A 57,671-nucleotide genomic window follows, 5' to 3' on the forward strand; every position below is an offset into this window, starting at 1 on the left:
GTCAACGGACTGCTCATCGCGTACGGCGGGATGGTCCCGTTCATCGCCACCCTCGCCATGCTGGCCTCGGCGCGCGGACTCGCGCTCCAGATCACCGACGGCAAGACGCAGATCGTCACCATCAACAGCATCCTCGACCTCGGCGAACGCGACGCCTATGTACTCGGCATCCCGCCGCTGGTCATGGTCTTCGCCGTCGTCACGATCATCGGCTGGCTGATCCTCAACCGCACCACCTTCGGCCGCCGCACGGTCGCCGTCGGCGGCAACTCGGAGGCCGCCCGCCTGGCCGGCATCGACGTCCGCCGCCAACGCCTCTACCTGTACCTGCTGTCCGGACTGTGCTGCGGCATCGCCGCCTTCCTGCTGATCATCCTGTCCGGCTCCGGCCAGAACACCAACGGCAACCTCTACGAACTCGACGCCATCGCCGCCGCGATCATCGGCGGCACCCTGCTCAGCGGCGGCCGGGGCACCATCACCGGCTCCGTGCTCGGCGTCCTGATCTTCACCACGATCACCAACATCTTCGCCCTGAACAACCTGCAGAGCGACGTCCAGCAGATCGCCAAGGGCGCGATCATCGTCGCCGCCGTGCTGGTCCAGCGCCGTACCGCGAGCACGACCTGAGGAAAGGGTTCACCGCCATGCCAGAGCCGACGCCTTTCACGAGCCGCAGAGGACTCCTCTTCGGGGCCGCCGCCGTATCCACCGGTGCCCTCCTCGTGGGCTGCACGAGCAACGACCCCAAGGACGAGGCCGCCGCCTCCGACAACCAGCCGGCCGCCTCCGACACCCCCGGCAAGCACGTCACCATCGGCTTCGCCGGACCGCAGGCCGACCACGGCTGGCTCAACGCGATCAACGACAACGCCAAGAGCCGCGCGAAGAAGTACTCCGACGTCTCCCTGGAGATCACCGAGGGCTCCAACGACACCGCCCAGCAGATCGGGCAGATCGAGACCCTCATCAACAAGAAGGTCGACGTCCTGGTGGTGCTGCCCGCCGACGGCAAGGCGCTCACCCAGGTCGGGTTGAAGGCGATGCGCGCGGGCATCCCCGTCGTCAACCTCGACCGCATCTTCAACTCCCCGCAGGCGTACCGCTGCTGGATCGGCGGCGACAACTACGGCATGGGCCTCAACGCCGGCACCTACATCGGCGAACAGCTCAAGGACACCAAGAACGCCCGGGTCATCGAACTCGCCGGGCTCGACAACCTGGAGCTGACCAAGCAGCGCACCCAGGGCTTCGACGACGCCCTGAAGAACTACCCCAACGTCAAGAAGGTGGCCCGCCAGGCCGCCGAGTTCACGGTCGAGTCGGGCCAGGCCAAGATGGCCCAACTCCTCCAGGCACAGCCCAAGTTCGACGCCCTGTGGAACCACGACGACGACCAGGGCGTGGGCGCGCTGCGCGCCATCGAGCAGGCCGGACGCGACGACTTCCTGATGGTCGGCGGCGCGGGCGCGCTCTCCGCGTTCCAGGCGATCAAGCAGGACAACGGCGTGCTCAAGGCGACGGTCCTGTACCCGCCGACGATGGCCTCCTCCGCGATCGACCTGGCCCGCGCGCTGGGCCAGGGCAAGGGCATCGGCGGTCTCTCCGAGTTCGAGATCCCGGCCTCGCTGACGCTCTACTCCGCCGTCGTCGACAAGGACAACGTCGACCAGTACATGTCCACCGGCTTCCGCTGACCGTGCCGGCCCCGCACCCCCCACGGCGCATTCACCACGAGGACGAGGAGGACATCCCTATGGGACAGCCGCAGCAGTCGGACGGGTCACCGGGAGAACAGCCGCCGCTACGGGTCGGCATGGTCGGCTACGCCTTCATGGGTGCCGCTCACTCCCAGGGCTGGCGCACCGTGGGCCGGGTCTTCGACCTGCCGCGCCGCCCGGTCCTGGCCGCCATCTGCGGGCGCGACGCCGCCGCCGTACGGGCGGCGGCGGACCGGCACGGCTGGGCGGCGGCCGAGACCGACTGGCGGGCCCTGGTCGCGCGGGACGACGTCGACCTGGTCGACATCTGCACGCCGGGCGACAGCCATGCCGAGATCGCCCTCGCGGCCCTCGCCGCCGGTAAGCACGTGCTGTGCGAGAAGCCCCTCGCGAACACCGTCGAGGAGGCCGAGTCGATGACGGCGGCGGCCGAAGCGGCGTACCAGCGAGGGCAGTTGGCGATGGTCGGCTTCAACTACCGCCGGGTGCCCGCCACCGCGCTCGCCCGGAACATGGTGGCGGAGGGCCGGCTCGGCGCCCTGCGGCACGTGCGGGTGACGTACCTTCAGGACTGGCTGGTGGACCCCGAGTTCCCGCTCACCTGGCGGCTGCGGAGGGAGACGGCGGGCTCCGGCTCCCTCGGCGACCTGGGCGCGCACATCATCGACCTCGCCCAGTTCCTCGCGGGTGAGCCGCTGGCCGGGGTCTCCGCCCTGACCGAGACCTTCGTACGCCAACGACCGCTGCCCGGCGGTCCCACCAGCGGCCTGTCCGCCGTGTCGACCGCGGGCACCGGCACGGTCACCGTCGACGACGCCGCCCTGTTCACCGGCCGCTTCGCCTCCGGCGCCCTCGCCTCCTTCGAGGCCACCCGCTACGCGACCGGCCGCAAGAACGCCCTGCGCATCGAACTCAACGGCGCGGACGGCTCGTTGGCCTTCGACCTGGAGCGCCTCAACGAACTCTCGTACCACGACGGTACGGAACCCGGGGCGCACGCCGGCTTCCGCCGCATCCTCGTCACCGAACCTGACCACCCCTACCTGGACGCCTGGTGGCCGCCGGGCCACGGCCTCGGCTACGAGCACACCTTCGTCCACCAGGCCCGCGACCTCGTCCACGCGATCGCCGAGGGACGGCAACCCCGGCCCTCGTTCGCCGACGGGCTCCAGGTGCAGCGGGTGCTGGCGGCGGTCGAGGAGAGCGCCGAGAAGAACTCCGTCTTCACGCCCATCGCCGTCTGAGGAGGATTGAGAGAGATGCCGCGTCAGTTCACGCTCTTCACCGGTCAGTGGGCCGACCTTCCCCTGGAGGAGGTCTGCCGCCTCGCCCGCGACTTCGGCTACGACGGGCTCGAACTCGCCTGCTGGGGCGACCACTTCGAGGTCGACAAGGCGCTCGCCGACTCGACGTACATCGAGTCCAGGAAGCAACTCCTCGACAAGTACGGCCTCAAGTGCTGGGCCATCTCCAACCACCTGACCGGCCAGGCCGTCTGCGACGCCATCATCGACGAACGTCACCAGGGCATCCTGTCCGCCGAGGTGTGGGGCGACGGCGACCCGGAGGGCGTACGGCAACGCGCTGCGAACCGGATCAAGGACACCGCGCGCGCCGCGGCGGCCTTCGGCGTCGACACCGTCATCGGCTTCACCGGCTCCGCCATCTGGCACCTGGTCGCCATGTTCCCGCCCGCCCCCGAGGCGATGATCGAGCGCGGCTACGAGGACTTCGCCGAGCGCTGGAACCCGATCCTCGACGTCTTCGACGCGGAGGGCGTGCGCTTCGCCCACGAGGTCCACCCCAGCGAGATCGCCTACGACTACTGGACAACTCACCGCGCCCTGGAGGCGGTTGGCGGGCGCCCCGCCTTCGGCCTCAACTTCGACCCCTCGCACTTCGTGTGGCAGGACCTCGACCCCGTCGGCTTCCTGTGGGACTTCCGCGACCGGATCTACCACGTCGACTGCAAGGAGGCCCGCAAGCGCCTCGACGGCCGCAACGGCCGGCTCGGCTCCCACCTGCCGTGGGGCGACCCGCGCCGCGGCTGGGACTTCGTCTCCGCGGGCCACGGCGACGTGCCCTGGGAGGACGTCTTCCGGATGCTGCGCTCCATCGACTACCAGGGCCCCATCTCGGTCGAGTGGGAGGACGCCGGCATGGACCGGCTCCAAGGTGCTCCCGAGGCTCTGACCCGGCTCAAGGCCTTCGACTTCGAGCCGCCGACGGCGTCCTTCGACGCGGCGTTCGGCAACTGACCCCCACCCCCCACCGCTCAGCTCTCCGGGATGACGGCGCATCCCGGCGTACCCGCACCCGCCCGTACAACCAGCCCCACTCTGGAGGCATTCGTGCACGGGAACGACCGCACCACCAGCACCGACAGAATCGAGACCCACAGACGACGCCCGTCCTTCCGCGAGGCGGTGGCCCTCTTCAGCGGGGCACTCCTGGCGGGCGCCACCCTCACGCTCACCGCCCCGCAGGCCGGCGCAGCCGTCGCCGACCCGGGAGCCGCCCCGGCTGTCGCCGCCGAGGACTTCCAGCAGGTCACCCTCGCCAAGGGCGAGCCCGAGGTCGGCGAGCCCATGTCGCTCGCCGTCCTCCCGGACCGCTCGGTCCTGCACACCTCGCGCGATGGCGAGTTGAGGCTGACGGACGCCGCCGGCAACACGCGGCTGATCGGCAAGCTCGACGTCTACTCCCACGACGAGGAAGGCCTCCAAGGCGTCGGCGTGGACCCGGACTTCGCCACCAACCGGGCCATCTACCTCTACTACGCGCCCCCGTTGAACACCCCGGCGGGCGACGCCCCCGAGACGGGCACCGCAGCCGACTTCGCGCCCTTCGACGGCGTCAACCGACTCTCCCGCTTCGTCCTGAACGCGGACGGCACCCTCGACAACGCCAGCGAGAAGAAGGTCCTCGACGTTCCGGCCTCGCGCGGCCTGTGCTGCCATGTCGGCGGCGACATCGACTTCGACGCGGCGGGCAACCTGTACCTGTCGACGGGCGACGACACCAACCCCTTCCAGTCCGACGGCTACAGCCCCCTCGACGAGCGCGCCGACCGCAACCCCGCCTTCGACGCCCAGCGTTCGGCCGGCAACACCAACGACCTGCGCGGCAAGATCCTGCGCGTCAAGGTCGCCGCCGACGGCTCGTACACGGTCCCCGACGGCAACCTCTTCGCTCCCGGCACGGACAAGACGAAGCCCGAGATCTACGCGATGGGCTTCCGCAACCCGTTCCGCTTCAGCGTCGACAAGAAGACCGGCATCCTCTACGTCGGCGAGTACGGCCCCGACGCGGGCGCCGCCGACCCGGCACGCGGCCCGGCCGGACAGGTCGAGTTCGCCCGCGTCACCGGCCCCGGCAACTTCGGCTGGCCGTACTGCACCGGCGCCAACGACGCCTACGTGGACTACGACTTCGCGACCAAGACGTCCGGCGCGTCCTTCGACTGCGCCGCTCCGAAGAACAACTCCCCGCACAACACCGGGCTCACCGACCTTCCCCCGGCGCAGCCCGCCTGGATCCCCTACAACGGCCCGTCCGTACCGGAGTTGGGCGACGGATCCGAGTCCCCGATGGGCGGCCCGGTCTACCACTACGACGCCACGCTCGACTCGCCGGTCAAGTTCCCCGAGGCGTACGACGGGAACTTCTTCGCGGGTGAGTTCGGCCGACGCTGGATCAAGCGGATCGTGAGCGACGGCAGCGGCAGCGTGCAGTCGATCAACGCCTTCCCGTGGACCGGTACCCAGGTGATGGACATGGCCTTCGGTCCGGACGGCGCGCTGTACGTCCTCGACTACGGCACCGCGTGGTTCGGCGGCGACGAGAACTCCGGTCTCTACCGGATCGAGAACGCGACCGACGGCCACTCCCCGGTGGCGCAGGCCGCGGCCGACCGCACCTCGGGACAGGCCCCGTTGAAGGTCAAGTTCTCGTCCGAGGGCAGCAGTGACCAGGACGGCGACGCGCTCACGTACAGCTGGGACTTCGGCGACGGCGGCACGTCGACGGCGGCGAACCCGACGCACAAGTACAAGAAGAACGGGACCTACACCGCGACCCTGACCGCCAAGGACGCCTCGGGCCGTACCGGCGGCGCCAGTGTGCAGGTCGTCGTCGGCAACACCGCGCCGACGGTGGTCCTCGAACTGCCCAAGGACGGACAGCTGTTCAGCTTCGGTGACGCGATCCCGTTCAAGGTGAAGGTCACCGATCCCGAGGACCGCAGGACCATCGACTGCGCCAAGGTCAAGGTCACCTTCGTCCTCGGCCACGACACCCACGGCCACCCGCAGACCTCGGCCACCGGCTGCACCGGCACCATCCAGACCAGCGCCGACGGCGGTCACGACGAGGACGCCAACATCTTCGGTGTGCTGAACGCCGAGTACACCGACAACGGAGGCGGCGGCCAGGCCCCGCTCACCTCGCACGACCAGAGCGTCCTGGAGCCCAGGCACCGCCAGGCCGAGCACTTCAACAGCAACTCCGGCATCTCCGTCATCACCAAGGACACCGCGCACGGCGGAAAGACCGTCGGCGACATCGACAACGGCGACTGGATCTCCTTCACGCCGTACGTCCTGAACAACGCCAAGTCCGTGACGGCACGCGTCTCTTCGGGCGGCGCGGGCGGCACGCTGGAGATCAGGTCGGGCTCCGCGAAGGGCACGCTGCTCGGCAAGGCGACCGTCCCGGTGACCGGCGGTTGGGAGACCTTCCAGGACGTCACCGCGAACCTGTCCCGCGCACCCAAGGGCACGACCACGCTCTACCTGGTCTTCAAGGGCGGCACGGGCGCGCTGTTCGACGTGGACGACTTCACCTTCACGACGAGTTGAGGGGAGGCGACGTGATGCGCTCAACGAGCCGACTGGCGACCGCAGTTGTGGGCGCCGCCCTGCTCCTCGGCTGCGTCTCGGGCCCGGCCTCCTCGCACCCCGGGGACGCGGGACACGGCGGTGCCGACGGGAAGCGGGTGCTGGTCTTCTCCAAGACGGCCGGCTTCCGGCACGACTCCATCCCGGAGGGCATCGAGGCGGTACGGCAACTCGGCGCGAGCGGCGGCTTCAGCGTCGACGCGACCGAGGACGCGGGCAAGTTCACCGACCGCAACCTGCGGCGGTACGACGCGGTCGTCTTCCTCTCCACCACCGGTGACGTCCTCGACGCGGCCCAACAGCGGGCGTTCGAGGGCTACATCAGGCACGGCGGCGGCTACGTCGGCGTCCATGCCGCCGCCGACACCGAGTACGACTGGGCGTTCTACGGCGGCCTGGCCGGCGCCTACTTCCAGTCGCACCCGGCGGTCCAGCCCGCGACCGTGGACGTCGAGGATCGCGGTCACCCGGCGACCGCGGGCCTTGCCGACACCTGGACCCGCACCGACGAGTGGTACAACTACCGCTCGAACCCCCGGGACCGGGCCCATGTCCTGGCCTCGCTCGACGAGTCGTCGTACACCGGCGGCACGATGAACGGCGATCACCCGATCGCCTGGTGCCAGAACTACCAGGGCGGCCGCGCCTTCTACACCGGCGCCGGCCACACCAAGGAGTCCTACGCCGAACCCGCCTTCCGCGCCCATCTGTTGGGCGGGATCCGCTGGGCCGTCGGTGACGCCCAGGCCGACTGCCGCGCGGAGAACGGGTATCGCCCGCTCTTCGACGGCACGGCCGCTTCGCTGGCGGACTGGCGGCAGGCGGGACCGGGCTCCTTCACCCTCTCCGACGACGGCACGCTGACGTCGTCGGGCGGGATGGGCCTGCTCTGGTACGCGACGTCGGGCTTCACCTCGTACTCCCTGAAGCTCGACTGGAAGATGGCCGGCGCCTCGGGCGACGACAACTCCGGTGTGTTCGTGGGCTTCCCGCCCTCGGACGACCCGTGGTCGGCCGTGGACAACGGCTACGAGATCCAGATCGACGCCACGGATGCGCCCGAGAAGACCACGGGTTCCGTGTACGGCTTCCGCTCCGCCGACCTCAAGAAGCGCGACCGCGCGCTGAATCCGCCGGGGGAGTGGAACACGTACGAGATCCGCGTGGAGGGCGAGCGACTCCGCGTCTATCTCAACGGCGTTCAGATCAACGATTTCCGCAACACCGACCCGGCCCGGAGCCTGCGCGACGGACACCTCGGCATCCAGAACCACGGAGCCGACGACCAGGTGTCCTTCCGCGACATCCGGCTCAAGGAACTGCCCGCCAAGGGCAATTGAGCGGCGGTGGGCGGGAGACGCCGGACTCTCGCCCACCGTCTTCCGGCCGGCCCTTTTCAGGGGTCATCCGGCCGCCCCGTCCTGGGGTGCGCGCACGAGGCGTTCGATGCCGACGCGTTCGACAAGGAGGCTGCCCATGTCCGCGTCCGTTTCCGTTTCCGACTCCGTCTCCTCACCACGCATCGGCGTCTGGCTCATCGGGGCCCGCGGCTCCGTGGCCACCACGGTCGTCGCGGGCTGCGCCGCCATGACCGCGGGACTGCACCCACCGACGAGCCTGGTCACCGAGACCCCCGCCTTCGCGGAGAGCGGCCTGCCACCCCTCACTTCCCTCGTCTTCGGCGGCCACGACACGGTGGACTGCCCCCTCCCCAAGCGCGCCGAGGCCCTCGCGGCCGGCGGCGTCCTCCCACCCGGCCTCCCCACGGCGGTCGCGGCCGAACTGGCCGCCGCGGACCGGGAGATCAGGCCGGGCGGCCCGGCCCCGGGCGACACCCGCACCGAACAGGAACTGATCGAGGCCTTCGCGGCGGACATCACCGACTTCGTACGACGGTCCGGCCTGGCCCGCGCGGTGGTGGTGAACGTCGCCTCGACCGAACCCCCGGCACAGGGACGCGCGCTCCCGCCCAGCTCCCTGTACGCGGCGGCGGCCCTGCGCGCCGGCTGCCCGTACGTCAACTTCACCCCGTCGACGGGCCTGCACCACCCGGAGCTGGCGGATGCGGCCGCATCGAGCGGGCTGCCGTACGCGGGCCGCGACGGCAAGACCGGCCAGACACTGCTCCGTTCCGTGCTCGGCCCGATGTTCACCCAACGCGCCCTCGCGGTCCGCGCCTGGTCCGGCGCCAACCTCCTCGGCGGCGGCGACGGCGCCGCCCTCGCGGATCCGGCCGCGGCGGCAGCCAAGAACGCCGGCAAGGAACGCGTCCTCGCCGACACCCTCGGCACGACCCCCGAGGGCGAGGTCCACATCGACGACGTCCCGGCGCTCGGCGACTGGAAGACCGCCTGGGACCACATCGCCTTCGACGGCTTCCTCGGCACCCGCATGATCCTCCAGACCATCTGGCAGGGCTGCGACTCGGCGCTGGCCGCTCCGCTGGTCCTGGACCTGGCCCGCCTGACGGCACGGGCCCAGGAGACGGGCCTGTCCGGTCCGCTCGGCGAACTCGGCTTCTTCTTCAAGGACCCGGTGGGGGAGGGGCCCGCGGGGTTGGGGGAGCAGTACGAGGTGTTGGTGGGGTTCGCGGGGCGGTTGAGGGGGACCGAGGGGGCCGCAGGGGGTGGCGGTGGGCGAGCTCAGGGTGTCGATGGGCCAGCTCAAGGTGTCGACGGGCCAACTCAGGGCGTCCGCGGGCGAACCGAGGGCGAGGGTCGGCCCGGGCGGGAGAAGGGTTCGTCCGGGGCAGGCCGTTCGGGGGAGCTGTGGTGACCGGGGGTCCCGCGCTGACGGACGGCTCCACAACTAGGGGCGCGAAGAGGCCGACCGACACGTCGACTTCAGTACGTGGCAACGCGGACCGGCGCCCGAGCCGCCGCCTCGCCTGGGCCGAACTCCTGCGCCTCCCCGCCCTGTTCACCGTCCCCGGCGACGCCCTCGCCGGCGCCGCGGCGACCGCCACCGCCCCCAACTCCCGCACCCTGCTGGCCATCGGCTCCTCCCTCTGCCTCTACGAGGCCGGCATGGCCCTCAACGACTGGGCGGACCGCGAGGAGGACGCCGTCGAACGCCCCCACCGCCCTCTCCCATCAGGCCGCATCCACCCGGCCGCCGCCCTGTCGACGGCCTGCGTCCTCACCGGCGCCGGGCTGGCCCTCGCCGCCCGCGCCGGCCGCCCGGCGCTCGCGGTCGCCGTACCGCTGGCGGCCACGGTCTGGGCGTACGACCTCACCCTCAAGCACACCGCCGCAGGCCCCCCGGCCATGGCCGCCGCGCGCAGCCTCGACCTCCTCCTCGGCGCCGCCGCGACAGCGGGCCGCATCCACGACGCGCTGCCTTCCGCGGCCCTGCTCGGCACGCACACCTTCGCGGTGACGACGGTGTCCCGCCGGGAGACGACGGGCGGTTCCCCCGTGCCGCCGCTGGCGGCTCTGGCCACCACGGCCCTCGTGACCCGTCTGCTCACGCAGCGACCCCTGACAGGTCCTGGCGAAGCAGCCACCCACGACTTTCCGGACCCGGGAACGGACACGGCTCCGCTCGCCCGAACCACCGACCATCCCTCCCTCTCCATCACGAGCACCCTGCGGCTGGCCCTGGCCGCCGGCTACGCCGCCACCGCCGGTCGCCGCTACTTCCACGCCGCCCTCAATCCATCACCCCCGCTCGTCCAACGAGCTGTCGGCGGCGGCATCCGCGCCACCATCCCTCTCCAGGCGGCCCTCACCGCCCGCTCCGGCGCCGGCACCTCGGCCCTGCTCATCGCGGCTCTCGCCCCACTCGGCCGAAGGTTCGCGAGGAAGGTGAGCGTCACGTGACCCCCCACACGACCCCGGCGACGCGGCACCCGGACGGCTCGGAGACCACCGCCCCCACCGCTTCATCCTCCGTGCCTCCCACCGACACCCCCCTCCACTTCGGGTACGGCACCAACGGACTGGCCGACCTCCGCCTCGACGACGCCCTCTCCCTCCTCGCCGACCTCGGTTACGACGGCGTCGGACTGACCCTCGACCACATGCACCTGGACCCGTTGGCGCCCGACCTCGCCGCCCGCACCCAGCGCGTGGCCGGCCGCCTGGACGCGCTCGGTCTGGACGTCACCGTCGAGACCGGGGCCCGGTACGTGCTGGACCCGCGCCGCAAACACGGCCCGTCGCTCCTCGACCCGGACCCGGACGACCGCGCCCGACGCGTCGACCTGCTGATCCGCGCGGTCCAGGTCGCCGCCGACCTCGGTGCGCACGCCGTTCACTGCTTCAGCGGCGTCTCCCCGGACGGCGCCGACCCCGACACCTCGTGGAAGCGACTGGCCGAGGCGCTCACGCCCGTCCTGGAGGCCGCCGCCGACGCCGGCGTCCCCCTCGCCGTCGAGCCCGAACCAGGCCACCTCCTCGGCTCACTCGCCGACTTCCACCGGCTCCGCCACACCCTCGGCGACCCGGAGCACCTCGGTCTGACCCTCGACATCGGCCACTGCCAGTGCCTCGAACCCCTCTCTCCCGCTGACTGCGTACGCGCCGCCGCCCCTTGGCTGCGGCACGTCCAGATCGAGGACATGCGCCGCGGCGTCCACGAACACCTCCCCTTCGGAGACGGCGAGATCGACTTCCCGCCCGTCCTCGCGGCCCTCGCCGCGACCGGCTATCAGGGCCTGACGGTTGTCGAACTGCCCCGCCACTCCCACGCGGGCCCCCACTTCGCCGAACACTCCCTCCCGTTCCTCCGCCACGCGGCGACCCAGGCGGCGGCGCCGCGCGAGCAGCAGCCCGACCCCGCGCTCGCCTTCGACACGGGTGCCAACCCTGCGCTCACCCTCGACATGGGTCAGGACCCCGCCCCACCACCCGGCGATCCCTCCGCCACCCCCGAAGGGAGCAGCACCTCATGAGACACCCGACCAGCGGACCCATGAGCCCACCTGTGGACAACCCCACGAATGTGGAAAACCCCGCGACCGTGGCCAACCCCACGACGGGCCCCGCCCCGCACCACCGCTCCGCACCGGAGACCCCGGTCGCGGACGTCGCGCCCCTCGACCCCAGTGCCCCCGGCCCCAATGGCCTCACCCCATGTGACCTCACCCCCACCACCCCCGATCTCCCGGCCACCGACGTGACGTCCTCCGACATGACGCCCCCCGACCTCACCGGCGCTCCCCTCGCCCGCACCCCACCAGCCGACCTGCACCGCCTCCTCACCGCCCGCCTCGGCGGAGCCGCCCGTGCCTGGCTGGACCAGGCTCTCGAAGAGGCCGCCACCCATCCCGGCATCCACGGCCCCATCTCCGTCTGGGAGTTGCGCCTGGCCGAGGCCGGACGACGATGCGGCCCGGAGCACGCCGATGTCGCCCGCGTGCTGATCCTGCACGCCGCCCGCGCCGGCACGGACGCCGTCACCCGCGTCTACTTCCAGGGCACCGCCGCCGAACGCCGCGCCGTCCTGCACGCGTTGCCCCATCTCGTGGCCGGCCCCGACGCCCTGCCGCTCGTCGAGGACGCCCTGCGGACCAACGACACCCGGCTCGTCGCCGCAGCCGTCGGCCCGTACGCCGCCCGGCACCTCGCCCCCCACCACTGGCGGCACGCCGTCCTGAAGTGCCTGTTCACCGGCGTGTCCGTGGACGAGATCGCCGACCTGGACCGCCGCGCACGCGACGACGCCGAACTCGCCCGCATGCTCGCCGACTACGCCGCCGAACGCACCGCCGCGGGCCGTCCCGTGCCCGAAGACCTGTACCGCGTCCTGACCTTGACCGACCCCACGGCCACCCCACCCGCGCCCGCCGCCGCACCCGATCCCGGCCCGCGCGGAACCGACGGCGAGGAGTCCTGATGCGCATCTTCGACCCCCACATCCACATGACCTCCCGGACCACCGACGACTACGAGGCCATGCACGCCGCAGGCGTCCGTGCCGTCGTCGAACCCTCCTTCTGGCTCGGCCAGCCCCGCACCTCACCCGCCTCCTTCTTCGACTACTTCGACTCCCTCCTGGGCTGGGAGCCCTTCCGCGCCGCGCAGTACGGCATCGCCCACCACTGCACACTCGCCCTCAACCCCAAGGAGGCGAACGACCCGCGCTGCGCGCCCGTCCTCGACGAACTGCCCCGCTATCTCGTCAAGGACCAGGTCGTCGCCGTCGGCGAGATCGGCTACGACTCGATGACCCCCGCCGAGGACACCGCCCTCGCCGCCCAGCTCCAACTCGCCGCCGACCACGGTCTGCCCGCGCTCGTCCACACCCCGCACCGCGACAAGCTCGCCGGCCTGCGCCGCACCCTCGACGTGGTGCGCGAGTCCGCGCTGGCCCCGGGCCTCGTCCTCGTCGACCACCTCAACGAGACGACCGTCAAGGAAGCCAAGGACAGCGGCTGTTGGCTGGGTTTCTCCGTCTATCCCGACACCAAGATGGACGAGGAACGGATGATCGCGATCCTGCGCGAGTACGGGCCCGAGCAGGTCCTGGTGAACTCCGCCGCCGACTGGGGAAAGAGCGACCCGCTGAAGACCCGCGGGGTCGGCGACCTGATGCTGGCCGAGGGCTTCTCGGACGACGACGTCGACCGGGTGCTGTGGCGCAACCCCGTCGCCTTCTACGGACTCAGCGGCCGGCTGGACCTGGATCTGGACGTCACGGCCGCGGGCGCCACCCACGAGGGCAACTCCATCCTCCGCGGCGGGGCGTGAGCCATGCGCTTCCGCCATCCCGACGGCTCGACCGTCCACCTCGCCTACTGCACCAACGTCCACCCGGCCGAGACCCTGGACGGCGTCCTCGCCCAGCTCCGCGACCACTGCGAGCCCGTCCGCCGCCGCCTGGGCCGCGACCGCCTCGGCATCGGCCTCTGGCTCGCGAAGGACGCCGCCCACGCCCTCGTCACGGACCCCTCCGCCCTGCGCGGCCTGCGTACCGAACTCGACCGACGCGGCCTCGAAGTCGTCACCCTCAACGGCTTCCCCTACGAGGGCTTCGGCGCCGAAGAGGTCAAGTACCGCGTCTACAAGCCGGACTGGGCCGACCCCGAGCGCCTGGAGCACACCACCGCCCTGGCCCGCGTCCTCGCCGGACTCCTGCCCGACGACGTCACCGAGGGCACCATCTCGACGCTGCCGCTCGCCTGGCGCTCCGTCTATGACCTGAGCCGCGCCGAGAAGGCCCGTACCGCCCTCCGCACTCTCGCCGAACGCCTCGACGCCCTCGCCGAGTTGACCGGCCGCTCCATTCGCGTCGGCCTGGAACCCGAACCGGGCTGTGTCGTCGAGACCACCGGCGACGCGATCGCCCCGCTGACCGCGATCGCCCACGACCGCATCGGCATCTGCGTCGACACCTGCCACCTCGCCACCTCCTTCGAAGATCCGCACACCGCCCTGGACGCGCTCACCGAAGCCGGCGTCCCCGTCGTCAAGTCCCAGCTGTCGGCGGCCCTGCACGCCGAACACCCCCACCTCCCAGAGGTCCGTACCGCGCTCGCCGCCTTCGACGAGCCCCGCTTCCTGCACCAGACCCGCACCGCCTCGGCCGCCGGCCTGCGCGGCACCGACGACCTCGGCGCGGCGCTCCGGTCCGACGCCCTGCCGGACGCGACCCCTTGGCGCGCCCACTTCCACGTCCCGCTGCACGCGGCCCCCGCCGCGCCCCTCACCTCCACGCTCCCCGTGCTCAAAGCGGCCCTCACCCGGCTGGTCGGCGGCCCGCATCCGCTCACCCGCCACCTGGAGGTCGAGACCTACACCTGGCAGGCCCTCCCGCCCGAGCTGCGCCCGCGCGGCCGAGCCCAGCTCGCCGACGGCATCGCCGCCGAACTCACCCTCGCCCGCGACCTGTTGACCGACCTCGGCCTGAAGGAACTCCCATGAGCGACCGACTGGCCGAACCACCTGCCACCGGGGACTCCGTCCCCCCGGTCACCGCGGCCCGTGCCTCGCACACCACCCCGCTCCCCGTCCCGCACAGGGAGTCGCGCCCCACTCCCCTCCTCGTCCTCGACGTCGTAGGCCTCACCCCCCGTCTCCTCGACCACATGCCCCACCTCAAGACGCTCGCCCAGTCCGGCTCCCGCGCCGCCCTCGGCACCGTCCTGCCCGCCGTCACCTGCGCCGCCCAGTCCACCTTCCTGACCGGCACCCACCCGTCCGAGCACGGCATCGTCGGCAACGGCTGGTACTTCCGCGAACTCGGCGACGTACTCCTGTGGCGCCAGCACAACGGCCTCGTCGCCGGCGACAGACTCTGGGACGCCGCCCGCCGCGCGCACCCCGGCTACACCGTCGCCAACATCTGCTGGTGGTACGCCATGGGCGCCGACACCGACTTCACCGTCACCCCCCGTCCCGTCTACTACGCCGACGGCCGCAAGGAACCCGACTGCTACACCCGGCCCCCGGCCCTGCACGACGAACTCACCGAGAAACTCGGCACCTTCCCCCTCTTCCACTTCTGGGGACCGGGTGCGGACCTGGTCTCCAGCCGGTGGATCATCGACGCGACCCGCCACATCCTGCGCACCCGCCATCCCGACCTGGCGCTCTGCTACCTCCCGCACCTCGACTACGACCTGCAGCGCTTCGGCCCCGACGACCCGCGCTCCCTGAAAGCGGCCGCCGACCTGGACGCCGCCATGGCCCCGCTCCTGGACGACGCCCGCGCCGAGGGCCGTACCGTCGTCGCGCTGTCCGAGTACGGCATCACCCGCGTGGACCGCCCCGTCGACATCAACCGGGCCCTGCGCCGCGCCGGACTCCTCGAAGTGCACACGCAGGACGGCATGGAGTACCTGGACCCGATGGCCTCCCGTGCCTTCGCGGTCGCCGACCACCAGATCGCCCACGTCTACGTGCGCCGCCCCGAGGACCTCGACGCCACCCGGGCAGCCCTGGCCGACCTGCCCGGCATCGAGCAACTCCTGGACGACGAGGGCAAGAAGACCCACCACCTCGACCACCCGCGCTCCGGTGAGCTCGTCGCCGTCGCGGAGCCGGACGCCTGGTTCACGTACTACTACTGGCTCGACGACGACCGCGCGCCCGACTTCGCGCAGCTCGTCGAGATCCACCGCAAACCCGGCTACGACCCGGTCGAGTTGTTCATGGATCCGCTCGACCCCTACGTCAAGGTCAAAGCGGCGACGGCACTGGCCCGCAAGAAACTCGGCATGCGCTATCGCATGGCGGTCGTGCCGTTGGACCCGTCACCTATTCGCGGCAGCCACGGCCGCCTTCCGGCGAGCGACGACGACGGTCCGCTCCTCATCTGCTCCACCCCCCGTGCTGTCGGCGACCGCCTCGCGGCCACCGATGTGAAGTCACTGCTGCTCCAACTCGCCGGTCTCACCTGACCGACCGGCCCCATCGACCCGTCCGATCGCTGTGATCCGACTGGTACCGAGTGAAGCACTCACCACTGACAACGCCCTCCGAATCCGAGGAGTTCCAGGCATGAGCCGCATCTCCCAGCCCGATCCCGAACTCACCCACCGCCTCAGCAGACGAGGCATGCTCGGCGTGGCCGCGGGTGCCACCGCCGCCGCACTGCTGGGCGCCGCGGCGACCCCGGCGACGGCCGCCGAGAGCACGGCCGCCGCTGCCGCGTCCGGTGGCCGTGGCCGTCCCGTCCTGCCGCCCGGCCGGCTCGGCATCCAGCTCTACAGCCTGCGCGACAAGGTCTCCACGCTCGGCTTCGCCCCCGTCTTCGCCGAGTTGGAGAAGTACGGGTACGACGAGGTCGAGTTCGCCGGCTACACGCAGGGCTCCGCGGGGCCCATCACCCTCGCCCAGCTCAAGCGGCTGGCGCACAGCCACGGGCTGAACCCGATCGGCAGCCACGTCGGCTACTACTCCGACGACCCGAACGCCTACACCTTCGCCCAGAACCTGACCAAGGTCCTCGACGACGCCCAGGCCCTCGGCCTCAAGCACATCGGCACCGCGTCCGGCCCCTTCCGTTACGGCTCGACCGTCGACGCGTGGAAGCGCGCCGCGGCGGAGTTCAACACGTACGGGGCGGCCGCCAAGAAGCGCGGCATGAAGTTCTACCAGCACAACCACTCCGACGAGTTCGGCTTCGCCTCCGACAATCCCAAGGTCCGGCTCTACGACGTGCTGCTCGCCGAGACCGACCCCGACCTGGTGTTCCTGGAGATGGACATCTTCTGGGCGTACGCGGGCCAGTTCCGCTTCTCGACGCGGCCCGACGGCAAGCCGGCGCCGTTCGACCCCCTGCGCTACGTGCTCAAGCAGCCGCACCGCTACCCGCTCTTCCACGTCAAGGACGGGGTGAGCGACCCTTCGAACCAGTTCGGCTACCGGATGGTGGACGTCGGCGACGGCGACATCGACTACGAGAAGTTCATCTCCGCAGTGAGCCGGCTGCGCGGCGAGCGCCTCGCCCACCACTGGCAGGTCGAGCACGACCAGCCGACCGAGTCCTTCACCTTCGCGCGCCGCTCCAGCGCCTATCTGCACTCCCTGCGCGAGAAGAAGTGCTGAACCACCGCTAGACACACGTGAGGAGGCCCTCCCCGCACCCGGGGAGGGCCTCCTCACGCGCGCGTGGCCGTCAACCGGCCGGCTGCGGCTGGGGAGTCGACGTCACCTCCCGGCTGCGACCCGGCTGCCGCAACAGCAGCGCTATCGCCGCCGCGGCCATCGAGACGCCGCCGGCCAGCGCGTACGCGCCGTCGTAGCCCCAGGACGCGACCACCATGGAGCCGAGGCCGCCGCCGAACAGACCGCTGATCAGCTTTCCGCTGTACACCAGCCCGTAGTTGGTGGCGTTGTAGTTCTCACCGAAGTAGTCCGGGGTCAGCGCCGCGAACATCGGGTAGAACGCGCCGCCGCCGAAGCCGGACAGAAAGGCGAAGAACAGGAACAGCCACTCGCTCTTCAGCTCGCCCGCCAGGATCACGCCGAACTGCGCGAATCCGAGCACCAGGATGACGAACACCAGGGTCGGCTTGCGGCCCCACTTGTCGGACAGCCAGCCCACGACACCGCGCCCGATGCCGTTGATGACCGCCATGACGCCCATGGAGGACGCGGCCACCAGCGGTCCGAAGCCGACCTCCTTGGCGTAGTCGACCTGGAAGGAGATCCCGAAGATCGACACACCGGCGGTCATCACGATGGCCACCCACATCAGGGGTAGCATGCCCGTCCTGATGGCCTCCTTGGGCGTGTACTGCTTGGTCGCCGGAGGGTTCTTCGCGAGGCTCTGCGCGTTCTTCTCGTTGCCGGCGAACGTCAGCGGGTCGATGTCCGCGGGCCACCAGTTCTTCGGCGGGTCCTTGAAGAAGAACGCGCACCCGAAGACCACGATCATGATGTAGCAGCCGATCAGGTCCAGGACGCGGTGGTAGTTCCCGGTGTCGAAGGCGTAGTTGAAGATGAAGATGAACGGCAGCGACCCGTACGCGAAGCCGCCGTTGACGAAACCGGTCCGGGCGCCCCGGCGTTCGGGGAACCACTTGCCGACCATGTTGATGCAGGTCGCGTAGACCAGGCCGGCACCGATGCCACCGATGACACCGAAGCCGAGGATCGCCAGCAGGACGTTGCTCAGGTGCGACAGGGCGAAGAACCCGATCAGGCACATCACGGAGCCGATGTACATGGCCTTGCGGGCCGTCAGGATGCCCTTCTCGCGCATCCAGCCCGCCGGGAAGGCGATACCGGCCTGGAAGAACACCCAGACGCTCAGGATCCAGAAGGTGTTGCTCTGCGTCCAGCCGTGCGCGCTGGACAGCGTGTCCTCCGCGGAGCCGTACGCGTACTCGAAGACGCTGATCGCCATCATGGCGATCCACGGGAGGTAGATCATGAACTTGCGGGAGTGGCCGAGGATGGCCCGGTCGGTCTCGCCCACGCGGTAGACGCGGCCTCGGGAGTCGGTCACTTCACGGTAGGGACGGTGTGCGGCGTCGGGGTCTGCCGACGAGTTGCCGGCTGCGATGGGGTCCGCCGTCATTCAGGCCATCTCCTCGCCGAGCGGTTGCGGGTTGGGGACGATGCGTTGGGCCTTGGGGCGGCCCGGGGACTTCAGGAAGAGCGCGAGCACGGCGGAGGCCAGCCCGACGGAGCCGGCGAGCACGAAGGCACCGTGGTAGTCCCACGCGCCGACGACGACCGCGCCCATGCCCGAGCCGACCAGTCCGGAGATCAGCTTCGAGCTGTAGACCATGCCGTAGTTGGAGGCGTTGTTGTTCTCACCGAAGTAGTCCGCCGTCATGGCCGCGAACAGCGGGAAGATCGCGCCGCCGCCGAAGCCGGAGACCATGGAGCAGAACAGGAAGAACGGCATGCTGCCCATCTGGCCGGAGACCAGCACACCGAACTGCGCCGTACCGAGCACGAGGCACACGATCACCAGCGTGTTGCGGCGCCCGTAGCGGTCGGAGATCCAGCCGATGACACCACGCCCGGTGCCGTTGACGATCGCCTTGAGGGACATCGCCGTGGCCACGATCCCGCCCGCGAACCCCATGTCCTTGCCGAACGGGACCTGGAAGGCGATACCGAAGATGTTGATGCCGGCGGTGCACAGGAGACAGAACCACATCATCCACAGCACTGGCTGACGGGCGGCCTCCTTGGGGGTGTACTGCTTGACGGCCGGCGGGTTCTTCTGCAATGCCCGCCGGATCTTCGGGTCGTCGGTCATCCGCAGCGGGTCGACGTTCGCCGGCCACCAGTTCTTCGGCGGGTCCCTGAAGAACCAGCCCGCAGACGCCACCACGAGGCACAGCCCGACACCCACACAGGCCAGCACGACCTCGTAGTTGCTCAGGTCCATGTACGAGGTGAACAGGAACACGAAGGGCACGGATCCGTAGGCGAAACCGCCGTTGACGAAACCCGTCTTGCCGCCCTTGCGCTCCGGATACCACTTGCCGACCATGTTCACGCAGGTCGCGTAGACCAGGCCGGCGCCGATACCGCTGCACATGCCGAAGCCGAAGTAGGCGACGAGCACGTTCGGCGCGTACGCCAGTGACAGATAGCCCAGCAGGGTCCCGACGGCGCCGATCATCATCGCCGTACGGGCCGGCAGCCGGCCGCTCTCCCGCAGCTGCCCGGCGGGGAAGGCCACGGCCGCCTGGAAGAAGATCCAGACGCCCATCAGCCAGAAGATGTGTCCGCTGCTCCACAGATGCGCCTCGTGGAGCGTGTCCTCCGCCGACGTGAACGCGTATTCGGCGGAGCTGATGCCCATCATGCCCACCCAGGGCAGGATGACCATCCACTTACGTGGTCGGCCCATGATGTCGACGTCCGACTCGCCGATCCGGTACATGCGGCCGTTTCGGTCCGTCACCTCCCTGTACGGGACGGACGTCGAGTAGTCGGTGGTTGTCATCGTTCAGTACCCCTAGCGTCGAAAGCTCTGGCCAGCGCCCCCTGTCCAATGCCTTTCGTGCGCGCACGGGTCCCGGGGCCGGCCGACGCGCACCGTCGGCCGCCCCCTCGTCCACCTAGGTCATGAGCCGCCCCCCAACAGGCCTGCCGCACGGGCCCAGCGGTACTTCGCCCCGAGCACGGCCACCGGCTTCTCGGTCGTGTACGGGTACGCCACGACCCCCCGCTCGTAGAGGTATTGGCAGGCCTCCTCGACCTCGACATCGCCCGCGAGAGAGGCCACCACGGGCTTCTCGATGCCGCGCTCCCGGAACTCGGCCACCACGCGCGCGGTGAGCTCCGCGAAGACCATCGGGGGAGTGACGATCGTGTGCCAGTAACCGAGGACGAGCGCGTGGATGCGCGGGTCCTCCAGACCGAGCCGGATCGTCGCCTCGTACGTCGACGGCGGCTCGCCCCCGGTGATGTCCACCGGGTTGCCCGCGGCCCCGAAGGGCGGGATGAACTTCCGGAAGGCCTCGTCGAGGTCCGGGGGGATCTCCATCAGCGTCAGGCCGTTGTCCGTCACCGCGTCCGACAGCAGCACGCCGCTGCCGCCGGCCCCGGTGATGATCACGACATTGTCGCCCTTGGGGGCGGGCAGCACCGGCAGCCCGCGCGCGTACTCCAGCATGTCGTTGAGACCCGGCGCCCGGATCACCCCGGCCTGCTTGAGGATGTCGTCGTACACGGCGTCGTCGCCCGCCAGAGCGCCGGTGTGCGAGCCCGCGGCCTTCGCGCCGGCCGCCGTACGGCCCGCCTTGAGGACCACGACCGGCTTCTTCGGCACGGTCGCCCGCGCGGCCTCCACGAAGGCCCGGCCGTCCTTGAGGTCCTCCAGGTGCATCGCTATGCAGTCGGTGTGCGGGTCCTCGCCGAACCACGTCAGCAGGTCGTCCTCGTCCAGGTCCGACTTGTTGCCGAGCCCGACGATCGCCGACACACCCGTCTTCGTGGTGCGCGCGAAGCCCAGGATGGCCATCCCGATGCCACCGGACTGCGAGGTCAGCGCGACCCCGCCCTTGACGTCGTACGGCGTGCAGAACGTGGCGCACAGGTCCTGCCACGTCGAGTAGTAGCCGTAGATGTTCGGGCCCAGCAGCCGGATGCCGTACCGCTCGGCGATCGCCACGATCTCGTCCTGGAGCGCGACTTCACCGGTCTCCGCGAACCCCGAAGGGATCAGTACGGCGTTGGGGATGTTCTTGCGTCCCACCCCCTCCAGGGCCGAGGCCACGAACTTGGCGGGGATCGCGAAGACCGCCACATCCACCTCACCGGGAACGTCGGTGACACTCTTGTACGCCTTGCGGCCGAGAATGTCATCGGCCCGGGGGTTCACCGGATGGATCTCCCCGGCGAAGCCGCCGTCGACGAGGTTGCGCATCACCGAATTGCCGATCTTGCCCTGCTCGTTGGAGGCACCGATCACGGCGACCGAGGTGGGCTCCATCAGACGGCGCATCGAGGTGAGGATCTCCGCGCGCGTGTACTTACGGCGCGGGGGTGGCTGCTTCTCTGCGAGGATCACGCGGATGTCGGCGGCGACCGCGCCCTGGGGCGTTGCGATCACCGGGTTGAGGTCGACCTCCGCGATCTCCGGGAAGTCCGCGACCAGTTGGGACACCCGACGGATCTGCTCGGCGATCGCCCACCGGTCCACACCCGCCTGGCCGCGCACCCCGCGCAGGATCTCTGCCGACCGGATCGAGTCCAGCATCGACAGGGCCTCGTCCGCACTCACCGGCGCGAGCCGGAAGGTGACGTCCTTGAAGACCTCGACCAGCACCCCGCCGAGTCCGAACGCGACGATCTTCCCGAACGTCGGGTCCGTCACCGCGCCGACGATGACCTCCTGCCCCTGCGGCAGCAGCTCCTGCACCTGCACGCCCTCGATACGGGCGTTGGCGTCATAGGCGCGCGCGTTCTCGATGATCCGGCAGAACGCGGCCCGCACGTCCGCCGCGCCCTCGACCCCGACGACGACTCCGCCGGCGTCCGTCTTGTGCAGGATGTCCGGCGACACGATCTTCATCACCACCGGCCCGCCGAAGCGCGCCGCGTACGCCACCGCCTCGTCGACGTCGGTCGCCAACTCCTCACCCGGTACGGCGATCCCGTACGCGTCGGCGAGGATCTTGCCCTCGGGCGCGGTCAGCGCCGCCCGTCCCTCGGCGCGCACGGCGTCGAGGAGCGAGCGCACCGTCAGCTCCCGGTCTTCGGCCATCACGTCAGATCACTCCGTTCGACTTGAGCAGGCGCAGTTCCTCGTCGCCGAGGCCGAGCTCGCCGACGTAGACCTCTTCGTTGTGCTCGCCGAGCAGCGGCGAACTGGTCACGTCCACGGGGGAGTCGGAGAGCTTCAGCGGGCTGCCCACGGTCACGAACTCGCCGCGCTCGGGGTGCGGCACGGTGACGACCATCTCGTTGGCGACCAGCGAGTCGTCCTCGATGATCTCCCTGGTGGACAGGATCGGACCGCACGGGATGTTGTGGGCGTTGAGCCGCTCCAGCACCTCCCACTTGGGCAGGGTGGCGGACCACTCCTCGATCAGCTGGAACATCTTGCCGAGCTTGGGCAGCCGGGCCTCCGGCGTCGCCCACTCGGGGTCGGCCGCCAGCTCGGGCCGGCCGATCAGCTCGCTGAGCGGCTGCCAGCCGACGGGCTGCACGATGACGTACACGTAGTCGTTCGGGCCGCCCGGCGCGCACCTGACCGCCCAGCCCGGCTGACCGCCGCCGGACGCGTTGCCCGAGCGGGGAACTTCCGTGCCGAAGTCCTCGTTCGGATATTCAGCGAGCGGCCCATGTGCCAGGCGTTGCTGATCCCGCAGCTTCACCCGGCACAGGTTGAGTACGGCGTGCTGCATGGCCACGTTGACCCGCTGCCCACGCCCGGTGTTCTCCCGCTGGAACAGCGCCGCGAGAATCCCCGCCACGGCGTGCACACCCGTCCCGGAGTCCCCGATCTGGGCCCCCGTCGCCAGCGGCGGCCCGTCCTCGAAACCGGTGGTCGACATCGACCCGCCCATGGCCTGAGCGACGACCTCGTACGCCTTGAAGTTGGTGTACGGGCCGTCCCCGAACCCCTTGATGGAGGCATAGACGATCCGCGGATTGATCTCCTGGATGCGGTCCCAGGTGAAGCCCATACGGTCGACCGCGCCCGGTCCGAAGTTCTCGACCATGACGTCCGAGCGCCGGATCAGCTCGGTGAGGATCTCCTTGCCGCGCTCGGTCTTGGTGTTGAGGGTGATGCTCCGCTTGTTGCAGTTGAGCATCGTGAAGTAGAGGGAGTCGACGTCCGGGAGGTCGCGCAGCTGCTTGCGCGTGATGTCACCGGTCGGGGCCTCCAGCTTGACCACGTCCGCACCGAGCCAGGCGAGCAGCTGGGTGGCGGAGGGCCCGGACTGGACGTGCGTCATGTCGAGGACTCGGATGCCTTCGAGAGCCTTGGTCATGGCCGGCTCACCTCACTTGTACATCGTCTGGTTCATGGTTCCGGGGGCGTACGCGTCCGGGTCGACCCAGACGTTGATCAGTGACGGCTTGCCCGACTCACGGGCGCGCTGGAGAGCGGGGGCGATGTCGGCGGGGTCGCGGACCTCCTCGCCGTAACCGCCCAGCATCTGGGCGAACTTGTCGTAGTGGACGTCGCCGAGGGTGTTGCCGACCCGCTCGCGCTCCAGGCCGTACTTCTGGGCCTGGCCGTAACGGATCTGGTTCATCGAGGAGTTGTTGCCGACGATGCCGACGAAGGGGAGGTCGTAGCGGACGAGGGTCTCGAAGTCCCAGCCGGTCAGGGAGAACGCGCCGTCACCGAAGAGGGCGACGACCTCCTTGTCGGGCCGTGCCTGCTTGGCGGCGAGCACGAAGGGGACGCCGACGCCGAGGGTGCCGAGCGGGCCCGGGTCCATCCAGTGCCCGGGCGACTTGGGCTGCACCACCTGCCCGGAGAAGGTGACGATGTCGCCGCCGTCGCCGATGTAGATGGAGTCCTCGGTGAGGAAGTCGTTGATCTCGCTCACCAGGCGGTACGGGTGGATCGGTGAGGCGTCCGACTTCAGGCTCGGCAGCCGCTTCTCCAGGGCGGTCTGCTCGGCGGCGCGCAGCTCGTCGAGCCACTCCTTGCGCTTGGCGGCCCCGCCGTTGACGCGCCCGGAGGCGGCCTCGGTGACCGACTTCAGCACGAGCCCGGCATCGCCGACGATCCCCAGGTCGATGTCGCGGTTCTTGCCGACGGTCCGGTAGTCGAGGTCGATCTGCACGACGGTCGCGTCCGGCGACAGCCGCTTGCCGTAGCCCATGCGGAAGTCGAAGGGCGTACCGACGATGACGATGACGTCGGCGTTGGAGAAGGCGTACCGGCGCGACAGCTGGAAGTGGTGCGGGTCGCCCGGCGGCAGGGTGCCGCGGCCTGCGCCGTTCATGTAGGCGGGGATGTTGAGGGTGCGTACGAGGTCGATGGCTTCCTCGGTGCCGCGCGTCGTCCACACCTGGCTGCCGAGCAGGATGGCCGGCTTCTCGGCGTGGACCAGCAGGTCGGCGAGCTTCTCGATCGCCTCGGGGTCACCGGCCGAGCGGGTCGAGGCGCGGTAGGCGCCGGGCTTCGGCACGCGCGCCTTGCTCACCGGGACCTTGGCGTCCAGCACGTCACGCGGGATCTCCAGGAAGGAGGGGCCGGGCGCGCCGTGGTAGCACTCGCGGAACGCCATCGACACCATGTCGGCGGCGCGCGCGGTGTCCGGCACGGCCGCCGCGAACTTGGTGATCGGCGTCATCATGTCCACGTGCGGCAGGTCCTGGAGGGACCCCATCTTGTGCTGGGTGAGAGCCCCTTGGCCGCCGATCAGCAGCATGGGGGACTCCGCGCGGAAGGCGTTGGCGACACCGGTGACGGCGTCGGTCGTCCCCGGTCCAGCGGTGACGACCGCGCAGCCCGGCTTGCCGGTGATGCGGGCGTAGCCGTCGGCGGCGTGGGCGGCGACCTGCTCGTGGCGGACGTCGACGACCTCTATGCCCTCGTCGACGCAGCCGTCGTAGATGTCGATGATGTGGCCACCGCACAAGGTGTAGATGCGGTCGACGCCCTCGGCCTTGAGTGCCTTGGCAACGAGATGACCACCGGAAATCACATCCTGGGTGTCGTCGGGCATGGCGAAGTCCTGTCCCTTCGTAGGGGGTTGGAACGCTCTCGCGGTACATTGCATACAGTCGACGAATACTGTATGAAGCTTGTTATCCCGCATCCAGTGGGTGGTGTCCAGGGGGCGTGCGGCACTTTTAAGAGGGAGCCGAGATGGACCTGTACGAACACCAGGCAAGGGAACTCTTCGAGGAACACGGCATCTTGGTGCCGAGGGCGGAGGTCACCGGCTCGTCCAAGGAGGCACGCGAGATCGCCCGCAGGCTCGGCGGGCGGGTCGTGGTGAAAGCCCAGGTGAAGACCGGTGGCCGCGGCAAGGCGGGCGGGGTCAAAATCGCCGCCGACCCGGCCGCCGCCGAGCTCACGGCACGGCAGATCCTGGGCATGGACATCAAGGGCCACACGGTCGGCAAGGTGATGCTGGCCCAACCGGTCGACATCGAGAGCGAGTTCTACGTCTCCTACGTGCTCGACCGCGCGGCGGGCACGTTCCTCGCGATCGCCTCCGCCGAGGGCGGCATGGACATCGAGGAGGTCGCCGCGACCCGGCCCGAGGCCGTGGCCCGCATCCCCGTCGACCCGGCCGAGGGCGTCACCTCGGCGAAGGCGGGCGAGATCGCCGAGGCGGCCGGCCTGCCGCCGCAGACGGTCGACGTCCTCGTACGGCTGTGGGACGTGCTCGTGCGCGAGGACGCCCTGCTCGTCGAGGTCAACCCGCTCGTGCGCACCGCACAGGGGCAGATCCTCGCCCTCGACGGCAAGGTCACCCTCGACGACAACGCCCGCTTCCGCCAGGCCCGTTGGGGCGCGGACGACGTCGAGCACGACGACGCGCTGGAGGCGGCGGCCGCCGCCAAGGGCCTCAACTACGTCAAGCTCGACGGCGCGGTCGGCATCATCGGCAACGGCGCCGGCCTCGTCATGTCCACCCTCGACGTGGTCGCCGGCTGCGGCGCCCGACCCGCCAACTTTCTTGACATCGGCGGCGGAGCCTCGGCGCAGATCATGGCGGACGGACTGTCCGTCATCCTCTCCGACCCGGCCGTGAAGTCGGTCTTCGTCAACGTCTTCGGCGGCATCACCGCCTGCGACGCGGTCGCCGAGGGCATCGTCCAGGCCCTGGACACCGTGCAGTTGACCAAACCCCTGGTGGTCCGGCTCGACGGCAACAACGCGGCCCGCGGCCGGGCCGTCCTCGACGACCGCGGCCACCCGCTGGTCCAGCAGGCCCCCACCATGGACGGCGCCGCCCGCCGCGCCGCCGACCTCGCCAACGCACGCTGAGGAGCAGGGACATGGCGATCTACCTCACCAAGGAGAGCAAGGTCCTCGTCCAGGGCATGACCGGTGGCGAGGGCATGAAGCACACCCGCCGCATGCTCGCGGCCGGCACGGACGTCGTCGGCGGCGTCAACCCGCGCAAGGCGGGCTCCACCGTCGACTTCGACGACCGGATCGTCCCCGTCTTCGGCTCGGTCCGCGAAGGGATCGAGGCGACGGGCGCCGACGTCACCGTCGTCTTCGTGCCGCCCGCCTTCGCGAAGGCGGCCGTGATCGAGGCGGCGGACGCGGGCATCGGCCTCGCCGTCGTCATCACCGAGGGTATCCCGGTCCACGACTCCGTCGCCTTCACGGCGTACGCGAAGTCGAAGGGCACCCGGATCATCGGCCCCAACTGCCCCGGCCTGATCACCCCCGGCCAGTCCAACGCGGGCATCATCCCCGCCGACATCACCAAGCCGGGCCGCATCGGCCTGGTGTCCAAGTCCGGCACGCTCACCTACCAACTCATGTACGAACTCCGGGACATCGGCTTCTCGACCTGCGTCGGCATCGGCGGCGACCCCGTCGTCGGCACCACGCACATCGACTGCCTGGCCGCGTTCCAGGAGGACCCCGACACCGAACTGATCGTCCTCATCGGCGAGATCGGCGGCGACGCGGAGGAACGGGCGGCCGCCTACGTCCGCGAGCACGTCACCAAGCCCGTCGTCGGCTACATCGCCGGCTTCACCGCCCCCGAGGGCAAGACCATGGGGCACGCGGGCGCCATCGTCTCCGGCTCGTCCGGCACGGCGGAGGCCAAGAAGGAGGCGCTGGAGGCGGTGGGGGTGAAGGTCGGAAGCACCCCGACGGAGACCGCACGGCTGGTGCTGGACGTCCTCGAAGCGACACGTGACGTCACTCATAGTTGACGCGACGTGACTGTCGCGCTCCCTTGAGCGCAACTAGCGTCATCTGTACGGCGGTTCCTGCCGAAGCACGACAGCCACTGCCGGACCACTACGGCTGCTGCCGGATCACGGCAACCGCTGCCGCAGCCGCGACAGTTGCCGCCGTACACAAGACAGTTCCTGCCTCACCCCGCCCCGACTGTGCACCGAGAGCGGAGCAGAAGCATGGCATCAACCCTCATTCCCGCCCCTCCCCACCTGACCCTCAAGGCGGGCACGTCCTGGAGCGACGCCTGGCGGCGCTGTCAGGCTGTGGCCCCCGAGGCCTTCCAGGACGACCGCGTCCTCAACCTCTGGGGCTCCGCCTGGCGGCCCGACGGCCGGGCGCTGCCCGCCACCAGCCCCGTCGACGGCAGCCCCATCGCAGGCCCGCCCCGCCTGGACCGGGACACCGCCCACCAGGCCGTACGCGCCTCCCTGGACCAGCACCGCGCCTGGCGGCACATCCCGCTCGACGAACGCCGAGCCAGGGTCGCCGCCACCCTCGACGCCCTCACCGAACACCGCGAACTCCTCGCGCTGCTGCTGGTGTGGGAGATCGGCAAGCCCTGGCGGCTGGCGCAGGCGGACGTCGACCGGGCCATCGACGGCGTGCGCTGGTACGTCGACGGAATCGAGCCGATGCTCGCCGAACGGGCCCCGCTGGACGGCCCGGTGTCCAACATCGCGAGCTGGAACTATCCGATGAGCGTGCTCGTTCACGCAATGCTGGTACAGGCACTGGCAGGCAACGCGGTGATCGCCAAGACCCCGACCGACGGCGGCGTCGCCTGTCTCACCCTGGCCTCGGCGCTCGCTGCCCGCGAGGGGATTCCCGCCACCCTCGTCAGCGGCAGCGGGGGCGAGCTGTCCCAGGCGCTCGTGCGGGCGCCCGAGATCGGCTGCGTCTCCTTCGTCGGCGGCCGCGACACCGGCGCCGCCGTAGCCACGGCCGTCGCCGACCTCGGCAAGCGACATGTACTCGAACAGGAGGGACTCAACACCTGGGGCATCTGGAACTACTCGGACTGGGACGCGCTCACGGCCGTCGTCCCCAAGCTCTTCGACTACGGCAAACAGCGCTGCACGGCGTACCCGCGCTTCGTCGTCCAACGGCAGCTGTTCGACGAGTTCCTGGCGGCGTACCTCCCGGCGGTCCGCACGCTCAGGGTCGGCCACCCACTCGCCGTCGAGAAGCCCGAAGACCCGTACCCGGAGCTGGACTTCGGCCCGGTGATCAACGCGGCCAAGGCCAAGGAACTGCGCGACCAGGTCGCCGAGGCCATCGACCGCGGCGCCGTCCCGCTGCACCGCGGCCACGAGGCCGACGCCCGCCTCCTGCCTGGTCAGGACACCTCCGCGTACGTCCACCCCGTCACGCTCCTCAACCCGCCACCGTCCTCACCGCTGCACCACGCGGAACCCTTCGGCCCGGTCGACACCATCGTCCTGGTCGACACCGAGGCGGAGCTGCTGGCCGCGATGAACGCCTCCAACGGCGCGCTGGTGGCCACGCTGTCCACGGACGACCGGGCCACCTTCGACCGACTGGCCCCGCAGATCCGGGCGTTCAAGGTCGGCCACGGAAAGCCCCGCTCGCGCGGCGACCGGGACGAGTTGTTCGGCGGCTTCGGCGCGTCCTGGAGCGGGGCGTTCGTCGGCGGCGAACTCCTCGTGCGCGCCGTGACGCGGGGCCCCGAGGGCGAGCGGCTGCCCGGGAACTTCCCGGACTACCACCTCATGGCCTGACCGAGGGTCGGGTGGCGTGACCGCTCCGGTGGCGTCACCCGACGATCACTCCGGGCGCTACGAGGTGATCACTCCGGGCGTGACCCGGCGATCACCTCGTCGGCCAACCACCGTGCCACGCCCCGCGGATAGGGGCGCGGCAGACTGAGTACGACGTGGTTCACGCCGGCGTCGACGAGCGTACGCACCGTGGCGCGCGTCGACGCCGGGTCGTCGTAGGACACCAGGACCTGGACGGACCGGGTGATCTCGGCGGGGTCGCGGCCGAGGTCGGCACAGTGAGCGTCCAGGACGCGGGCGCGCTCGGCGACGAAGTCCACGCTGTTGTGCGGCGGCCCGGGCACGTTCCACACGTCGGCGTGCTCGGCGACCAACCGTAGCAGCCGGGTGCCCCAGCCGCCGATCAACAGTGGGGGACCGGGGCGCTGCACAGGCTTGGGCTCGTTCCGCGTGCCCTTGAGCCGGTAGTGGTGACCCGAGAAGTCGAACACGTCCTTCGTCCACATCAGCTTCAGGATCTCGACCGTCTCGGCGAGCCGCGCGACGCCCTCGCCCGGCGGCACCAGCGTCAACCCGTACGCCTCGTACTCCTCGATCGCCGGATTGGCGCCGGCGATCCCGCCCGCGCCCGGCGGCTGACGGGTGCCGCCGACCCCGAGCCCCATGATCAGCCGTCCGCGCGAGATCACGTCCACGGTGGACGCCAGCTTGCCCAGCACGGCCGGGGGACGGATGCGGTTGCTCGTCACCAGCAGCCCGAGCCGCAGCCGTCGGGTCTGCGCGGCCAGCGCGCTCAGCAGGGTCCACCCCTCGTGTATCTGTCCGTCCTTCGGCCCGGCGACCGGCAGCAGGTGGTCCCACAGCCAGGCGTCCTTGATCTCCGGCACGGCGTCGGCTTCCAGCCAGACGCGGCGGATGTCCGCGTAGGAGACGTGCATGGGGGTGGTCTTGATGCCGAAGCGCACTCTCGTCATGTTCGTCAGCGTACTAAATCATCAGCTAGGCTGACGATCAGCTGCCGATACGGCGCGGATACAGTCGGGGGATGGCTACTGAGGCGAGACCCGCACCCCTCGAATCCCGGCTCGGCTACCTCCTCAAGCACGCGCAGGCCAGGTTCGCCCGGGTGTCGGCGGAGGCGCTCGCCCCGCACGGGGTGGACGGGCACGAGCTGGCCGTGCTGGTGGTGCTCGCCGGTGACGAGCCGCTCTCGCAGGTCGAGGCGGCCGGACGGCTCGGCGTCGACCGCACCACGATGGTGTCGCTCATCGACGGCTTGGAGGACCACGGCCTGGTGGAGCGCCGGCGCAGTCAGCGGGACCGGCGCAAGAACATCGTCGAGCTGACCTCCGACGGAACGGAGTGCCTGCGGCAGGCGGAGAAGGCCCGCCGGGCCGCCGAGGCCCGGTTCCTCGCACCGCTGGGGGAGGAGACGGCGGCGGTGCTGGTCCGGGCCCTGCAGACACTGCTGGCGGACGAGCACCCCGCTCCCGAGACGGCCGGAACGGACCGCCGGGCGTAGCGGTCGGGTCACTTCCGGTAACGGCCGGCGCCGTCCCTCCGCGGGTGCGTCGGGCCTCCGCCCGGGGGTGGATATGCAGGTGAAAGGCACCCCGAAACCTTGGTATTGTTGTGCATGTCGCCGCGGGGAACACCCCCGGCCAGGCGGCAGACACCTAGTCCGGGTGGCGGAATGGCAGACGCGCTAGCTTGAGGTGCTAGTGCCCTTTAACGGGCGTGGGGGTTCAAGTCCCCCCTCGGACACAGACCATAACCCCAACGTGTGCGGGTCGAGCTGAGCCTCGGCCCGCACCAGCTGTTTTGCGGGGTCGTAGGTGAGCTTGAGGCCGAGATTGCGGTAGACGTCGGCCTTGTCCTGGACTTCTGCGTCGGCAAGTACATCGGGGATGCTGCCGAGAGATGTGATCATCGAGTCGATGTCCTCCTCGGTGAGCCGGTCCTCACGGGTGGCTTGGCGCCCCGTCGCGATCGCCTGGGTGCGGCGGGCCTGGACCTCGGTGATCCACTTGCCCACCAGTGCCGGATCGGTGCCCGCCTCCAGTGCCTCTCGGGAGCGGGCGATCATCGTGTCGTCCAGCCGGTGCGGGGCGAAGGCGCGCCCCAGCCAGTTGTCGAGCCGGGTGACCAGTACAGGATGTCGCCCGTGCACTGTGCCTGCATCCGCCGGTCGCACAGCCCACAGTGCACCAACCCGCGCAGTACGTATGGATGCGGAGCCCGGCGCCGCTCGAGCGGTGTGTAGATGGTGCCCCTGTCTGTCCGTACTGCTTCGGCCTGTTCGAAGGCCAAGGAATGGCTCCCGCGAGGCGGATCCTCGCGGGAGCCATTCTGTCCGTGTGGCCCTGGTGCCTCGTCGTCAACGGACCGTAGGATGCGGGGACTTCGTGCAACCGCACGACCGGGGGAAGCCGGTGGGAATCCGGCGCTGACCTGCAACCGTGAGCGGCCCGCACAGGCCGCGAGTCGGGATACCCGGCGTGCGCAGTGAACTGCTTCTCGCTGTCATGGTCTACAGGAGGGCTCAGCCTTGCGCCGCACATCCGCACATCGCACCCTGATCACCGCGACCGCTCTCGGGCTCGCGCTCGTCTCCGCTCCGGCGGTGGCCCACGCCCAGAGCACACCGGACACCAACGCTCGCGTGCGAGTGGCCCTCACCGTGCAGGGGCCGGACGGGCTCCTCTTCAAGGGGAAGATCAGGACCCGAGGGCACGACGTCACGACCGCGACCGGCGGCACCCACCACTGCGACGGCACCAACGGCGGCGCCAACCCGTCGGCCGTCCCCACCCCGACCGCGGCCCTCGACGACGCGGCCCGCAAGCGGCACTTCACCTGGGACGGGACCTGGTACGCCTCGTTCGACGACTACTTCGTCGAGACCATCAAGGACGTCAGCGGTGGCAGCTCCGCCTACTGGAACATCTCCGTCAACGGCACGTCCACACCCGTCGGCGGCTGCCAGTTCAAACTGAACGCCGGGGACAAGGTGGCGTTCACCTGGACCGCCTTCTGAGCCCGGGAATTCAGGGATCTACAAGGTGCGGGCCTCGGACGCCATGATCGGCTCCCTGGCCTGTACCCCGTGCAGGACATGGGCCAGCACCTCCGCCCCGCGGACCACTCGCGGTCCCGGCCGGTTGAAGTAGGAGGGTCCGTCCAGCACCCAGACCCGTCCCGAACGCACGGCGGGCAGCTCCGCCCAGCCGGGCAGTCCGGTCAGCAACTCGGCCTCCCGCAGGGTCCGTTCGGGTGGGAAGCCGCACGGCAGGACCAACACCACGTCCGGCCGTGCGGCCCGCACCGCCCCCCAGGTCATGGGCTTGGTGTGTTCGCCGGGCGCGGCGAGAAGCGGTTCACCCCCGGCCGCCGTGATCTGCTCGGGCACCCAGTGTCCGGCGGGCCACAACGGGTCGAGCCACTCGATCGCCACCACCCGGGGCCGTTCGCGTCCGGCGACCGAGGCGCGGACGCGGTCCAGCCGCGCCCGCAGGTCGGCCCGCCGTTGTTCCGCGCGCTCCCGCACGCCGAGCAACCCGCCGACCGTGACCAGGCAGTCCAACACGTCGTCCAGCGTGCGTGGTTCCAGACTCAGCACGCGGGTGTCCGCGTCGAGCAGTCGCACCGTCTCGCTGACCTTCTCGTACGACACCGCGCACACATCGCACAGGTCCTGCGTGAGCACCACGTCGGGGCGCAGCGCCGCCAGCGCCTCGGTGTCCAGTGTGTAGAGCGAGGAGCCGGAGTGCGCCGAGCCGCCCACCGCGTCGGAGATCTCCCGGCTGGTGAGCCGGTCCTGGTCGAGGTCCGCGCCGGTCACCACCGGGACAGCGGCCACCTCGCGCGGCGGCCAGTCGCACTCGTGAGTACGGCCGACCAGCCGTGCGGCCAGCCCCAGTTCGGCGACGATGTCGGTCGCGGCGGGCAGCAGGGAGACGATGCGCATGCCGCGACCCTACGGCCCGACCTCGGCGTCAGGCGCCCCAGCGCACGGCGATCGTGTCGCCGACCCCTACCGTCGTCCCTCGCGTGGCGGAGGTGAAGGACGAGCCGTCGATGCTGACCTTCCACGTGTTCGAGCCGCTGTTGGCCTTGCCGTTGAGGGACGTGACGGTGCCCGTGCCGGACGACGGCACGACGGCGGTGACGCAGCCCGACGGGGTGGCCGCACCCACTGCCGCGTCGAGGACGGCCCCGAGGCTGGTCGTCGACCCGGTCGGGGTGAGGGCGACGGAGCAGACCTTGAGGGCGCCGGTCCCGTCGTCGACCGTCAGGGCCAGCTTCGTCGCCGTACCGGAGGTGAGGGAGGACTGGCCCACCCACTGCGGAGCACCCGCGGTCACCGGGACGGGCGGTGTGGCGGTGAAGCCGCCGCCGGCCACCGCGCGCAGGCCGTCGATCGAGGCGTAGGCGGACGGACTGGTGTCGCTGGGCAGGTACTTGAAGCCGCCGCCCGGGTTGAACTGTTGCGCGATGAGGAAGTCGACCGGGGTCTTGCCCATGGAGGTCAGGAAGTCGCCGGTCTGCGGGTTGATGCCGCAGGCGTTGAGGCCGGAGACGGCCCAGCCGTTGGAGTCGGTGTTGACGCCGAACATGGCGTTGAATGCACCGCTGCTCGCGATCAGCTTGCTCTTGAGGAACGCCTTGGCCTGCACGATGTCGGTGTCCGTGTTGGGTACGCCGGACGTGCACAGGGCGGCCATCGCCGCGCCGGTCATGTCGATGTCGCTCGTCGCCGCGAGCTGGGTCGGATTGCCTTCGGCCTTGCTGTAGTTCCAGCCGCCGTCGTTGTGCTGGTTGGCGCGGACCCGGGTGACGATCGCGTCGCGCAGGGCCTGCGGGACGCGGACCTGTCCCGCCGTCGTTTTCGCGCCGTTGAGGGCGAGCGCGGCGAAGACCGTGCCGTTGAAGTTGGCCGACGGGCCGAAGTAGCCGGGCTCGGCGGTCTGCCAGTAGCCGTAGATGTCGGCGATCAGGTTGCGGGAGGCGGAGACGCGGGCCGGGTCGATGCCGGCGGCGTAGGAGTTGAGCGTGGCGCGCTCGTAGTCGGTGACGACCGGGGAGGAGGACGGCCAGCCGCTGGTGGACAGCAGGTTGCGGTAGACCGTTCTCGCGTTCTTGCTCGTGTCGCCGCCCGGTGTGACGTCCACGGCGGCGGTGCCGGCGGCCGCGAACGCGCTGAACGCCCATTCGTTCGACAGCCCTGATCCGGCGTACGAACCGTCGGCCGCTTGAAGGGACTTGAGGTACGTGACGCCGTTGGTCTTCGAGGTGGCGATCTGTGCCGGGGTGGTGGTCGCCGCGGCAGGCAAGGTGGTCAGGGCGAACGCGCCGAGCGCGGCAGCCGCGGTGAGCGCGGGGCGGCGGAAGGACGAGGACACGGTGCGGGGCATGGCCTGCTCCTGGGATGAGGGACGCCGACCCGACCCGTGCCGGACCCTCACGGTGCGAGGGGGAGCGGCGGGCGTGGCCGCCGTCCGAAACGCGTGGACCGGCTTCCAACAGTGCTTCGCCGCTTGGGCATTCGGGCTCGGGTCGGCATCCAGCCGTCCCACACCGCTGCGCGTCAGCCCCGGACTCTCACCGGGTTCCCCCACTCGGCAGTGCGGGACGGTACCCGACAGGCCCGTCCGTCGCCAGAGGTGCTCCGGACAACCCGTGAGCCGACTCGTGCCGCACCTTGACGCTCTCTGTGAACCATGTTCAAATCCGGCTGATACGCAAGAAGTTCCAGGGGAAGCCGGTCGAAACCCGGCGCTGACCCGCAACCGTGGGCCCGGCAGTGCCGGGCGAGCCGGAATGCCTGGAGCGTGCAACAGCAACAGACGCCGTCGCGGACTACGGCGTGGTGCGACCAGCTTCCATGCGCGGATGGTTTCCGCGTGTCGGGGGCCCTCAGCCACGTTTCCGCCCGTGCCGGTCAGGTGACGAGGGGGCCGCGGTGGGGACCGGAAGGCGAAGAGACGAGCGGACGGGGACAAGACCCGGACGCCTTGCGGCACTCGCGTCGGCACTGTTCGTCCTGTTCGCGGCCTGCATGACATTCCTCACCACGACATCCGCCGCAGCGGATCCCATCGGCGGGTGTACCACGACCAAGGGGTCTGTCGTCGCCGTCGATTTCGGGCCGTTCGGCGGGACGGTCGAGCGCGGTTGCGACGCCACGCCGACCACCGGCTACGAACTGCTCCACGAGGGCGGTTTCACGACCACAGGCACGGAGCACGACGGTCCGGCCTTCATCTGCCGCATCGGCTTCGGCTCCTTCAACTCCGGTACCCAGTACCCCACTCCGGACAAGGACGCCTGCGTCCTCACTCCGCCGGCCACCGCCTACTGGTCCTACTGGATCGCCTCGCCCGGCCAGGACGAGTGGACGTACAGCCAGTACGGCGCCATGGACCGCAAGCTCAAGGACGGCGATGTCGACGCCTGGGTGTACGGCGGTACCGATGTCGGCGGCAGCACGGGGAAGCCCACCTTCAGCCCGGATGACGTACGCGCCGACGGCACCGGTACCCCCGGCCCGAGCGGTTCCCCCACCGGCGCGCCCGGAGACGTCGACGTGTCCGGCGCGGCGAAGTGGCTCACGTCCCGACTGACCGACGGTGAACGCGTCGTCGACGACGGCGCCGACACACCCAACTACCTCCTGACGACCGAGACCGCCTACGCACTGGCCGCCGCGAACGGCAGGAGCGCGACCCTCGACAAGATCAGCGCCTTCCTGGCCGCGCACACCGACGAATACGCCTATCCGGCCGGCAAGGACCAGGCTCCCGATGCAACTGCCGCCGCCCGCCTGGCACTTCTCGCCGAGATCACCGAGAGCGACCCGGCCCGCTTCGGTGGCCACGACCTGATCGGCGACCTGAGGGGCAACGTCTGCGTAGCCGGTCCGGAGTCCGGCGAACCCACCCCTGGCTGCACCGCCAAGGGCGACTTCCGCAATGCGACCTTCACCGATGGTCAGGCCCTGTCGGTGCTGGCACTGCTGCGGGCGGGAGCCACGCCTCCGGCGGACTCGATCGACCGCCTGACGCAGGTCCAGTGTGCGGACGGCGGCATCACCGGCATCCTGATCCGCCCCGGCGAGTTCTGCGACGGCGACCCGGCCACCACCGGACTCGTGGCCCTCGTACTGCGGAAGGCCGGCGGCCACGACGGAGCGGTCGCGAAGGCGCGTACGTACCTCGGCAAGGCGCAGCGCGAGGACGGTGCTTTTCCCGGCTACACCGGCTCCACGACCGGCAGCGTCGCCGCGACCGCGTACGCCGCCGAGGCCCTGCGCGCGCTGGGCGACACCGACCGCGCCGACGCGGCTGTCGGCTGGTTGTCGAGGCAGCAACTCGACGGCGGCGGCTTCGGGTTCGAGGAGGGTGCCACCGACCCGGCCCTGTACCCGACCCCGCCGGCCGTGCTCGCCGGGGCCCTCACCGACCTGACCGTCCTGACGACGAAACGGACCGAGCCGACCGAGCCGCCGACCAGCGAACCGCCGACCAGCGAACCACCCACGGCGGACCCGGGTGACGGACCCGACCTGAAGAAGGGCGTCGCCTACCTCACCGATGCCGCCAACCTCAAGCAGGGCCAGTACTACACCGCCGGGCCCGGCACCTCCCGCGCCGACTTCGGCCTGACCATCGACGGCGCCTACGCGCTCGCCGCCACCGGCCTGAACAACGCCAAGCTGCGGGGCATCGTCGACTTCCTCGACCACGGAGGCAAGGACGGCGAGGGCCGCACGGTGAACGACTGGACGGGCACCGGGACCGCCTATGCGGCGGGCGGCTCCATCGGAAAGACCGCGCTGCTCGCCGAAGCGGTGGGCCGCGATCCGCGTGACTTCGGCGGCAAGGACCTCATCGCCGCTCTGGACAAGGCGGTCTGCGCGCAGCCGAGCACCGCACCCGACCGCTCCTGCGCGGCCAAGGGCGCCTATACCTACGCGCCGTCCGTCTTCGCCCACTCCCTCGCGGTCATGGCCCAGTTGCGGGCCGACGAGAAGACGGCCGCCGAACAGCCGATCGCCTACCTGGAGAGCCTCCAGCACAACAACGGCGCCTGGCCCAGCCTGATCCCGTCCACGAACGACTCCGACGTCGACTCCACCGCCATCGCCGCCATGGCACTGGACCTGGCGGGCGGAGACAAGGCGCAGCAGGCCGTCGACAAGGCCCTTGCCTGGATCGCCTCCAAGCAGTTGACCGACGGCGGCTTCCCTGGTGCGGCGGGCGACTCCGTCAACTCGGCCGCACTCGCCGTCCAGGGCCTGTCCCTCGACGCCGGGAAGTACGCCGAACAGATCGCGGACGCACGGGAGTTCCTCGCCGGACAGCAGAACTCCGACGGCGGCTTCAACGTGGCGAAGGAGGGCCAGCGCGGGTCCGACCTGCGAGCGTCCACCCAGGCCGTCGGCGGCGCCACCGGCATCTCCTTCGGTGAGCTGACGCGCAGCCTCAGCGGGACTTCGCCGCAGCCCACCCCGACTCCCAGCCCGAGTGCGAGCGCGCCCGACATCGTGACGCCCGGGGACACCGGTGGCACGGGCGGCACGGGAGGGACCGGCGGGGGAGGCCTCGCTGCCACCGGTGTGCAGGCGGGAGCCCTCGCCGGGATCGCCGCGCTGCTGGCGCTCGCCGGCTGGCGCACGGTCGTGGTCGCTCGCCGCCGCACCGACGCCGGAGGTCGGCGATGAGCCCAACACGCCTCGTGCGAGCGGTCGTTCGCGGTCTCGCGGCGCTCGCGCTGACGGCCGCCGCCTTCGGCGCGACCACCGCTCCGGTCGCGGCCGACCCGCAGTCCATGGGCCGCTGCACCACCACGTCCGGTGCGGTCCTCGCCGTCGACTTCAGTCACTGGGGCGGCCCGATCCTCCGCTCCTGCGGCACGACACCCACGACCGGATACGAGCTGCTCAACCAGGGCGGCTGGAGCACCACCGGGACCGGACACGACGGTCCCGCCTTCATCTGCCGTATCGGATACAGCGGTTACCAGGGCGGCAAGCAGTACCCGACGCCGAGCCAGGACGACTGCGTCCTGACCCCGCCCGCGTCCGCGTACTGGTCGTACTGGCACGCCGACCCCGGCGCGAGGACATGGCAGTACAGCCAACTCGGCGCCATGCTCTACAAACCCAAGCCCGGCAGCGTCGACCTGTGGATCTTCGGCGCCACCAACGTCGAAGGAACCGAAGGACGCCCCACGGTCACCCCCGACCAGCTCCGCGCCCACAACACCAAGCCGCAGGGCGACGCGGGCAAGCCGGCGTCCACGGCCAAGGCACCCACCCTCACCCCCGGCGTCGACACCGGCCCCGCGCCCGAGAAGCCGAAGAACCGGCCGACGAAATCCGCCTCGGTCAAGCCGGAACCGAAACCCGAGCCGAGCAAGAGCGTCACGGCAACCCCGAGTTCCTCGGCGAGCCCCACCGACACACCGCACGGCACCGGGACGCCGAGCCCCAGCAACGACATCGTCAACGCGGAGCCCACCGCCGAGGCCGAGCACACCTCCGGCTCGCTCGTCCCGGTGGCCACCGGGCTCGGGCTCGTCGCGCTCATCGCCGGCGCCGCGGTGTTCGCCGCGCGCCGCCGACGCCGCAGCGAGTGACCGGCCGTGGCCCGTACGACCGCTGACGCGGCAGCGGCCACGCCCGTGTCCGGCCCCGCACCGGACACGGGCGGCCGTCGCCTGCCGCGCACCCTGCATCCCGTGGCCTGGTGGGTGTGGGCGCTCGCCCTGGCCACCGCTGTCAGCCGTACCAACAACCCGCTGCTGCTGTTCCTCGTCCTGGCCGTCCTCGGCTACGTCGTCACGGCCCGCCGCACGGAGGCACCCTGGGCGCGCGGTTTCAAGTACTACCTGTACCTGGCCCTCACCGTCGTCGCGATCCGCGTCGTCTTCCGCGCCGTGTTCGCCACCGGCATCACACCCCGCGACCACTTCCTGTTCTCCCTGCCGCACATCCCCACCCCGGACTGGTACGCGGGCATCCAGATCGGCGGCCCGGTCTCCCTGGAGGCCGTGCTCTCCGCCGCCACCGACGGGCTCCGGCTCGCCTGCATGCTGTGCTGCATCGGCGCCGCCAACACCCTCGCGAACCCGAAGCGGGCGCTGCGCGTGCTGCCCGGCGCCCTGTACGAACTGGGGGTCGCGGTCACCGTCGCCATCAGCGTGGCGCCGCAGCTCGTGCAGAGCGTCCAACGCGTCGCCCGCGCGCGGAAGTTGCGGGCCGGACGCGCCAAGGGGTTCAAGGCGTTGCGAGGCATCGCGGTCCCCGTCCTGGAGGACGCGCTCGAACGGTCCCTGCGCCTGGCCGCCGCGATGGACTCCCGCGGCTACGGCCGGGCGGGCTCCGCCACCCCCCGCTCGCGCCGCGTCACCGGAGCGCTGATGCTGCTCGGCATGTGCGGGCTGTGCGCGGGGGCGTACGGACTGCTCGACGCGACCGCCCCGACCGTCCTCGGCCTGCCCGCAATGCTCGCCGGAGCCCTGCTCTGCGTGGCCGGGCTGCGGCTGGGCGGACGCCGGGTCACCCGCACCACCTACCGACCAGACCCCTGGCGACTGCCGGAATGGGCCGTATCCGGTGCTGGTGTCGTGGCCGCCGTGCTGCTCTACAGCAACCTCGGCTACGACCCCGCCGAGTTGAACCCCTCCCTCTACCCCCTGACCTGGCCGGCCCTGCCGCTTGTCCCGACCGCCGCGATCCTGCTCGCCGGGACCGCCGGATTCCTCTCCCCGCCCCCAACCGCCCCTCGGCGTACCGAGAAAGCCGGCGCCACGTGATCACCTTCGACCAGGTCACCGTCCACTACGACGACGCGGCCGAACCCGCCCTGCGCGAGGTCGACCTGACGGTGGAGGAGGGCGAACTGTGCCTCGTCGTCGGGCACACGGGCGTCGGTAAGTCGACGCTCCTGGGCGCCGTCAACGGGCTCGTGCCGCACTTCACCGGCGGCACCCTGTACGGCCGGGTCGTCGTGGACGGCCGCGACACCGCTCACCACCCGCCGCGCGAACTCGCCGACGTCGTCGGAGTGGTGGGCCAGGACCCCCTGGACGGCTTCGTCACCGACACCGTCGAGGAGGAACTCGCCTACGCCATGGAGCAGTTGGCGATCCCGCCCGCCACCATGCGCAAGCGCGTCGAGGAGACCCTCGACCTGCTCGGCCTCGCCGACCTGCGCCACCGCGCCCTGCATGAACTCTCCGGCGGCCAGCAACAACGCGTCGCCATCGGCTCCGTCCTCACCGCTCACCCCCGCGTCCTGGTCCTCGACGAGCCCACCTCAGCTCTCGACCCCACGGCGGCCGAAGAAGTCCTCGCCGCCGTCACCCGCCTCGTCCACGACCTCGGCGTCACCGTGCTGATGGCCGAGCACCGCCTCGAACGGGTCGTGCAGTACGCCGACCGCATCGTCCATCTGCCGGGCGACGGCCGCGCGGCGATCGGCGCACCCGCCGACATCCTGCGTACGTCCACGATCGCGCCGCCGATCGTGGAACTCGGCCGAGCCGCCGGCTGGTCCCCGCTGCCCCTGTCCATCCGCGACGCCCGCCGCGCCGCCGCCCCCCTGCGGACCCGTCTGAAAGGCCGAACGCCCGGACCCGTACGCCCTCCCCAAACCAGCGTCGGCCCACGGCTGTTGACCGCGCGCGGCGTAACGGTGACCTACCACGGGGTACCGGCGGTCCGGGAGGTCGACCTGGACCTCCGAGGGGGCGAGGTCGTCGCGCTCATGGGCCGCAACGGCTCCGGCAAGTCCTCCCTGCTGTGGGCACTCCAGGGCTCCGGTCCGCGTCGCGCCGGAACGGTCAAGGTCGCCGACGCCCCGGGGGATCCGCACGCGCTGTCCTCCGCCGAGGCCCGCCGGGCTGTCGGCCTGGTCCCGCAGACCCCCGCCGACCTGCTCTATCTCGAAAGCGTCAAACAGGAACTCGGCCAGGCCGACACCGAGTCGGCCGGCGGGGAGCCGGCCCGCGCCATCCTGGACCGGCTCGCGCCCGGCATCCCCGACGACACCCACCCGCGCGACCTGTCCGAGGGACAGAAGCTGGCACTCGTCCTGGCCATCCAACTCTCCGCCGCACCCCGAGTGCTGCTTCTCGACGAGCCGACACGCGGCCTCGACTACCGCGCAAAGACGGAACTCGTCCGGATCGTCGACGCGCTGGCCGCCGAGGGCCGGGCCGTCGTCATCGCCACCCACGACGTCGAGTTCGTCGCCCGCGCCGCCGACCGGGTCGTCGTCATGGCGGAGGGGGACATCGTCGCCGACGGGCCCACCGCCGAAGTCATCACGGCCTCACCGGTGTTCGCGCCGCAGACGGCGAAGATCCTCGCTCCGCTGCCGTTCCTGACCGTCGATCAGGTGCTCCCGCTGCTGGACGGGGACTCCGACCGATGACCGCACTCCGTACCTCCGCCCCGGCCATCCGGCTCACCGGCCGCGCCGGGATCGTGATGGCGCTCGCCGCGATCCTCGGCGTGGTCGCGTTCTTCTGGCCGTTCGTCGTCGCACCGGGCACCTTCGGCTCGAACTACGCACCCCCGCTCATCTTCGGCGTGCTGCTGGTACTCGTCCTGTGCGTCGTCCTCTCCGAGATCGCCGAGGGCGGTATCGACTCCAAGGCGCTCGCGATGCTCGGCGTCCTGTCCGCCGTCAACGCGGCGCTGCGTCCACTGGGCGCCGGCACCGCGGGCATCGAGACCGTCTTCTTCGTCCTCGTCCTCGCCGGACGCGTCTACGGGCCCGGCTTCGGCTTCGTCCTGGGGTGCACCTCGCTGTTCGCCTCCGCCCTCATCACCGGCGGGGTCGGGCCGTGGATGCCGTACCAGATGTTCGGTTGCGCGTTCGTCGGCATGCTCGCCGGCTTCCTCCCCAGAGCGAGCGGCCGACGCGAGGTACTGCTCCTCGCCGTCTACGGCTCGCTCTCCGGCTATCTCTTCGGCTTCCTGCTCAACCTCTCCTTCTGGCCGTTCTCCCTCGACCCGAACAACTCCATCGCCTATCTGCCCGGCCTGCCGTTCACCGAGCAGTGGCATCGCTACGTCGCCTTCGACATCGCCACGTCCCTCGGCTGGGACACAGGGCGGGCGGTCACCAACTTCCTCTGCATCCTGCTGGCGGGACCGGCCGTCCTCACGACGTTCCGCCGGGCCGCCCGCAAGGCCCGATTCCGGGCGCCGGTGCGTTTCGCCGCTCCCGCGCGAGCGGCCGATCCAGGCGACTCCTGAACGGAACCCGAATAGCCGCGCGGCCGTCGGCACTGGATTTACTAGGACGTCCAACTATATGCTCGTGCCCCAAGGTCCGCGGTGCAGGGAAGCCGGTGTGAAACCGGCACGGTCCCGCCACTGTGACCGGGGAGTTCGCCGTCGAGCAGGACGCCACTGACGAGCTGGATGTCGGGAAGGCGGACGGCGCGCGCTGATCCGGGAGTCAGGATACCGGCCGCGGTTTGTTCCGTGTTGTCCACGAGGATGGAGCAGACACGCATGGCACCGGTATGCGTTCACGATCCCGGCAGGGGCCCACTGCCTGTTGCCGAGTCTTTCCGGCATTCCACCGTCAGGACCTGACGGCCCTTCGCCATACGCGATCCTGCGCGGCCCCCCCCGCACGTGTGCGCTTTCGGCGTCCGTGCCGGTGGCGAGCGCGCCATTCCTGGACCCCACCTGACGAGAGCAGGCATCCATGGTCCACGCACAAGACCGCGCTCCCGTGCGCGAGTTGAGTCATTTCGTCGGCGGCAAGCACACCCCGGGAACCTCGGGGTCCTACGGCGATGTGTACGACCCGAACACCGGCGAGGTGCAGGCCCGCGTCCCGCTCGCGAGCCGCGCCGAGACCGAGGCCGTCATCGCCGACGCCACCGAGGCGCAGCGCGAGTGGGGTCAGTGGAACCCGCAGCGCCGCGCCCGCGTCTTCCTCCGCTTCCTCCAACTCGTCGAGGGGGAGCGGGACTCACTGGCCCGGCTCCTCTCCTCCGAGCACGGCAAGACCGTCGCCGACGCGCACGGCGACCTCCAGCGCGGCCTCGAAGTCGTCGAGTTCGCCGCCGGCATCCCGCACCTGCTCAAGGGCGAGTTCACCGACAACGCCGGCACGGGCATCGACGTCCACTCCCTGCGAGCCCCGCTCGGAGTCGTCGCCGGCATCACCCCCTTCAACTTCCCCGCGATGATCCCCCTGTGGAAGGCGGCGCCCGCGCTGGCCTGCGGCAACGCCTTCATCCTCAAGCCCTCCGAACGCGACCCTTCCGTTCCGCTCCGGCTCGCCGAACTCTTCCTGGAAGCGGGCCTGCCGCCCGGCGTCCTGAACGTCGTCCACGGCGGCAAGGAGACCGTCGACACCCTTCTCGAAGACCCCCGCGTCGAAGCCCTCGGTTTCGTCGGCTCCACCCCGATCGCCGCGTACGTCTATGCCACCGCCGCCGCGCACGGCAAGCGCGCCCAGTGCTTCGGGGGCGCCAAGAACCACATGATCGTCATGCCGGACGCCGACCTCGATCAGGCCGTGGACGCCCTGATCGGCGCGGGCAACGGCTCGGCGGGGGAGCGCTGCATGGCGATCTCCGTCGCCGTCCCGGTCGGCGAGGCCACCGCCGACGCGCTCGTGGCCCGACTGAAGGAGCGCATCGGGTCGCTGCGCATCGGCCGCAGCGACGACCCCGAGGCCGACTTCGGACCGCTGGTCGGCCGGGACGCCGTCGACCGGGTGCGCTCGTACGTCGACCTCGGCGTCGAGGAGGGCGCCGAACTCGTCGTTGACGGACGGGACTTCGTCCTGCCCGGCCACGAGGACGGCTTCTTCGCCGGAGCCTCCCTCTTCGACCGGGTCACCCCGGCCATGCGGATCTACCAGGAGGAGATCTTCGGCCCGGTCCTGTCCGTGGTCCGCGCCGCCGACTACGAGGAGGCCCTGCGCCTGCCCAGCGAGCACCTCTACGGCAACGGCGTCGCGATCTTCACCCGGGACGGCGACACCGCCCGCGACTTCACCCGGCGCGTGAACACCGGCATGGTCGGCGTCAACGTGCCCATCCCGGTGCCCGTCGCCTACCACACCTTCGGCGGCTGGAAACGGTCCGGCTTCGGCGACCTCAACCAGCACGGCCCGGATGCGATCCGCTTCTACACGCGTACGAAGACCGTCACTTCGCGCTGGCCCGCGGGGCTTCGCGAGGGCGCGAGCTTCACCATCCCGACGATGGGCTGAGCGCGATGACCACCACCTTGCTCACCGAGGACCAACAGGCCCTCGTCGAGGCGACGTTGGACTTCACCCAAGACCATCTCGCCCCGCACGCCGTGGACTGGGACCGGGACAAGCACTTCCCGCTCGACGTCCTGCGCAAGGCAGCCGGACTCGGCCTCGGCGGTGTCTACGTCCGTGAGGAGTCGGGCGGCTCAGGCCTGACCCGCGCCGACGGCGTCCTCGTCTTCGAGACCCTGGCCTCCGGCTGCCCGTCCATCGCGGGCTATCTCTCCATCCACAACATGGTCGCCTGGATGATCGACCACTACGGCGACGCGGCTCAGCGGGAACGCTGGCTGCCACGCCTCTGCGCGATGGAGGACCTGGCGAGCTACTGCCTGACCGAGCCGGGCGCCGGATCGGACGCGGCCGCGCTGCGCACCCGCGCGGTCCGCGACGGCGACCACTACGTCCTGACCGGAGTCAAGCAGTTCATCTCGGGCGCGGGCGCTTCCCAGGTGTACGTCGTCCTGGCCCGCACCGGCGGGAACGGCCCGCACGGTGTCTCCGCCTTCCTTGTCGACAAGGAGGATTCCGGCCTCTCCTTCGGCCCGAACGAGCGGAAGATGGGCTGGAACGCCCAGCCCACCCGACAGGTGGTCCTGGACGGGGTCCGGCTGCCCGCAGACCGGCTCCTCGGCCGCCAGGGCGAGGGCTTCCGCATCGCCATGAACGGACTCAACGGCGGCCGCCTCGGCATCGCCGCCTGCTCCCTCGGCGGCGCCCGCAGCGCCCTCGACCGCAGCCTCGTACACCTCGCGGACCGACAGGCGTTCGGCGGACGGCTCCTCGACGCCCAGGCACTCCAGTTCCGCCTCGCCGACATGGCGACCGAACTCGCCGCCGCCCGCGCACTGGTCCACCAGGCCGCCCAGGCCCTCGACCGCGGCGATCCGCAGGCCCCGTACCAGTGCGCGATGGCGAAGCGGTTCGCCACCGACACCGGCTACTCGGTGGCCGACCGCGCGCTCCAACTCCACGGCGGCTACGGCTACTTGAGCGAGTACGGCATCGAGAAGATCGTCCGTGACCTGCGGGTCCACCAGATCCTGGAAGGAACCAACGAGATCATGCGCGTCATCGTGGCCCGCGGCCTGACGGAGGCGTTCGGATGACCGGCGCCGAGCAATCCGTCCTGCTGCACACCGACGGCCGGGCGGCCCACATCACCCTCAACCGGCCCAAGTCCCTCAACGCCCTCGACCACACGATGGTGCGAAGCATCGACGCGGCTCTCACGGTGTGGGAGCAGGATCCCGCCATCGAGACGGTGGTCATCACCGGCGCGGGCGAGCGCGGCCTGTGCGCGGGGGGTGACATCCGGAGCATCCATGAGGACGCCCGCGACAGGGACGGCACCGCGTCGGCGGCGTTCTGGCGCGACGAGTACCACCTCAACGCTCGTATCGCCCGCTACCCCAAGCCCTACGTCGCGGTCATGGACGGGATCGTCATGGGCGGCGGCGTCGGCATCTCGGCCCACGGCAGCGTCCGGGTGGTCACCGAGCGGTCGCGGATCGCCATGCCGGAGACAGGTATCGGCTTCGTCCCCGATGTCGGCGGCACCTACCTGCTCGCACTCGCCCCGGGCGAACTGGGCACCCACCTCGCGCTGACGGGCGCGCAGATCGACGCCGGTGACGCCTTGCGGTGCGGACTCGCCGACCACTACGTCCCGTCCGCCTCGCTGCGACGCCTCGTCGACGACCTTGCCGACATCCCGGTGTGGGATGCCCTGGACCGTCACGCAGGGCCTTCGCCAGAGGGGCAGTTGGCCGACCGCCGGGAGTGGATCGACGCCTGCTACACCGCCGACACGGTCGAGGAGATCGTCCAGCGGCTGCTCGCCCACGGAGACCCGGCGGCCAAGGAGGCCGCGGAGACCCTGCTGGCCAAGTCACCCACCGCTCTCAAGGTCACTCTGGCCGCCTTGCGCCGCGCCCGTCGGCTCGGGCCGCTGGAGCGAGTTCTGGAGCAGGAGTACCGCGTTTCCTGCGCAGCTCTGGCCGCGCCCGACCTGGTCGAGGGCATCCGTGCCCAGGTCATCGACAAGGACCGCGCTCCGCGCTGGTCACCGGCCACCCTCGCCGAGGTCACCGACGCCGACGTGGCGCGCTTCTTCACCCCGCTCGGCGAGCGCGAACTCGCGCTCGCCGGTCCCGACACCACCGAGGAGGTGGTCTGGTGAGCAGCACCGTCGCGCTCATCGGACTCGGACACATGGGCGGCCCCATGGCCGCCAACCTGGTCAAGGCCGGACACCGGGTCCTTGGCCACGACCTTGTGCCCGCCGCCCTCGACACGGCTGTCGGAGCAGGGGTCGAACGGGCAGGGTCGGCGGCCGGGGCCGTCGCGGACGCCGACGTGGTCATCACCATGCTGCCGGCCGGCCGGCACGTCCTGGGTCTCTACGACGACATCCTCGCCGTCGCCCGCCCGGACACCCTCTTCGTCGACTGCTCCACCATCGACGTCGCGGACGCCCGTACCGCTCACGAACGCGCGGTCGCCGCCGGGATGCGGGCCTTGGACGCGCCGGTCTCCGGTGGAGTCGTCGGCGCGGAGGCGGCGACGCTCACCTTCATGGCGGGCGGCGAGGAGTCCGAGTTCGCCGAGGCGGAACCGCTGCTCGCCGCCATGGGAAAGAAGGTGGTCCACTGTGGAGGTCCGGGCGCCGGGCAGGCCGCGAAGATCTGCAACAACATGATCCTCGGCGTGTCGATGATCGCGGTCAGCGAGGCGTTCGTCCTCGGCGAGAGCCTCGGTCTTTCCCACCAGGCCCTCTACGACGTGGCCTCCACGGCGTCCGGGCAGTGCTGGGCGCTCAGCGTCAACTGTCCTGTCCCCGGCCCCGTTCCGGCCAGCCCCGCCAACCGGGACTACCGCCCGGGCTTCGCCGCCTCCCTGATGGCCAAGGACCTGGGCCTGGCCGCCAACGCGGTCCGGGCCGGGGGAGTGCACGCGGAACTCGGGCTGCGTGCCGCTGAGTTGTACGCCGCGTACGCGGAACGGGCCGGTGTCACGGAGGACTTCTCCGGCATCGTACGGACCATCAGGGATCAGAGCGAGGAGCGGCAGGCATGAGCACCGGATACGAGACGATCCTCGTCGAACGCAAGGGCCGTACCGCCCTGCTCACCCTCAACCGCCCCAAGGCCCTCAACGCGCTGAACCTGAAGGTCATGGAAGAGGTCGTGGCCGCCACAGAGGCGCTTGACCGGGATCCGGAGTTCGGCTGCATCGTCATCACCGGCTCGGCGAAGGCGTTCGCTGCAGGCGCCGACATCAAGGAGATGCGGCCACAGGGCTACATGGACATGTACCTCGCCGACTGGTTCGCGGCGTGGGACCGGCTCGCCCAACTGCGCACCCCGACGATCGCCGCCGTCTCCGGCTACGCGCTGGGCGGTGGCTGCGAACTCGCCATGCTCTGCGACATCCTGCTCGCCGCCGACACGGCCGTCTTCGGCCAGCCCGAGATCAAGCTCGGCGTGATCCCCGGCATCGGGGGATCACAGCGGCTGACCCGGGCAGTGGGAAAGGCCAAGTCCATGGAGATGTGTCTGACCGGGCGCACCATGGACGCGACCGAGGCGGAGCGCGCCGGACTCGTCTCGCGCGTGGTGCCCGCCGACGAGCTCATCGGTGAGGCGCTCGCGGTCGCCGAGACCGTCGCGGGCATGTCCCTGCCGGTGGCGATGATGGCGAAGGAGGCCGTCGGCCGGGCTTTCGAGACCACGCTCACCGAGGGCGTCCGTTTCGAACGACGTCTGTTCCACGCGGTGTTCGCGACCGCCGACCAGAAGGAGGGCATGGGCGCCTTCGTCGACAAAAGGCCGCCGGAGTTCCGCCACCGTTGAACCGAGGGACGCTCCGCCCGTGCCGCCCTCTCGACGGCTGTCAGGGTGTGCGGGTCTCCACCGGATAAGGCACGTAGGTCCGCCGGTCGGGGTCGATGGCGAGTCGACCGCCGGCCGGGGGCCGGGCCCGTTGGGCGCAGTCGCGGCGTTCGCAGATCCGGCAGCCCAGGCCGATCGGGGTCGCGGCCCGGGGGTCGTCGAGGGCGATGCCCTCGGCGTAGACGAGCCGGTGCGCGTGGCGCAGTTCGCAGCCGAGGGCGACGGCGTACTCGGCGCGCGGGGCGTGGTGGCCGAACCCGCCGCGGGTGATGGTCCGCGCGATCCAGAAGTACCGCTTCCCGTCCGGCATTTCGGCGACCTGGGTGAGTATCCGGCCTGGTGCGGAGAACGCCTCGTACACCGTCCACAGCGGGCAGGTGCCGCCCAGCCGGGAGAAGTGGAAGTCGGTCGCCGACTGCCGTTTGGAGATGTTCCCGGCTCGGTCGACACGCAGGAACGAGAAGGGCACGCCCCGGTGCCCGGTGCGTTGCAGGGTGCTCAGACGGTGGCAGACCGTCTCGAAGCCGACCCCGAAGCGCGCCGACAGCAACTCGATGTCGTAGCGCACCTCTTCGGCCGTGGTGTGGAAGGCGGCGTACGGCATGAGGAGGGCGCCGGCGAAGTAGTTCGCCAGGCCGATGCGGGCCAGCGTCGCCGACTCGGGGGAGGTGAGTTCCTTTGCGCTGTCGGCGAGCTGGTCGAGGAGCGGGGCGTGCTCCAGCAGGGCGAGCTGGGTGGCGAGCTGGAAGGCGCGCTGGCCGTCGCTGAGCCAGGGGGAGAGGAACAGCAGTCCGGCGGCCGGGTCGAAGCGCCGGGCGTCTCCCGAGCGGCCCGGGGCCGCGTGCAGGACCCTGACGCCGTGCCGGTCGGCGAGCCGCGCGGTGAGCGGATCGGCGGCCCGGCCCGGCCTCAACTCCGATTCCCTCGCGGTGCGTTCGGCCTCGGTGTCCAGCGGCTCGAAGTGGTTGTGATGGGCGTAGAAGAAGTCGCGTACCTCGTCGTGTGGTTCGCCGGGCGGCAGCAGCGGGCTGCCGCCCGAGCCCGGTGAGGCGAGGGCGGCGGCCTGTTCTGCGGTGTCGCGGTAGCGGCGGTGGAGAGCGACCAGGGCGCGGGCCACCTCGGGGTGGTCGCGGGCGGCCTCGGTGATCTCCTCGACGGCGGGCAGCTCCACCCCGCACGCCTCGTCTGCGAGCGCGGCCCGCAAGTCGGCGGCGAGCCGGTCCTCGTCGGCCTCGGAGAAGAACTCCGCGTCGACGCCGAAGACCTCCGCGATCCGCAGCAGCACGGAGGCGGTCAGTGGGCGCTGGCTCTGCTCGATCTGGTTGGCGTAGCTGGTGGAAATGCCGAGCGCGCGGGCCATGTCGACCTGGTTCATACCTTGCTCGCGGCGCAGTCGCCGCAGCTTGGTGTGAGCGTAGACCTTGCGCTCGGCCGGTCGTCGGCTCATGGCGTACCTCCTCGTCGCGAGCAGCCGGGCAGCATGGCCGAAGCAGCGATATCTGCGAATCTAGCATCCGCACAATTCGCAGGATTCGCAGATTCGCAGCTCTGCGCTGTACGGATTCCGCAGCTTGGAGCGGTGGTCCGGCCGACGACCACGGGGCAGGCTCGATCACGTCAACCACGTCAGGACCGCCCTCGCGAGGAGTGCCGTGATCGAGCACCACGTCCGTGTCCACCCCAGCGCCGACAGGCTGCCCCACGAGGACCAGCTCGCCTGGAAGCTTGCGGCCGTCGCCACAGGCACCGAGGAGCCGGACGCAGGCAGCGCGGCCATGGCCGTCAACCGGGTGATCGACAACGCGTCGGTCGCCGTAGCCTCCCTGCTGCGCCGTCCGGTCGCCGTAGCCCGTGCCCAGGCCACCGCCCACCCGGCCGCCGCACCCGGCGCCTCGGTCTTCGGCAGCCCGGTCCGTGTCTCCCCGGAGTGGGCGGCCTGGGCCAACGGCACCGCCGTGCGTGAACTGGACTTCCACGACACGTATCTCGCGGCCGACTACTCACACCCCGGCGACAACATCCCGCCCCTGCTCGCCGTCGCCCAGCACACCGGCCGCACCGGCGCCGACCTCCTGCGCGGCATCGTCGCCGCCTACGAGATCCATGTCGCCCTGGTCAAGGGCATCTGCCTGCACGAACACCGCATCGACCACGTGGCCCACCTCAGCGCCGCCACCGCCTGCGGTCTGGGCGCCCTGCTGCGGCTGCCCACGGAGACCGTCTACCAGGCGGTGCAGCAGGCCGTGCACACCACCACCGCGACCCGGCAGTCCCGCAAGGGCGAGATCTCCAGCTGGAAGGCGTACGCACCCGCCTTCGCAGGCAAGGCCGCGATCGAGGCCGTCGACCGTGCGATGCGCGGCGAGACCTCACCGTCCCCGATCTACGAGGGCGAAGACGGCTTCCTGGCCTGGTTGCTCGACGGTCCGGGGTCCGACTACACGGTCGCGCTTCCCGAGCCGGATGAGCCGCGCCGCGCCATCCTCGACACGTACACCAAGGAGCACTCCGCCGAGTACCAGGCACAGGCGGTCATCGACCTGGCACGCCGACTGCGCGAGAAGACCGGCCCGTTGGCCCGCGTGCGCTCGGTGGTCCTGCACACCAGCCACCACACCCACCACGTCATCGGCTCCGGCGCCAACGACCCGCAGAAGTACGACCCCGACGCCAGCCGCGAAACCCTCGATCACTCCGTGCCGTACATCCTCGCCGTCGCCCTGGAGGACGGCACCTGGCACCACGAACGCTCCTACGCCCCCGAACGCGCCCGCCGCGCCGAGACCGTCGCACTGTGGCGGAGGATCACCACGGTCGAGGAACCCGAGTGGACCCGCCGCTACCACGACCCCGATCCTGACCGCCGGGCCTTCGGCGGACGCGCGGTCGTCACCCTGGACGACGGCTCGGTGATCGAGGACGAACTCGCGGTCGCCGACGCCCACCCGGCCGGCGCCCGCCCCTTCGACCGGCCCGCCTACGCGGGCAAGTTCCGCACCCTCGCCGAGGGCGTTGTCACCTCAGCCGCCCAGGACCGATTCCTGGATGCTGCCGAGCGCCTTGCCGAGCTGACCACGTCCGACCTCGACAGGCTCTTCCCGGCCGTGGACACGGAGGCCGTCGCCGCGTACGACACGCGTCTGCCGAAGGGGCTGTTCTGATGCTGCTGCACACCCGTACCACGCCGTCCGAACGCCGCCGCTCCTTTCGTGAACAGCTCGCCTCCGGCCGGCTGTTGCGGATTCCCGGAGCCATCAACCCGCTGTCCACACGGCTCATTCAGGACACCGGCTTCGAGGCCGCATACCTCTCCGGCGCCGTCCTCGCCGCCGAGCTGGGCCTGCCCGACATCGGCCTGACCACCTCCACCGAGATCGCCGCCCGCGCTCAGCAGACGACCCGAGTCACCGACCTGCCCGTCCTGATCGACGCCGACACCGGCTTCGGCGAGCCGATGAATGCGGCCCGTACCGTGCAGTTGATGGAGGACGCCGGTCTGGCCGGCCTGCACCTGGAGGACCAGGTCAACCCCAAGCGCTGCGGCCACCTCGACGGCAAGTCCGTCGTCCCGCGCGAGGACATGGTCCGCCGTCTCCGCGCCGCGGTGGACGCCCGTCGCGACCCGGACTTCCTGCTGATGGCCCGTACGGATGCCCGGTCGGTCGCGGGGCTCGACGCGGCGATCGACCGGGCGAAGGCCTACGTCGACGCCGGCGCCGACGCGATCTTCCCCGAGGCGCTGGTCGACGAGTCCGAGTACGAGGCGTTCCGCAGGGCGGTCGATGTGCCGCTGCTGGCCAACATGACGGAGTTCGGCAAGACGCGTCTGCTGGACGTCGACACGCTGGAGAACCTCGGCTTCAACATCGTGCTCTATCCGGTCACCCTGTTGCGGGTCGCCATGGGCGCCGTGGAGGGCGGCCTGCGCGCGCTCGCCGCCGAGGGCACACAACGGGCGCTGGTACCGCGGATGCAGACCCGCTCCCGTCTCTACGAACTCCTCGGCTACGAGGAGTACTCGGCCTTCGACTCGGCCGTCTTCGACTTCACCCTCCCGCCCGGCACCTGACCCACCGAAGGCAGGCACCCCATGACCACCACCGTGCCCGAGATCCACCGCGGCCTCGCCGGTGTCGTCGTCGACACCACCGAGATCTCCACCGTCATCCAGGAGACCAACTCCCTCACCTACCGCGGCTATCCGGTCCAGGATCTCGCCGCCCGCCGCTCCTTCGAGGAGGTCGCCCACCTGCTCTGGCACGGCGAACTCCCGGACGCCGCCCAGCTGCGGGACTTCGAGGCCCGCGAACGCGCCCTGCGCCCTGTGGACCGCACCACTCTGGAACTGCTGACGCGACTGCCGGAGACATGTCACCCCATGGACGTCCTGCGCACCGCCGTCAGCTTCTTCGGTGCCGAGGACCCCACCGAGGACGACGGCAGCCTCGCCGCCAACCGCGCCAAGTCCCTGACCCTGCTGGCGAGACTGCCCACCGTGGTCGCCGCCGACCAGCGCCGCCGCCGCGGCCTGGACCCGATCCTCCCGGACCCGGACCTCGGCTACGCCGAGAACTTCTTCCACATGTGCTTCGGCAGCGTGCCCGACCGGGACGTGGTCCGCTGCTTCGAGATCTCCCTGGTGCTGTACGCCGAACACAGCTTCAACGCCTCGACGTTCACCGCACGGGTCGTCACCTCAACCCTCTCCGACCTCTACAGCGCGGTCACCGCGGCCATCGGCGCGCTCAAGGGCCCGCTGCACGGCGGCGCCAACGAAGCCGTGATGCACATGCTGAACGAGATCGGCGACCCGCGGCGGGCCGGGGAATGGCTGGACGAGGCACTGGCCGCCCAACGCAAGATCATGGGCTTCGGCCACCGCGTCTACAAGAACGGCGACTCGCGGGTGCCGATCATGCAGGAGGCCCTGGACCGCCTGGTCGCCCGCGCCGCCGACGCCGAGGTGACCCGCCTGGCCACGCTGCACGCGGCCCTGCGGCACGCCATGCTCACGAGCAAGGGCATCCATCCCAACCTGGACTACCCGGCCGGGCTCGCCTACCACCTGATGGGCTTCGACATCCCCGCCTTCACCCCGATCTTCGTGATGAGCCGCATCACCGGCTGGACCGCCCACATCACCGAACAGCTCGCCCACAACTCCCTCATCAGGCCACTGGCTTCCTACGCCGGGCCGGAGCAGCGGACGGTCCCGGCCGCCTCCTGATTTGGGACGGCCTTGATTGACCGGCCGGAGAGACGGGCCGTACGTTCGCGGTGTAGTGATGGCATAAGGAAGCTGGTGGAATTCCAGCACGGTCGCGCCACTGTGAGCCCGCCGCCGGAAGGTGGCCGGCGAGTCAGATACTGAGCCCTCACTCCGCCCGCATACGCAAGGGACGCACGATCCCATCAGGAGGGCTCACAGTGAGCAGCATTTCCGCACGCCCGGCGTCCACGCCGGTCGTTCTGCCGGTCTCGAAGTCGATCGTCTGGCTGGTCGGCACCGCGCTGATCGCGCTGGCCGTGTACTACTTCATCGGTGTCGATCAGGGTGCCGTGTCGGTGTTCGGCAACGACATGCACATCCACGAGTTCGTCCACGACGCACGCCACTTCCTCGGCTTCCCCTGCCACTGACCCTCCGCCGGCACCTGGACGTACGGACAACTCGACATGGAAAAGAAGCTCATACTGCGCGGCGTGCTCGTCGGCGCGGTCGCGGGCCTGCTCGCGTTCCTGTTCGCGCGCATCTTCGCCGAGCCGCAGATCGCCAAGGCCATCGACTACGAGAGCGGCCGCGACGCCGCCCAGAACGCCCTGGACAAGGCGGCCGGCCTGCCCGTCGAGGCTGCCGGCCCCGACCTGTTCAGCCGCACCGTCCAGGCGAATGTGGGCATCGGCGTCGGCATGGTGTTCTTCGGGATGGCGATGGGCGCGCTGTTCGCCGTCGCCTACACCGTCTGCCTGGGCCGCACCGGCGGTCTCCGGGCCCGAAACCTTGCCCTCCTCGTCGCGGGCGGCGGATTCCTCGGCATGTACCTGGTGCCGTTCCTCAAGTACCCGGCCAACCCGCCCGCGATCGGTCACGAAGAGACCATCCAGCAGCGCAGCGGCCTGTACCTGATCATGGTCGTCTGCTCGGTCGCCTTCCTCGCGGGAGCCGTCTACCTCGGCAAGCGGCTCCAGGCGCGCTTCGGCAACTGGAACGCCACCCTCCTCGCCGGCGCCGCGTTCGTCGTCGCGATCGGGATCGTCATGCTGCTCCTGCCGCAGCTCGGCCATCTCTCGTACAACAAGGACAACTTCGGGAACCACGCCACCGAGACACCACTGCCGCTGACCGACTCCAAGGGCAACATCGTCTACCCGGGCTTCCCCGCCGACGTGCTGTTCAACTTCCGCTTCTACTCCGTCGGCGCACAGCTGATCCTCTGGACGGCCATCGGCCTGATCTTCGGCCCCCTGGCGGAACGCCTGCTCCGGCCCGCGCGACCGGACGCCACCGCGCCCTCGCAGGAGCAGGACCCCGTCCCGGCATGACCGGCGATTCCACGGTGAGCGCGGTGGTCGACGAGATCACCGCGCTCGGCCCGTTTTTCGCCGTGGCGGTCCATCCGCCGGGGTCGGAGCCGCCCGAACCGTGGCAGCCGATGTCCCGCACGCTGCTCGCAGCGCGTGTCGCGGGCGTGGGCGATTGGCTGGCCGCCGCCGGCGGGCAGCCACCCGGCGCGGTCGAGGTCCGGGTCGCGGCGTCCGTCGCCCACCTGGGTCTGGCCGCCCGGCTGGTCTCGCCGGCCCTGGCCGCGGCCGTGTTGCGCAGCCGGGCCCTTGCCCCGGGCTTCGCGGATCTGCGCTGGCAGCACGCCGTCGGCGGCCCGATCCCGTTGTCGCTGCCCCACGACGCCTTCGCAGGGGCCGCCGTGGGCTCGCCATCCCGGCTCGCGGACGAACTGAGCAGCCGCCTGCTGGACGGCGCCCTGCGTGAACTCGCCGACGCCATGGGGGAGTTCTCGGTCTCCCCGCACATCCTGTGGGGCAACACCGCCTCGGCGGTCAACGGAGCGGCAACCATGATCAAAGCGGCCCGTCCGGATCTCACCGCTCGGACCCGCACCATCACCGCGCTCCTTCTGGAGCGGCCCCCACTGCGCGACGCGAGTACCACGACGCCCGACGGTGTGTTCCGGCGCCGCAGTTGCTGTCTGATCTACCGCGCGGCACCCGACGGCAAGGGGTCCCTGTGCGGTGACTGCGTACTGTCCCATTGACCGACTTCAAAGGGAACCGCCGTGAACCGACGCCCAGAGCCGCGCAGGATCGTCCTGGACGGAGAGCCCGCCGTCGCACTCACACCGCAGGAGTACGACCGCCTGACCCTGGCCCGCCGCCAACTCGGCAGCCAGAGTTCACGGATGAGCGGGATGAACCGCGACCTGGCTCAGGCCACGCACCTTCTGGAAGACGCCAGATCCGCACTCTGCGTCGCCGCCGGAACGGACGGAGACTGTCCCGCCGGGCCCTCGGAGCAGGAGTCCGGGCATCTCTGCTGTCGGATCCGGGCATTACTCGACTCGCCCCGGTTCCCCGCGGTCGCGCGCTCGGCCGTTCCGGCGGACGACAGCGCCAAGTCCCGCGGCGGAAACGGCCACCGGTGAATCCGTGGCCGGCGCCGGCAGACCGGGGCCCCGCCGCGTAGGACGGCGGTCGTTCCCGCTCACAAAGCGCGAGGGCGGGAAGCGCCACCCTCGCGCTTCCCGTCCTTCGCCTGTGAACAGTCGCCGGATCCCTCAATCCGGCGGTGCGGTCCCGGGCCCCTCAGCCCGGCCGCGCCAGGATGCTCAGTCCCGGCCGTACGTGTGGAATCCCCGGCCGGTCTTACGGCCCAACAGCCCTGCCTGGACCATCCGTTGGAGGAGGGGCGGCGGGGCGTAGAGAGGTTCCTTGAACTCGTCGTAGAGGGACTCCGCGATCGAGGCGACGGTGTCCAGGCCGATGAGGTCGGTCAACTTCAGGGGGCCCATGGGGTGGGCGCAGCCCAGCTCCATGCCCGTGTCGATGTCGGCGGCGGTCGCGAAGCCGGATTCCGCCATGCGGATCGCCGACAGCAGGTAGGGGACGAGGAGGGCGTTGACGACGAACCCCGCCCGGTCCTGGGAGCGGATGACGGTCTTGCCCAGGACCCGGGTGGCGAAGTCCTCGACGGCGTTGACGGCCGCCGACGCCGTATGGAGGGACGTCACGATCTCCACGAGGGGGAGGACGGGGACCGGGTTGAAGAAGTGCAGACCGAGGACGTGGTCGGCACGGCTGGTCGCCATGCCCAGCCGCATGACGGGGAAGGAGGAGGTGTTGCTCGCCAGGACCGCGTCCGGAGCCACGACGATCTTGTCGAGGGCGGCGAAGATCTCCGCCTTGGCGTCCGCGTTCTCCACGACCGCCTCGACCACGAGCTGCCGGTCGGCCAGGTCGTCGAGGCTGCCCGTGAAGACCATCCGGGCGAGTGCGTCCTGGGCCGAGCCCCGCTCCAACTTGCCCCGCCGCACGGCCCGTTCGAGCGAGCCGGCCACCCGATCGCGGGCGGCGCGGGCGGCGACGGCGTCCACCTCGCACACGACGGTGTCCAGCCCGGCCCTGGCACACACCTCGGCGATCCCGGCGCCCATCTGACCGCCGCCGACCACCCCCACACGCTGAATGCCCTCACTCATGCCGTGGCCTCCGCGTGCCGGACCAGGTGTCGCGAGTAGGCGTCGGGGGTGAAGAACAGGGGCGACTCCTGTGCCAGCGCGGTGCGTTCGAAGATCTCCCGCACCTCGTGGAGGGCCGCCCATGGGTACTCGGCACCCAGCGCGGCGAGTTCATCGTCGAGCAGCCGCATCACCGTCTCCCTGTCGACGACCCGGTGCCGGAGCCACTGCCAGATCTGCACGCGGGCGATCTCCGCGGTCGCGGCGTCCTCCATCAGGCCGTAGAGGGCGACGGCGCCCTGCCCGCGCAGCCAGGCGTCGAAGTAGCGCAATGAGACAGCGATGTTGGTGCGCAGACCCTCCGGTGTGGGAGTTCCGCTGATGCGGCGCACCGACAGCAGGTCCGCGGCCGCCACGTCCACGTCGTCGCGGGTGCGGTCGAGCTGGTGGGGCCGGTCACCGAGGACACCGTCGAACGCGGCGCTGCAGACGGACACGAGAGCAGGGTGGGCGACCCAGGAGCCGTCGAACCCGTCCTCTGCCTCGCGCTCCTTGTCGAGACGGACCTGGGCCAGGGCTGCCTCGTTGGCGGCCGGGTCCTTGCTGGGCACCTGGGCTGCCATGCCGCCGATGGCGTGGGCGCCGCGCCGATGGCAGGTGCGTAC

General features: G+C 70.7%; 47 protein-coding genes, 1 tRNA gene and 5 riboswitches (2 of these 53 cut by a window edge). Of the genes, 37 read left to right on the forward strand and 11 right to left on the reverse strand.

All coding sequences use genetic code 11. The annotated features are described in order from the left end of the window. The 14 genes from ACIP6U_RS43780 to ACIP6U_RS43845 form a co-directional block, all read left to right on the forward strand. Positions 1 to 630 carry the 3' portion of an ABC transporter permease gene (locus tag ACIP6U_RS43780; RefSeq protein WP_401728625.1) on the forward strand. Its footprint begins 390 nt before the window's first position, so only the last 630 of its 1,020 coding nucleotides appear in the window; its start codon lies off the left edge, out of view; the stop codon is at positions 628 to 630. Positions 631 to 647: 17 nt separating this feature from the next. After that, positions 648 to 1,697: a substrate-binding domain-containing protein gene (locus tag ACIP6U_RS43785; RefSeq protein WP_124001823.1), complete on the forward strand. Its 1,050-nt coding sequence runs from the start codon at positions 648 to 650 to the stop codon at positions 1,695 to 1,697. Between the two features lie 59 nt (positions 1,698 to 1,756). Beyond that, on the forward strand, positions 1,757 to 2,965 hold the full coding sequence (locus ACIP6U_RS43790) for a Gfo/Idh/MocA family protein (protein ID WP_401728626.1): 1,209 nt from the start codon (positions 1,757 to 1,759) through the stop codon (positions 2,963 to 2,965). Between the two features lie 15 nt (positions 2,966 to 2,980). Then, complete coding sequence (locus ACIP6U_RS43795) at positions 2,981 to 3,979, forward strand: sugar phosphate isomerase/epimerase family protein (protein WP_401728627.1); 999 nt, start codon at positions 2,981 to 2,983, stop codon at positions 3,977 to 3,979. Positions 3,980 to 4,072: 93 nt separating this feature from the next. Next, positions 4,073 to 6,580, forward strand: a complete 2,508-nt coding sequence (locus tag ACIP6U_RS43800) for a PQQ-dependent sugar dehydrogenase (protein WP_401728733.1) — start codon at positions 4,073 to 4,075, stop codon at positions 6,578 to 6,580. Between the two features lie 14 nt (positions 6,581 to 6,594). Next, positions 6,595 to 7,959, forward strand: a complete 1,365-nt coding sequence (locus ACIP6U_RS43805; RefSeq protein ID WP_401728629.1) for a ThuA domain-containing protein — start codon at positions 6,595 to 6,597, stop codon at positions 7,957 to 7,959. Positions 7,960 to 8,095: 136 nt separating this feature from the next. Continuing rightward, positions 8,096 to 9,394 (forward strand): inositol-3-phosphate synthase, encoded by a 1,299-nt coding sequence (locus tag ACIP6U_RS43810; RefSeq protein ID WP_401728630.1) that lies wholly within the window; start codon positions 8,096 to 8,098, stop codon positions 9,392 to 9,394. A gap of 125 nt (positions 9,395 to 9,519) precedes the next feature. Further along, the gene (locus ACIP6U_RS43815; RefSeq protein ID WP_401728734.1) at positions 9,520 to 10,440 is read left to right on the forward strand and encodes an SCO3242 family prenyltransferase; all 921 of its coding nucleotides are present in this window, start codon (positions 9,520 to 9,522) and stop codon (positions 10,438 to 10,440) included. Positions 10,441 to 10,511: 71 nt separating this feature from the next. Further along, positions 10,512 to 11,513, forward strand: a complete 1,002-nt coding sequence (locus ACIP6U_RS43820; RefSeq protein WP_401728736.1) for a sugar phosphate isomerase/epimerase family protein — start codon at positions 10,512 to 10,514, stop codon at positions 11,511 to 11,513. 239 nt (positions 11,514 to 11,752) lie between these two features. Further along, positions 11,753 to 12,457: an EboA domain-containing protein gene (locus ACIP6U_RS43825; protein WP_401728738.1), complete on the forward strand. Its 705-nt coding sequence runs from the start codon at positions 11,753 to 11,755 to the stop codon at positions 12,455 to 12,457. Continuing rightward, entirely contained in the window at positions 12,457 to 13,311 is an 855-nt protein-coding gene (locus ACIP6U_RS43830; RefSeq protein WP_401728631.1) for a TatD family hydrolase, read from the forward strand. The genes ACIP6U_RS43825 and ACIP6U_RS43830 overlap by 1 nt, the downstream gene beginning before the upstream one ends. A 3-nt stretch (positions 13,312 to 13,314) precedes the next feature. Continuing rightward, a complete protein-coding gene (gene eboE, locus ACIP6U_RS43835; protein ID WP_401728632.1) occupies positions 13,315 to 14,484 on the forward strand; it encodes a metabolite traffic protein EboE in 1,170 nt (389 codons plus the stop codon). After that, complete coding sequence (locus ACIP6U_RS43840; RefSeq protein ID WP_401728633.1) at positions 14,481 to 15,962, forward strand: nucleotide pyrophosphatase/phosphodiesterase family protein; 1,482 nt, start codon at positions 14,481 to 14,483, stop codon at positions 15,960 to 15,962. Before eboE ends, ACIP6U_RS43840 begins: the two co-directional genes overlap by 4 nt. A gap of 100 nt (positions 15,963 to 16,062) precedes the next feature. Beyond that, positions 16,063 to 17,112 carry a sugar phosphate isomerase/epimerase family protein gene (locus ACIP6U_RS43845; protein WP_401728634.1) on the forward strand — a complete coding sequence of 350 codons (1,050 nt, stop codon included), beginning with the start codon at positions 16,063 to 16,065 and terminating at the stop codon, positions 17,110 to 17,112. A gap of 70 nt (positions 17,113 to 17,182) precedes the next feature. Here ACIP6U_RS43845 and ACIP6U_RS43850 read toward each other — a convergent pair whose 3' ends face one another. The 5 genes from ACIP6U_RS43850 to ACIP6U_RS43870 all read right to left on the reverse strand — a co-directional run bounded on the left by ACIP6U_RS43850 (position 17,183) and on the right by ACIP6U_RS43870 (position 25,172). Further along, positions 17,183 to 18,589, reverse strand: coding sequence for an OFA family MFS transporter (locus ACIP6U_RS43850; protein ID WP_401728635.1), 1,407 nt, complete (start codon positions 18,587 to 18,589; stop codon positions 17,183 to 17,185). Beyond that, positions 18,590 to 19,978 (reverse strand): OFA family MFS transporter, encoded by a 1,389-nt coding sequence (locus ACIP6U_RS43855; RefSeq protein ID WP_401728636.1) that lies wholly within the window; start codon positions 19,976 to 19,978, stop codon positions 18,590 to 18,592. It abuts the gene before it with no gap. Positions 19,979 to 20,098: 120 nt separating this feature from the next. Further along, positions 20,099 to 22,243, reverse strand: coding sequence for an acetate--CoA ligase family protein (locus ACIP6U_RS43860; protein WP_401728637.1), 2,145 nt, complete (start codon positions 22,241 to 22,243; stop codon positions 20,099 to 20,101). 4 nt (positions 22,244 to 22,247) lie between these two features. Continuing rightward, positions 22,248 to 23,477 (reverse strand): formyl-CoA transferase, encoded by a 1,230-nt coding sequence (frc, locus tag ACIP6U_RS43865; protein WP_124001835.1) that lies wholly within the window; start codon positions 23,475 to 23,477, stop codon positions 22,248 to 22,250. A 12-nt stretch (positions 23,478 to 23,489) separates the two neighbouring features. Next, positions 23,490 to 25,172, reverse strand: a complete 1,683-nt coding sequence (locus ACIP6U_RS43870; protein ID WP_401728638.1) for a thiamine pyrophosphate-binding protein — start codon at positions 25,170 to 25,172, stop codon at positions 23,490 to 23,492. 143 nt (positions 25,173 to 25,315) lie between these two features. Here ACIP6U_RS43870 and sucC point away from each other — a divergent pair, with 143 nt between their 5' ends. From sucC to ACIP6U_RS43885, 3 genes are all read left to right on the forward strand, one after another. Beyond that, positions 25,316 to 26,446 carry an ADP-forming succinate--CoA ligase subunit beta gene (gene sucC, locus ACIP6U_RS43875; RefSeq protein ID WP_401728639.1) on the forward strand — a complete coding sequence of 377 codons (1,131 nt, stop codon included), beginning with the start codon at positions 25,316 to 25,318 and terminating at the stop codon, positions 26,444 to 26,446. Positions 26,447 to 26,457: 11 nt separating this feature from the next. Beyond that, positions 26,458 to 27,357, forward strand: coding sequence for a succinate--CoA ligase subunit alpha (sucD, locus tag ACIP6U_RS43880; protein ID WP_401728640.1), 900 nt, complete (start codon positions 26,458 to 26,460; stop codon positions 27,355 to 27,357). A 204-nt stretch (positions 27,358 to 27,561) separates the two neighbouring features. Continuing rightward, positions 27,562 to 29,124, forward strand: a complete 1,563-nt coding sequence (locus tag ACIP6U_RS43885; protein ID WP_401728641.1) for an aldehyde dehydrogenase family protein — start codon at positions 27,562 to 27,564, stop codon at positions 29,122 to 29,124. Positions 29,125 to 29,192: 68 nt separating this feature from the next. Here ACIP6U_RS43885 and ACIP6U_RS43890 read toward each other — a convergent pair whose 3' ends face one another. Then, on the reverse strand, positions 29,193 to 30,098 hold the full coding sequence (locus ACIP6U_RS43890; RefSeq protein WP_401728642.1) for an LLM class flavin-dependent oxidoreductase: 906 nt from the start codon (positions 30,096 to 30,098) through the stop codon (positions 29,193 to 29,195). Positions 30,099 to 30,169: 71 nt separating this feature from the next. Between ACIP6U_RS43890 and ACIP6U_RS43895 the strand changes: the two genes are divergently transcribed. From ACIP6U_RS43895 to ACIP6U_RS43905, 3 genes are all read left to right on the forward strand, one after another. Further along, a complete protein-coding gene (locus tag ACIP6U_RS43895; protein WP_401728643.1) occupies positions 30,170 to 30,646 on the forward strand; it encodes a MarR family winged helix-turn-helix transcriptional regulator in 477 nt (158 codons plus the stop codon). Positions 30,647 to 30,803: 157 nt separating this feature from the next. Then, positions 30,804 to 30,888, forward strand: a tRNA-Leu gene (locus ACIP6U_RS43900). A 658-nt stretch (positions 30,889 to 31,546) separates the two neighbouring features. Further along, a riboswitch (cobalamin riboswitch) is annotated at positions 31,547 to 31,619 on the forward strand. Positions 31,620 to 31,672: 53 nt separating this feature from the next. Continuing rightward, the gene (locus ACIP6U_RS43905) at positions 31,673 to 32,161 is read left to right on the forward strand and encodes a DUF4430 domain-containing protein (RefSeq protein ID WP_401728644.1); all 489 of its coding nucleotides are present in this window, start codon (positions 31,673 to 31,675) and stop codon (positions 32,159 to 32,161) included. Between the two features lie 18 nt (positions 32,162 to 32,179). Here ACIP6U_RS43905 and ACIP6U_RS43910 read toward each other — a convergent pair whose 3' ends face one another. Then, complete coding sequence (locus ACIP6U_RS43910) at positions 32,180 to 33,091, reverse strand: cobalamin-binding protein (protein WP_401728645.1); 912 nt, start codon at positions 33,089 to 33,091, stop codon at positions 32,180 to 32,182. Positions 33,092 to 33,119: 28 nt separating this feature from the next. After that, positions 33,120 to 34,538, reverse strand: a complete 1,419-nt coding sequence (locus tag ACIP6U_RS43915; protein WP_401728646.1) for a hypothetical protein — start codon at positions 34,536 to 34,538, stop codon at positions 33,120 to 33,122. Between the two features lie 125 nt (positions 34,539 to 34,663). Further along, a riboswitch (cobalamin riboswitch) is annotated at positions 34,664 to 34,739 on the reverse strand. 138 nt (positions 34,740 to 34,877) lie between these two features. After that, positions 34,878 to 34,950: riboswitch (cobalamin riboswitch) on the forward strand. 232 nt (positions 34,951 to 35,182) lie between these two features. On the opposite strand from ACIP6U_RS43915, the gene ACIP6U_RS43920 reads away from it, so the two are divergent. The 10 genes from ACIP6U_RS43920 (at position 35,183) to ACIP6U_RS43965 (ending at position 48,277) form a co-directional block, all read left to right on the forward strand. After that, the gene (locus tag ACIP6U_RS43920; RefSeq protein ID WP_401728647.1) at positions 35,183 to 37,846 is read left to right on the forward strand and encodes a prenyltransferase/squalene oxidase repeat-containing protein; all 2,664 of its coding nucleotides are present in this window, start codon (positions 35,183 to 35,185) and stop codon (positions 37,844 to 37,846) included. Then, positions 37,843 to 38,763, forward strand: a complete 921-nt coding sequence (locus ACIP6U_RS43925; protein ID WP_401728649.1) for a hypothetical protein — start codon at positions 37,843 to 37,845, stop codon at positions 38,761 to 38,763. The genes ACIP6U_RS43920 and ACIP6U_RS43925 overlap by 4 nt, the downstream gene beginning before the upstream one ends. 6 nt (positions 38,764 to 38,769) lie before the next feature. Beyond that, complete coding sequence (locus tag ACIP6U_RS43930; RefSeq protein WP_401728650.1) at positions 38,770 to 39,942, forward strand: energy-coupling factor transporter transmembrane component T; 1,173 nt, start codon at positions 38,770 to 38,772, stop codon at positions 39,940 to 39,942. Continuing rightward, positions 39,939 to 41,564: an ABC transporter ATP-binding protein gene (locus tag ACIP6U_RS43935; RefSeq protein ID WP_401728651.1), complete on the forward strand. Its 1,626-nt coding sequence runs from the start codon at positions 39,939 to 39,941 to the stop codon at positions 41,562 to 41,564. The genes ACIP6U_RS43930 and ACIP6U_RS43935 overlap by 4 nt, the downstream gene beginning before the upstream one ends. Beyond that, the gene (locus ACIP6U_RS43940; protein ID WP_401728653.1) at positions 41,561 to 42,394 is read left to right on the forward strand and encodes an ECF transporter S component; all 834 of its coding nucleotides are present in this window, start codon (positions 41,561 to 41,563) and stop codon (positions 42,392 to 42,394) included. Before ACIP6U_RS43935 ends, ACIP6U_RS43940 begins: the two co-directional genes overlap by 4 nt. A gap of 55 nt (positions 42,395 to 42,449) precedes the next feature. Further along, positions 42,450 to 42,631: riboswitch (cobalamin riboswitch) on the forward strand. A 223-nt stretch (positions 42,632 to 42,854) separates the two neighbouring features. After that, positions 42,855 to 44,378 (forward strand): CoA-acylating methylmalonate-semialdehyde dehydrogenase, encoded by a 1,524-nt coding sequence (locus tag ACIP6U_RS43945; RefSeq protein ID WP_401728656.1) that lies wholly within the window; start codon positions 42,855 to 42,857, stop codon positions 44,376 to 44,378. A gap of 5 nt (positions 44,379 to 44,383) precedes the next feature. Continuing rightward, positions 44,384 to 45,532, forward strand: a complete 1,149-nt coding sequence (locus ACIP6U_RS43950; protein WP_401728658.1) for an acyl-CoA dehydrogenase family protein — start codon at positions 44,384 to 44,386, stop codon at positions 45,530 to 45,532. Further along, entirely contained in the window at positions 45,529 to 46,605 is a 1,077-nt protein-coding gene (locus tag ACIP6U_RS43955) for an enoyl-CoA hydratase/isomerase family protein (protein WP_401728660.1), read from the forward strand. Before ACIP6U_RS43950 ends, ACIP6U_RS43955 begins: the two co-directional genes overlap by 4 nt. After that, complete coding sequence (mmsB, locus tag ACIP6U_RS43960) at positions 46,602 to 47,501, forward strand: 3-hydroxyisobutyrate dehydrogenase (RefSeq protein ID WP_401728662.1); 900 nt, start codon at positions 46,602 to 46,604, stop codon at positions 47,499 to 47,501. Before ACIP6U_RS43955 ends, mmsB begins: the two co-directional genes overlap by 4 nt. Continuing rightward, positions 47,498 to 48,277 (forward strand): enoyl-CoA hydratase, encoded by a 780-nt coding sequence (locus ACIP6U_RS43965; protein ID WP_401728663.1) that lies wholly within the window; start codon positions 47,498 to 47,500, stop codon positions 48,275 to 48,277. Before mmsB ends, ACIP6U_RS43965 begins: the two co-directional genes overlap by 4 nt. 40 nt (positions 48,278 to 48,317) lie before the next feature. On the opposite strand, the gene ACIP6U_RS43970 is transcribed toward ACIP6U_RS43965, so the two are convergent. Continuing rightward, positions 48,318 to 49,763: a short-chain fatty acyl-CoA regulator family protein gene (locus ACIP6U_RS43970; RefSeq protein WP_401728664.1), complete on the reverse strand. Its 1,446-nt coding sequence runs from the start codon at positions 49,761 to 49,763 to the stop codon at positions 48,318 to 48,320. 205 nt (positions 49,764 to 49,968) lie between these two features. Here ACIP6U_RS43970 and ACIP6U_RS43975 point away from each other — a divergent pair, with 205 nt between their 5' ends. From ACIP6U_RS43975 to ACIP6U_RS44005, 7 genes are all read left to right on the forward strand, one after another. Beyond that, positions 49,969 to 51,477, forward strand: coding sequence for an MmgE/PrpD family protein (locus tag ACIP6U_RS43975; protein ID WP_401728666.1), 1,509 nt, complete (start codon positions 49,969 to 49,971; stop codon positions 51,475 to 51,477). Positions 51,478 to 51,479: 2 nt separating this feature from the next. Next, on the forward strand, positions 51,480 to 52,385 hold the full coding sequence (prpB, locus tag ACIP6U_RS43980; RefSeq protein WP_401728740.1) for a methylisocitrate lyase: 906 nt from the start codon (positions 51,480 to 51,482) through the stop codon (positions 52,383 to 52,385). A 21-nt stretch (positions 52,386 to 52,406) separates the two neighbouring features. Continuing rightward, on the forward strand, positions 52,407 to 53,543 hold the full coding sequence (locus tag ACIP6U_RS43985; RefSeq protein WP_401728667.1) for a bifunctional 2-methylcitrate synthase/citrate synthase: 1,137 nt from the start codon (positions 52,407 to 52,409) through the stop codon (positions 53,541 to 53,543). Between the two features lie 67 nt (positions 53,544 to 53,610). After that, a riboswitch (cobalamin riboswitch) is annotated at positions 53,611 to 53,684 on the forward strand. A 59-nt stretch (positions 53,685 to 53,743) separates the two neighbouring features. Beyond that, entirely contained in the window at positions 53,744 to 53,956 is a 213-nt protein-coding gene (locus ACIP6U_RS43990) for a CbtB-domain containing protein (RefSeq protein WP_401728668.1), read from the forward strand. A gap of 36 nt (positions 53,957 to 53,992) precedes the next feature. Further along, on the forward strand, positions 53,993 to 54,859 hold the full coding sequence (locus ACIP6U_RS43995) for a CbtA family protein (protein WP_401728671.1): 867 nt from the start codon (positions 53,993 to 53,995) through the stop codon (positions 54,857 to 54,859). Then, complete coding sequence (locus tag ACIP6U_RS44000) at positions 54,856 to 55,587, forward strand: (2Fe-2S)-binding protein (protein ID WP_401728673.1); 732 nt, start codon at positions 54,856 to 54,858, stop codon at positions 55,585 to 55,587. Before ACIP6U_RS43995 ends, ACIP6U_RS44000 begins: the two co-directional genes overlap by 4 nt. Positions 55,588 to 55,608: 21 nt before the next feature. After that, positions 55,609 to 55,974 (forward strand): hypothetical protein, encoded by a 366-nt coding sequence (locus tag ACIP6U_RS44005; protein WP_401728675.1) that lies wholly within the window; start codon positions 55,609 to 55,611, stop codon positions 55,972 to 55,974. Between the two features lie 183 nt (positions 55,975 to 56,157). On the opposite strand, the gene ACIP6U_RS44010 is transcribed toward ACIP6U_RS44005, so the two are convergent. Together ACIP6U_RS44010 and aceB are read right to left on the reverse strand one after the other, a co-directional pair. Continuing rightward, entirely contained in the window at positions 56,158 to 57,027 is an 870-nt protein-coding gene (locus ACIP6U_RS44010) for a 3-hydroxybutyryl-CoA dehydrogenase (protein ID WP_401728677.1), read from the reverse strand. Continuing rightward, positions 57,024 to 57,671, reverse strand: the 3' portion of a protein-coding gene (gene aceB, locus ACIP6U_RS44015) for a malate synthase A (RefSeq protein WP_401728680.1). Its footprint extends 951 nt past the window's final position; only the last 648 of its 1,599 coding nucleotides appear in the window; the start codon falls outside the window, past its right edge; it ends in the stop codon at positions 57,024 to 57,026. The genes ACIP6U_RS44010 and aceB overlap by 4 nt, the downstream gene beginning before the upstream one ends.

Origin of the sequence: Streptomyces sp. NPDC088794, assembly GCF_044750545.1 — a bacterium.
Lineage (GTDB): Bacteria > Actinomycetota > Actinomycetes > Streptomycetales > Streptomycetaceae > Streptomyces.

Excerpts from the sequence above, each read along its gene's own strand:
- ACIP6U_RS43785 (WP_124001823.1), top strand. The coding sequence starts at position 648 with ATGCCAGAGCCGACGCCTTTCACGAGCCGCAGAGGACTCCTCTTCGGG.
- ACIP6U_RS43790 (WP_401728626.1), top strand. The coding sequence starts at position 1,757 with ATGGGACAGCCGCAGCAGTCGGACGGGTCACCGGGAGAACAGCCGCCG.
- ACIP6U_RS43795 (WP_401728627.1), top strand. The coding sequence starts at position 2,981 with ATGCCGCGTCAGTTCACGCTCTTCACCGGTCAGTGGGCCGACCTTCCC.
- ACIP6U_RS43805 (WP_401728629.1), top strand. The coding sequence starts at position 6,595 with ATGCGCTCAACGAGCCGACTGGCGACCGCAGTTGTGGGCGCCGCCCTG.
- ACIP6U_RS43810 (WP_401728630.1), top strand. The coding sequence starts at position 8,096 with ATGTCCGCGTCCGTTTCCGTTTCCGACTCCGTCTCCTCACCACGCATC.
- ACIP6U_RS43825 (WP_401728738.1), top strand. The coding sequence starts at position 11,753 with ATGACGCCCCCCGACCTCACCGGCGCTCCCCTCGCCCGCACCCCACCA.
- ACIP6U_RS43830 (WP_401728631.1), top strand. The coding sequence starts at position 12,457 with ATGCGCATCTTCGACCCCCACATCCACATGACCTCCCGGACCACCGAC.
- eboE (WP_401728632.1), top strand. The coding sequence starts at position 13,315 with ATGCGCTTCCGCCATCCCGACGGCTCGACCGTCCACCTCGCCTACTGC.
- ACIP6U_RS43840 (WP_401728633.1), top strand. The coding sequence starts at position 14,481 with ATGAGCGACCGACTGGCCGAACCACCTGCCACCGGGGACTCCGTCCCC.
- ACIP6U_RS43845 (WP_401728634.1), top strand. The coding sequence starts at position 16,063 with ATGAGCCGCATCTCCCAGCCCGATCCCGAACTCACCCACCGCCTCAGC.
- ACIP6U_RS43850 (WP_401728635.1), bottom strand. The coding sequence starts at position 18,589 with ATGACGGCGGACCCCATCGCAGCCGGCAACTCGTCGGCAGACCCCGAC.
- ACIP6U_RS43855 (WP_401728636.1), bottom strand. The coding sequence starts at position 19,978 with ATGACAACCACCGACTACTCGACGTCCGTCCCGTACAGGGAGGTGACG.
- ACIP6U_RS43860 (WP_401728637.1), bottom strand. The coding sequence starts at position 22,243 with ATGGCCGAAGACCGGGAGCTGACGGTGCGCTCGCTCCTCGACGCCGTG.
- frc (WP_124001835.1), bottom strand. The coding sequence starts at position 23,477 with ATGACCAAGGCTCTCGAAGGCATCCGAGTCCTCGACATGACGCACGTC.
- ACIP6U_RS43870 (WP_401728638.1), bottom strand. The coding sequence starts at position 25,172 with ATGCCCGACGACACCCAGGATGTGATTTCCGGTGGTCATCTCGTTGCC.
- sucC (WP_401728639.1), top strand. The coding sequence starts at position 25,316 with ATGGACCTGTACGAACACCAGGCAAGGGAACTCTTCGAGGAACACGGC.
- sucD (WP_401728640.1), top strand. The coding sequence starts at position 26,458 with ATGGCGATCTACCTCACCAAGGAGAGCAAGGTCCTCGTCCAGGGCATG.
- ACIP6U_RS43885 (WP_401728641.1), top strand. The coding sequence starts at position 27,562 with ATGGCATCAACCCTCATTCCCGCCCCTCCCCACCTGACCCTCAAGGCG.
- ACIP6U_RS43890 (WP_401728642.1), bottom strand. The coding sequence starts at position 30,098 with ATGACGAGAGTGCGCTTCGGCATCAAGACCACCCCCATGCACGTCTCC.
- ACIP6U_RS43895 (WP_401728643.1), top strand. The coding sequence starts at position 30,170 with ATGGCTACTGAGGCGAGACCCGCACCCCTCGAATCCCGGCTCGGCTAC.
- ACIP6U_RS43910 (WP_401728645.1), bottom strand. The coding sequence starts at position 33,091 with ATGCGCATCGTCTCCCTGCTGCCCGCCGCGACCGACATCGTCGCCGAA.
- ACIP6U_RS43915 (WP_401728646.1), bottom strand. The coding sequence starts at position 34,538 with ATGCCCCGCACCGTGTCCTCGTCCTTCCGCCGCCCCGCGCTCACCGCG.
- ACIP6U_RS43920 (WP_401728647.1), top strand. The coding sequence starts at position 35,183 with ATGACATTCCTCACCACGACATCCGCCGCAGCGGATCCCATCGGCGGG.
- ACIP6U_RS43925 (WP_401728649.1), top strand. The coding sequence starts at position 37,843 with ATGAGCCCAACACGCCTCGTGCGAGCGGTCGTTCGCGGTCTCGCGGCG.
- ACIP6U_RS43940 (WP_401728653.1), top strand. The coding sequence starts at position 41,561 with ATGACCGCACTCCGTACCTCCGCCCCGGCCATCCGGCTCACCGGCCGC.
- ACIP6U_RS43945 (WP_401728656.1), top strand. The coding sequence starts at position 42,855 with ATGGTCCACGCACAAGACCGCGCTCCCGTGCGCGAGTTGAGTCATTTC.
- ACIP6U_RS43950 (WP_401728658.1), top strand. The coding sequence starts at position 44,384 with ATGACCACCACCTTGCTCACCGAGGACCAACAGGCCCTCGTCGAGGCG.
- ACIP6U_RS43955 (WP_401728660.1), top strand. The coding sequence starts at position 45,529 with ATGACCGGCGCCGAGCAATCCGTCCTGCTGCACACCGACGGCCGGGCG.
- ACIP6U_RS43965 (WP_401728663.1), top strand. The coding sequence starts at position 47,498 with ATGAGCACCGGATACGAGACGATCCTCGTCGAACGCAAGGGCCGTACC.
- ACIP6U_RS43970 (WP_401728664.1), bottom strand. The coding sequence starts at position 49,763 with ATGAGCCGACGACCGGCCGAGCGCAAGGTCTACGCTCACACCAAGCTG.
- ACIP6U_RS43985 (WP_401728667.1), top strand. The coding sequence starts at position 52,407 with ATGACCACCACCGTGCCCGAGATCCACCGCGGCCTCGCCGGTGTCGTC.
- ACIP6U_RS43995 (WP_401728671.1), top strand. The coding sequence starts at position 53,993 with ATGGAAAAGAAGCTCATACTGCGCGGCGTGCTCGTCGGCGCGGTCGCG.
- ACIP6U_RS44000 (WP_401728673.1), top strand. The coding sequence starts at position 54,856 with ATGACCGGCGATTCCACGGTGAGCGCGGTGGTCGACGAGATCACCGCG.
- ACIP6U_RS44010 (WP_401728677.1), bottom strand. The coding sequence starts at position 57,027 with ATGAGTGAGGGCATTCAGCGTGTGGGGGTGGTCGGCGGCGGTCAGATG.